The 54,152-nt window shown below is 56.8% G+C and carries 73 protein-coding genes and 3 tRNA genes (1 of these 76 running past the window's edge); 1 reads left to right on the top strand and 75 read right to left on the bottom strand.

The window, feature by feature from the left end; genetic code table 11:
* The 74 genes from RhoBH5_RS32800 to RhoBH5_RS32755 form a co-directional block, all read right to left on the bottom strand.
* A protein-coding gene (locus RhoBH5_RS32800; protein ID WP_442972487.1) for a glycine-rich domain-containing protein crosses the window boundary here: on the bottom strand, positions 1-422 show its 5' portion. Its footprint begins 253 nt before the window's first position; only the first 422 of its 675 coding nucleotides appear in the window; it begins with the start codon at positions 420-422; its stop codon lies off the left edge, out of view.
* Complete coding sequence (locus tag RhoBH5_RS29070; protein ID WP_270009167.1) at positions 422-1,318, bottom strand: glycine-rich domain-containing protein; 897 nt, start codon at positions 1,316-1,318, stop codon at positions 422-424. The genes RhoBH5_RS32800 and RhoBH5_RS29070 overlap by 1 nt, the downstream gene beginning before the upstream one ends.
* Positions 1,319-1,420: 102 nt before the next feature.
* Positions 1,421-1,720, bottom strand: coding sequence for a putative phage holin (locus RhoBH5_RS32795; protein WP_442972486.1), 300 nt, complete (start codon positions 1,718-1,720; stop codon positions 1,421-1,423).
* On the bottom strand, positions 1,721-1,930 hold the full coding sequence (locus RhoBH5_RS32790) for a DUF7620 family protein (protein WP_442972485.1): 210 nt from the start codon (positions 1,928-1,930) through the stop codon (positions 1,721-1,723).
* Positions 1,927-2,184 carry a hypothetical protein gene (locus RhoBH5_RS29065; RefSeq protein ID WP_270009166.1) on the bottom strand — a complete coding sequence of 86 codons (258 nt, stop codon included), beginning with the start codon at positions 2,182-2,184 and terminating at the stop codon, positions 1,927-1,929. Before RhoBH5_RS29065 ends, RhoBH5_RS32790 begins: the two co-directional genes overlap by 4 nt.
* Before the next feature lie 308 nt (positions 2,185-2,492).
* Positions 2,493-3,890, bottom strand: coding sequence for a GH25 family lysozyme (locus RhoBH5_RS29060; RefSeq protein WP_270009165.1), 1,398 nt, complete (start codon positions 3,888-3,890; stop codon positions 2,493-2,495).
* The gene (locus RhoBH5_RS29055; RefSeq protein ID WP_270009164.1) at positions 3,875-4,432 is read right to left on the bottom strand and encodes a phage gene 29 protein family protein; all 558 of its coding nucleotides are present in this window, start codon (positions 4,430-4,432) and stop codon (positions 3,875-3,877) included. The genes RhoBH5_RS29060 and RhoBH5_RS29055 overlap by 16 nt, the downstream gene beginning before the upstream one ends.
* Before the next feature lie 19 nt (positions 4,433-4,451).
* Positions 4,452-6,095, bottom strand: a complete 1,644-nt coding sequence (locus RhoBH5_RS29050; RefSeq protein ID WP_270009163.1) for a Gp37-like protein — start codon at positions 6,093-6,095, stop codon at positions 4,452-4,454.
* Positions 6,092-7,000 carry a phage tail protein gene (locus tag RhoBH5_RS29045; protein ID WP_270009162.1) on the bottom strand — a complete coding sequence of 303 codons (909 nt, stop codon included), beginning with the start codon at positions 6,998-7,000 and terminating at the stop codon, positions 6,092-6,094. The genes RhoBH5_RS29050 and RhoBH5_RS29045 overlap by 4 nt, the downstream gene beginning before the upstream one ends.
* A 2-nt stretch (positions 7,001-7,002) precedes the next feature.
* Positions 7,003-11,958, bottom strand: a complete 4,956-nt coding sequence (locus tag RhoBH5_RS29040; RefSeq protein WP_270009161.1) for a tape measure protein — start codon at positions 11,956-11,958, stop codon at positions 7,003-7,005.
* Between the two features lie 187 nt (positions 11,959-12,145).
* Positions 12,146-12,457 (bottom strand): HNH endonuclease, encoded by a 312-nt coding sequence (locus tag RhoBH5_RS32785; protein WP_442972484.1) that lies wholly within the window; start codon positions 12,455-12,457, stop codon positions 12,146-12,148.
* Positions 12,458-13,200: 743 nt separating this feature from the next.
* Positions 13,201-13,539, bottom strand: a complete 339-nt coding sequence (locus RhoBH5_RS29035) for a hypothetical protein (protein WP_270009160.1) — start codon at positions 13,537-13,539, stop codon at positions 13,201-13,203.
* A 100-nt stretch (positions 13,540-13,639) separates the two neighbouring features.
* Complete coding sequence (locus RhoBH5_RS29030) at positions 13,640-14,215, bottom strand: hypothetical protein (protein WP_270009159.1); 576 nt, start codon at positions 14,213-14,215, stop codon at positions 13,640-13,642.
* 67 nt (positions 14,216-14,282) lie between these two features.
* Positions 14,283-14,672, bottom strand: a complete 390-nt coding sequence (locus tag RhoBH5_RS29025; protein WP_270009158.1) for a hypothetical protein — start codon at positions 14,670-14,672, stop codon at positions 14,283-14,285.
* Positions 14,673-14,682: 10 nt separating this feature from the next.
* A complete protein-coding gene (locus RhoBH5_RS29020) occupies positions 14,683-14,955 on the bottom strand; it encodes a hypothetical protein (protein WP_270009157.1) in 273 nt (90 codons plus the stop codon).
* The gene (locus RhoBH5_RS29015) at positions 14,948-15,124 is read right to left on the bottom strand and encodes a hypothetical protein (protein WP_270009156.1); all 177 of its coding nucleotides are present in this window, start codon (positions 15,122-15,124) and stop codon (positions 14,948-14,950) included. Before RhoBH5_RS29015 ends, RhoBH5_RS29020 begins: the two co-directional genes overlap by 8 nt.
* Entirely contained in the window at positions 15,117-15,455 is a 339-nt protein-coding gene (locus RhoBH5_RS29010; RefSeq protein WP_270009155.1) for a hypothetical protein, read from the bottom strand. Before RhoBH5_RS29010 ends, RhoBH5_RS29015 begins: the two co-directional genes overlap by 8 nt.
* Positions 15,452-15,847 carry a Gp19/Gp15/Gp42 family protein gene (locus tag RhoBH5_RS32780; RefSeq protein WP_442972483.1) on the bottom strand — a complete coding sequence of 132 codons (396 nt, stop codon included), beginning with the start codon at positions 15,845-15,847 and terminating at the stop codon, positions 15,452-15,454. The genes RhoBH5_RS29010 and RhoBH5_RS32780 overlap by 4 nt, the downstream gene beginning before the upstream one ends.
* Positions 15,848-15,849: 2 nt before the next feature.
* Complete coding sequence (locus RhoBH5_RS29005) at positions 15,850-16,770, bottom strand: phage major capsid protein (protein WP_270009154.1); 921 nt, start codon at positions 16,768-16,770, stop codon at positions 15,850-15,852.
* A gap of 25 nt (positions 16,771-16,795) precedes the next feature.
* Positions 16,796-17,326, bottom strand: a complete 531-nt coding sequence (locus RhoBH5_RS29000) for a hypothetical protein (protein WP_270009153.1) — start codon at positions 17,324-17,326, stop codon at positions 16,796-16,798.
* A gap of 107 nt (positions 17,327-17,433) precedes the next feature.
* Positions 17,434-18,144: a VG15 protein gene (locus RhoBH5_RS32775; RefSeq protein WP_442972482.1), complete on the bottom strand. Its 711-nt coding sequence runs from the start codon at positions 18,142-18,144 to the stop codon at positions 17,434-17,436.
* Entirely contained in the window at positions 18,128-19,537 is a 1,410-nt protein-coding gene (locus RhoBH5_RS28995) for a phage portal protein (protein WP_270009152.1), read from the bottom strand. Before RhoBH5_RS28995 ends, RhoBH5_RS32775 begins: the two co-directional genes overlap by 17 nt.
* Complete coding sequence (locus RhoBH5_RS28990) at positions 19,538-20,953, bottom strand: hypothetical protein (RefSeq protein WP_270009151.1); 1,416 nt, start codon at positions 20,951-20,953, stop codon at positions 19,538-19,540.
* Between the two features lie 468 nt (positions 20,954-21,421).
* Positions 21,422-21,709, bottom strand: a complete 288-nt coding sequence (locus tag RhoBH5_RS32770; protein WP_442972481.1) for an HNH endonuclease — start codon at positions 21,707-21,709, stop codon at positions 21,422-21,424.
* 22 nt (positions 21,710-21,731) lie between these two features.
* Positions 21,732-22,178: a hypothetical protein gene (locus RhoBH5_RS28985; RefSeq protein WP_270009150.1), complete on the bottom strand. Its 447-nt coding sequence runs from the start codon at positions 22,176-22,178 to the stop codon at positions 21,732-21,734.
* 709 nt (positions 22,179-22,887) lie between these two features.
* Positions 22,888-23,187 carry a hypothetical protein gene (locus RhoBH5_RS28980; protein ID WP_270009149.1) on the bottom strand — a complete coding sequence of 100 codons (300 nt, stop codon included), beginning with the start codon at positions 23,185-23,187 and terminating at the stop codon, positions 22,888-22,890.
* An 83-nt stretch (positions 23,188-23,270) separates the two neighbouring features.
* On the bottom strand, positions 23,271-23,750 hold the full coding sequence (locus RhoBH5_RS28975; RefSeq protein ID WP_270009148.1) for an HNH endonuclease signature motif containing protein: 480 nt from the start codon (positions 23,748-23,750) through the stop codon (positions 23,271-23,273).
* Between the two features lie 101 nt (positions 23,751-23,851).
* Positions 23,852-24,472, bottom strand: a complete 621-nt coding sequence (locus RhoBH5_RS28970) for a glycosyltransferase (RefSeq protein WP_270009175.1) — start codon at positions 24,470-24,472, stop codon at positions 23,852-23,854.
* Position 24,473: 1 nt separating this feature from the next.
* Positions 24,474-24,632 (bottom strand): hypothetical protein, encoded by a 159-nt coding sequence (locus RhoBH5_RS28965; protein WP_270009147.1) that lies wholly within the window; start codon positions 24,630-24,632, stop codon positions 24,474-24,476.
* Between the two features lie 18 nt (positions 24,633-24,650).
* Positions 24,651-25,274, bottom strand: a complete 624-nt coding sequence (locus RhoBH5_RS28960; protein WP_270009146.1) for a glycosyltransferase — start codon at positions 25,272-25,274, stop codon at positions 24,651-24,653.
* Positions 25,271-25,510 (bottom strand): hypothetical protein, encoded by a 240-nt coding sequence (locus tag RhoBH5_RS28955; protein WP_270009145.1) that lies wholly within the window; start codon positions 25,508-25,510, stop codon positions 25,271-25,273. Before RhoBH5_RS28955 ends, RhoBH5_RS28960 begins: the two co-directional genes overlap by 4 nt.
* Positions 25,511-25,904: 394 nt before the next feature.
* Complete coding sequence (locus tag RhoBH5_RS28950) at positions 25,905-26,174, bottom strand: DUF7213 family protein (RefSeq protein WP_270009144.1); 270 nt, start codon at positions 26,172-26,174, stop codon at positions 25,905-25,907.
* Positions 26,167-26,355 carry a hypothetical protein gene (locus RhoBH5_RS28945; RefSeq protein ID WP_270009143.1) on the bottom strand — a complete coding sequence of 63 codons (189 nt, stop codon included), beginning with the start codon at positions 26,353-26,355 and terminating at the stop codon, positions 26,167-26,169. The genes RhoBH5_RS28950 and RhoBH5_RS28945 overlap by 8 nt, the downstream gene beginning before the upstream one ends.
* 52 nt (positions 26,356-26,407) lie before the next feature.
* Entirely contained in the window at positions 26,408-27,511 is a 1,104-nt protein-coding gene (locus tag RhoBH5_RS28940) for a hypothetical protein (protein WP_270009142.1), read from the bottom strand.
* 1,581 nt (positions 27,512-29,092) lie between these two features.
* Positions 29,093-29,473, bottom strand: coding sequence for a glutaredoxin domain-containing protein (locus RhoBH5_RS28935; RefSeq protein ID WP_270009141.1), 381 nt, complete (start codon positions 29,471-29,473; stop codon positions 29,093-29,095).
* A complete protein-coding gene (locus tag RhoBH5_RS28930) occupies positions 29,448-29,786 on the bottom strand; it encodes a hypothetical protein (RefSeq protein ID WP_270009140.1) in 339 nt (112 codons plus the stop codon). The genes RhoBH5_RS28935 and RhoBH5_RS28930 overlap by 26 nt, the downstream gene beginning before the upstream one ends.
* Before the next feature lie 195 nt (positions 29,787-29,981).
* On the bottom strand, positions 29,982-30,428 hold the full coding sequence (locus RhoBH5_RS28925; protein WP_270009139.1) for a hypothetical protein: 447 nt from the start codon (positions 30,426-30,428) through the stop codon (positions 29,982-29,984).
* A gap of 177 nt (positions 30,429-30,605) precedes the next feature.
* Entirely contained in the window at positions 30,606-31,565 is a 960-nt protein-coding gene (locus tag RhoBH5_RS28920; RefSeq protein WP_270009138.1) for a cutinase family protein, read from the bottom strand.
* Positions 31,566-31,625: 60 nt separating this feature from the next.
* A tRNA-Leu gene (locus RhoBH5_RS28915) sits at positions 31,626-31,715 on the bottom strand.
* Positions 31,716-31,786: 71 nt separating this feature from the next.
* Positions 31,787-31,859, bottom strand: a tRNA-Met gene (locus RhoBH5_RS28910).
* A 278-nt stretch (positions 31,860-32,137) separates the two neighbouring features.
* Positions 32,138-32,212, bottom strand: a tRNA-Ser gene (locus tag RhoBH5_RS28905).
* Positions 32,213-32,631: 419 nt separating this feature from the next.
* Complete coding sequence (locus tag RhoBH5_RS32765) at positions 32,632-32,910, bottom strand: helix-turn-helix domain-containing protein (protein WP_442972480.1); 279 nt, start codon at positions 32,908-32,910, stop codon at positions 32,632-32,634.
* 20 nt (positions 32,911-32,930) lie between these two features.
* Positions 32,931-33,551, bottom strand: coding sequence for a metallophosphoesterase (locus RhoBH5_RS28900; RefSeq protein WP_270009137.1), 621 nt, complete (start codon positions 33,549-33,551; stop codon positions 32,931-32,933).
* A gap of 158 nt (positions 33,552-33,709) precedes the next feature.
* Entirely contained in the window at positions 33,710-34,165 is a 456-nt protein-coding gene (locus RhoBH5_RS28895) for a hypothetical protein (protein WP_270009136.1), read from the bottom strand.
* Positions 34,166-34,334: 169 nt separating this feature from the next.
* The gene (locus RhoBH5_RS28890) at positions 34,335-34,508 is read right to left on the bottom strand and encodes a hypothetical protein (protein WP_270009135.1); all 174 of its coding nucleotides are present in this window, start codon (positions 34,506-34,508) and stop codon (positions 34,335-34,337) included.
* Positions 34,505-34,843 carry a hypothetical protein gene (locus RhoBH5_RS28885; RefSeq protein WP_270009134.1) on the bottom strand — a complete coding sequence of 113 codons (339 nt, stop codon included), beginning with the start codon at positions 34,841-34,843 and terminating at the stop codon, positions 34,505-34,507. Before RhoBH5_RS28885 ends, RhoBH5_RS28890 begins: the two co-directional genes overlap by 4 nt.
* Positions 34,844-34,934: 91 nt before the next feature.
* Entirely contained in the window at positions 34,935-35,231 is a 297-nt protein-coding gene (locus RhoBH5_RS28880) for a hypothetical protein (RefSeq protein ID WP_270009133.1), read from the bottom strand.
* Positions 35,228-35,452, bottom strand: coding sequence for a hypothetical protein (locus RhoBH5_RS28875; protein WP_270009132.1), 225 nt, complete (start codon positions 35,450-35,452; stop codon positions 35,228-35,230). The genes RhoBH5_RS28880 and RhoBH5_RS28875 overlap by 4 nt, the downstream gene beginning before the upstream one ends.
* Entirely contained in the window at positions 35,449-35,649 is a 201-nt protein-coding gene (locus RhoBH5_RS28870; protein WP_270009131.1) for a hypothetical protein, read from the bottom strand. Before RhoBH5_RS28870 ends, RhoBH5_RS28875 begins: the two co-directional genes overlap by 4 nt.
* 71 nt (positions 35,650-35,720) lie before the next feature.
* A complete protein-coding gene (locus RhoBH5_RS28865) occupies positions 35,721-36,389 on the bottom strand; it encodes a DNA methylase (protein WP_270009130.1) in 669 nt (222 codons plus the stop codon).
* Positions 36,390-36,391: 2 nt separating this feature from the next.
* Positions 36,392-37,711: a hypothetical protein gene (locus tag RhoBH5_RS28860; RefSeq protein WP_270009129.1), complete on the bottom strand. Its 1,320-nt coding sequence runs from the start codon at positions 37,709-37,711 to the stop codon at positions 36,392-36,394.
* A gap of 8 nt (positions 37,712-37,719) precedes the next feature.
* Complete coding sequence (locus tag RhoBH5_RS28855; RefSeq protein WP_270009128.1) at positions 37,720-38,169, bottom strand: endonuclease VII domain-containing protein; 450 nt, start codon at positions 38,167-38,169, stop codon at positions 37,720-37,722.
* A gap of 545 nt (positions 38,170-38,714) precedes the next feature.
* Positions 38,715-38,864, bottom strand: a complete 150-nt coding sequence (locus RhoBH5_RS28850) for a hypothetical protein (protein ID WP_270009127.1) — start codon at positions 38,862-38,864, stop codon at positions 38,715-38,717.
* Positions 38,861-39,388: a hypothetical protein gene (locus RhoBH5_RS28845; RefSeq protein ID WP_270009126.1), complete on the bottom strand. Its 528-nt coding sequence runs from the start codon at positions 39,386-39,388 to the stop codon at positions 38,861-38,863. The genes RhoBH5_RS28850 and RhoBH5_RS28845 overlap by 4 nt, the downstream gene beginning before the upstream one ends.
* Entirely contained in the window at positions 39,385-39,687 is a 303-nt protein-coding gene (locus RhoBH5_RS28840) for a hypothetical protein (protein ID WP_270009125.1), read from the bottom strand. The genes RhoBH5_RS28845 and RhoBH5_RS28840 overlap by 4 nt, the downstream gene beginning before the upstream one ends.
* 78 nt (positions 39,688-39,765) lie before the next feature.
* The gene (locus RhoBH5_RS28835) at positions 39,766-40,164 is read right to left on the bottom strand and encodes a single-stranded DNA-binding protein (RefSeq protein WP_270009124.1); all 399 of its coding nucleotides are present in this window, start codon (positions 40,162-40,164) and stop codon (positions 39,766-39,768) included.
* Positions 40,165-40,221: 57 nt separating this feature from the next.
* Positions 40,222-40,605: a nucleoside triphosphate pyrophosphohydrolase family protein gene (locus RhoBH5_RS28830; RefSeq protein WP_270009123.1), complete on the bottom strand. Its 384-nt coding sequence runs from the start codon at positions 40,603-40,605 to the stop codon at positions 40,222-40,224.
* 10 nt (positions 40,606-40,615) lie between these two features.
* Positions 40,616-41,929: an AAA family ATPase gene (locus tag RhoBH5_RS28825; protein ID WP_270009122.1), complete on the bottom strand. Its 1,314-nt coding sequence runs from the start codon at positions 41,927-41,929 to the stop codon at positions 40,616-40,618.
* 6 nt (positions 41,930-41,935) lie between these two features.
* Positions 41,936-42,625 (bottom strand): hypothetical protein, encoded by a 690-nt coding sequence (locus tag RhoBH5_RS28820; protein WP_270009121.1) that lies wholly within the window; start codon positions 42,623-42,625, stop codon positions 41,936-41,938.
* Between the two features lie 809 nt (positions 42,626-43,434).
* Positions 43,435-43,686 (bottom strand): WhiB family transcriptional regulator, encoded by a 252-nt coding sequence (locus RhoBH5_RS32760; RefSeq protein WP_442972479.1) that lies wholly within the window; start codon positions 43,684-43,686, stop codon positions 43,435-43,437.
* Positions 43,683-43,997: a hypothetical protein gene (locus RhoBH5_RS28815; protein WP_270009120.1), complete on the bottom strand. Its 315-nt coding sequence runs from the start codon at positions 43,995-43,997 to the stop codon at positions 43,683-43,685. Before RhoBH5_RS28815 ends, RhoBH5_RS32760 begins: the two co-directional genes overlap by 4 nt.
* Positions 43,994-44,332 carry a hypothetical protein gene (locus RhoBH5_RS28810; RefSeq protein WP_270009119.1) on the bottom strand — a complete coding sequence of 113 codons (339 nt, stop codon included), beginning with the start codon at positions 44,330-44,332 and terminating at the stop codon, positions 43,994-43,996. Before RhoBH5_RS28810 ends, RhoBH5_RS28815 begins: the two co-directional genes overlap by 4 nt.
* Positions 44,329-44,730, bottom strand: coding sequence for a hypothetical protein (locus RhoBH5_RS28805; protein WP_270009118.1), 402 nt, complete (start codon positions 44,728-44,730; stop codon positions 44,329-44,331). Before RhoBH5_RS28805 ends, RhoBH5_RS28810 begins: the two co-directional genes overlap by 4 nt.
* A 192-nt stretch (positions 44,731-44,922) precedes the next feature.
* Positions 44,923-45,468, bottom strand: coding sequence for a hypothetical protein (locus tag RhoBH5_RS28800; RefSeq protein WP_270009117.1), 546 nt, complete (start codon positions 45,466-45,468; stop codon positions 44,923-44,925).
* Complete coding sequence (locus tag RhoBH5_RS28795) at positions 45,468-45,857, bottom strand: hypothetical protein (RefSeq protein WP_270009116.1); 390 nt, start codon at positions 45,855-45,857, stop codon at positions 45,468-45,470. The genes RhoBH5_RS28800 and RhoBH5_RS28795 overlap by 1 nt, the downstream gene beginning before the upstream one ends.
* Entirely contained in the window at positions 45,854-46,060 is a 207-nt protein-coding gene (locus tag RhoBH5_RS28790) for a hypothetical protein (RefSeq protein WP_270009115.1), read from the bottom strand. The genes RhoBH5_RS28795 and RhoBH5_RS28790 overlap by 4 nt, the downstream gene beginning before the upstream one ends.
* On the bottom strand, positions 46,060-46,605 hold the full coding sequence (locus RhoBH5_RS28785) for a hypothetical protein (RefSeq protein ID WP_270009114.1): 546 nt from the start codon (positions 46,603-46,605) through the stop codon (positions 46,060-46,062). Before RhoBH5_RS28785 ends, RhoBH5_RS28790 begins: the two co-directional genes overlap by 1 nt.
* Entirely contained in the window at positions 46,605-47,504 is a 900-nt protein-coding gene (locus RhoBH5_RS28780; protein ID WP_270009113.1) for a hypothetical protein, read from the bottom strand. The genes RhoBH5_RS28785 and RhoBH5_RS28780 overlap by 1 nt, the downstream gene beginning before the upstream one ends.
* A gap of 348 nt (positions 47,505-47,852) precedes the next feature.
* Entirely contained in the window at positions 47,853-48,026 is a 174-nt protein-coding gene (locus RhoBH5_RS28775; protein ID WP_270009112.1) for a hypothetical protein, read from the bottom strand.
* Positions 48,023-48,394 carry a hypothetical protein gene (locus tag RhoBH5_RS28770; RefSeq protein ID WP_270009111.1) on the bottom strand — a complete coding sequence of 124 codons (372 nt, stop codon included), beginning with the start codon at positions 48,392-48,394 and terminating at the stop codon, positions 48,023-48,025. The genes RhoBH5_RS28775 and RhoBH5_RS28770 overlap by 4 nt, the downstream gene beginning before the upstream one ends.
* Positions 48,394-48,870 (bottom strand): hypothetical protein, encoded by a 477-nt coding sequence (locus tag RhoBH5_RS28765; protein WP_270009110.1) that lies wholly within the window; start codon positions 48,868-48,870, stop codon positions 48,394-48,396. Before RhoBH5_RS28765 ends, RhoBH5_RS28770 begins: the two co-directional genes overlap by 1 nt.
* A gap of 108 nt (positions 48,871-48,978) precedes the next feature.
* Positions 48,979-49,758: a hypothetical protein gene (locus RhoBH5_RS28760; RefSeq protein WP_270009109.1), complete on the bottom strand. Its 780-nt coding sequence runs from the start codon at positions 49,756-49,758 to the stop codon at positions 48,979-48,981.
* Positions 49,759-50,050: 292 nt separating this feature from the next.
* Positions 50,051-50,551 carry a hypothetical protein gene (locus tag RhoBH5_RS28755; RefSeq protein ID WP_270009108.1) on the bottom strand — a complete coding sequence of 167 codons (501 nt, stop codon included), beginning with the start codon at positions 50,549-50,551 and terminating at the stop codon, positions 50,051-50,053.
* A gap of 1,295 nt (positions 50,552-51,846) precedes the next feature.
* Positions 51,847-52,074, bottom strand: a complete 228-nt coding sequence (locus tag RhoBH5_RS32755; protein ID WP_442972478.1) for a helix-turn-helix domain-containing protein — start codon at positions 52,072-52,074, stop codon at positions 51,847-51,849.
* A 111-nt stretch (positions 52,075-52,185) separates the two neighbouring features.
* Here RhoBH5_RS32755 and RhoBH5_RS28750 point away from each other — a divergent pair, with 111 nt between their 5' ends.
* Entirely contained in the window at positions 52,186-52,422 is a 237-nt protein-coding gene (locus tag RhoBH5_RS28750) for a helix-turn-helix domain-containing protein (RefSeq protein WP_270009107.1), read from the top strand.
* Between the two features lie 305 nt (positions 52,423-52,727).
* On the opposite strand, the gene RhoBH5_RS32750 is transcribed toward RhoBH5_RS28750, so the two are convergent.
* On the bottom strand, positions 52,728-54,107 hold the full coding sequence (locus tag RhoBH5_RS32750; protein WP_442972477.1) for a recombinase family protein: 1,380 nt from the start codon (positions 54,105-54,107) through the stop codon (positions 52,728-52,730).
* Positions 54,108-54,152 lie beyond the last annotated feature (45 nt).

Here is a 54,152-nt window from a genome sequence, read left to right as displayed (position 1 = left end):
GAATAGCGAACATTTAGGGCATTGCCGCCAGCCGAGCCAGCTTGAGAGCCGTCGCCGCCAGGCAGCATTGACTGCCCGCCCTTGCCGCGGCTAGCTGTAGTCGCCCCTTTACCGCCTTCGGTTTCAAGGATGTCTCCGAAAGCGGACCCACCCCCATCGCCGCCCGCACGATTCGTGCCATTGCCACCCGCGCCACCGAGCCCCACGACTACCGGGACCGTCTCAGGAAGTTCCGCAGCAGGGATCCTCCGCTTGGGCGATCTGACTACCGCTCCCCCGCCACCACCGTGCCCGTTGCCATTGCCTGCTGGCCAACTGCCACCGGCACCGGCACCGCGGATGACAAGTTCAATGGCATACAGCTTTGGATCTTTGGTCCACGTATCCGAAGCGGTATATACGCAAACCCTATTGCGCGGCATCAGGCCTTCCGCTCGATGACATAGAGGCGTCCTGCTCCTCCGTTGCCGCCGTTGCCGGTCTGGTTGAATCCGCCGCCAGCTCCGCCACCGCCTCCACCGCCCGGTGAAGCGCCGTGTCCACCATCCAAATGGCTTCCGTAACCTCCGCCACCACCGCCACCACCTGTAGCAATAAAGGCGGGTGGTGCGATCCCGTTCATTCCAGGCTGTCCGCCGGGTGATGCGCCACCTGTTCCGCCGACTGCGCCGAAGTTTGTGCCCGCGGCACCGCCGCCGCCTCCGCCGCGGAGTTCGCCCGGATAGTTCGACCAGCCGCCAACGGGGTCTGGCGTGAATCCGCCAATGCCGCCGTAGCCACCCGCAATCAAACCTGAGCCGCCGATCGGCCGAGGGTGGTCGTTGCCGTTGCCGCCGAGTCCGCCTTGTCCGCCAGTCGCAATTAGGTATGGTCCGAACATCACATTTCCGCCGCCGGTGCCAGCGCCCTCTCGGCCACCTCCCACGCCTGGGGCGTAGATCGTAATCGGAACTGAAGCGGGCAAAAAGTGCGCAGGAATGGTTGCAGTGATCTCACCGCCACCGCCGCCGCCGGATCCGCCTTGGCGGTTACCGATCTGCGTATCCCACTTGCCGCCGCCGCCAGCTCCACCAGCACCGATCAGAATCAGGTCGACGGACACAATTCCCTCAGATGGGTAGTAGACCTGGTTGGTGCTGTACATCAATGCTTCGCCCTGCAGGAGCATCTGCCGGACAGCTTCTTTGATCTGGTCGATCTCGACTTCGTGCGAATTGGTGATTGCGATCTGCTCAGCCAGCGGTGACTGAATATTGACGCGGAACATATTCTGGGCGCCGGACCACGGTGCGGTCTGCTTACCCTTCACCATCGCCATCACACCAGACTCCGAATTCGGCACCCCCTGACCGAAATCCGAACCAAACACATACGCACCCTCAGGCGCAGAACCCCCCGGAGTAGTCACACCAACACCCCCCTACCTACCCGCACGCTCAGCAAACTGAACACGCAACAACACAACCGTCAACCACACCAACGACAAAGCCCCAAGCCCATACAAAACAATCCGCACCACATCACGACCCGGATAACCAGACTCAGTCCACGTCGACCACGACACCTGAGACAACACCAAACACATCAACAACTTCTCCGGAAACACAACACGGCCAACCTCATTCGACCACCACCGCGACCGGAAACCATAAATCAACGTGAACACCCACCACGTCAAAGTCAACACAACCAACAACCAGTCGCCAACATCACGCAACATTCAGCGACCCTCCATACTGGCGCGCATCAACTCACCAAAACCATTACGACGCAACTGCGAACTCAACTTCCCAGACACCACAGCCGCATCCCGCCGCTCACGCTGAGCCTCAACCAAACGAGCCTCACCCGAAACCTTCAACCTCCGAGCCTCATCCACCTCAGGAGGAACCACATGACACCGCCGCTTCCACGGCCAACGCAAACTCATGTCGCACCTGCCGCACGCGGACTTTCCTGATTCGCCCGGATCGCCTCCAGAATGTGAGTCGTCAAATCGCCCTGAACCTTCTGCTCAGAAATCGTGGCCGCCTGCGTAGACGTAATCTGCTGCTCAGCAGTCAAAGCGCCACGCAAATACAAGATTTGGGCGTCCCGATCAGCGATCGACTCTTTGTGGGAACTGCCGGTAACCAGTACCCCGCGGGCGAGCATCCCCATCACTACAAGGAGGATGCCCACCACGCCGATACCTTCTAGGGGTAACACCGACAAAAACTCACGCAAAAGCTACTCTGCACTATGCCTACCCGGCGAGCCGGCAGAAGCCGCAAGCCAAGGCAGATACGCCTCAATGAAACCATTCACCTGAGGCAACGCCATCACCTTCGCAACAACACCAGTCACCAAAATGACCTGCGCACCAGCAACAGTCGCATCCAAACCGGAAGTCACCAACAGCACTGGAAGCAAAGTGACGAACGCCAACCCCACCTGAAACACAGTGCGAACCGTAGTCCGCCACGAATTCGCGACCTGAGTAACCTCAGCCATCACTTGTCCCCCAACTGATCGAGCACAGCCTGCGCCCGATTCTTCGAATCCTGATCCCCAACACCATGCATCCCAGCCACAGCAACACGCCGCACCTTAGACACATAATCCTCAACACCCCGAAGAGCCTGCCGCTCAACGAAATCCTCATGAATCCGCGCATCAACATTCAGCACATACCCCGCCAAAGTGTCAATCACCTCATCCGAATCCCGATAAATCGACCTCGACGGAAACTTCTTACCCAACTCATCATCAGCAAGCGCCACAACAACCTCCAAAGGGGCCACACCAAACAGTGCAGCCAACTCATCAACCGTGCCCCGGAAGGCATTCACATCCAACGTGTAACCAGCCACCCGGCCCTGCTCCGAAAACTGCAGCACCGCAACACTGTTATTGCCGTAACCATCCCAACGAGACGACGTATCGCCACCCGCAGCCTTGTACAACGTGTCCGCATAGTCGCTACCCGACACATAATTCGAGGCCATCAACGGAGGCAGACCCGACAAATCCGGCGAACCGATGTGCCCAGACCAAAACCAGCGCGGCAAATAAATCAGATTCACCCGATACCCGCGACCCACAAATTCCGCATACACAGCACGCAACACATCAACGCCGCCAGAAGACAGCTCGTGATCCAACATCACCGGAACACTCCGGTCAGGCTCAACCGACTCATACCTGTCAACCTGAGCCCGCGCCGAAACACCATCCTTCACATAGTGGTAGGCGCCGAACAGCAAACCATTCGCCCGAGCACCATCACGCTGCGCCCGATACTCAGGATTCGTGTACCCAGAACCCTCAGTAGCCTTCGCAATCACATACGCGAAACCCTCAGCCTTCACCCGCGACATATCCAAACCAGCCTGATACGACGCGATATCAATCCCGAACCAAGTCACACGACCACCCCCAACCTCAGGCGCAGAAGGCACCTCACCCGGATACAACGCGCCAGCCAACAACGGCAACGGATCCAACCGATCCGAACCAGGCTGCGACCACACATAGCGGTGCCACTCCAAATGCAGATGAGGAGCCACACCGCCATTCGAATTCGAGTCAGGATTGATGCGGGCGATCCGTTCACCTGCAGCAACGACCTGACCCTGACGAACCTCAGGCAGCACATGCCCATAGACGGTGGTGCCGCCACCAGCCTCGGTTGGGTGATCCAAAACCACCCACTGACCGAAACCGGAAGCGGGGCCAACCATCACCACTGACCCGGTTTGTACTGCGTAGACGGGGAGTCCGCCCGATCCGCCGTCTTTACCGAAGTCGACACCCCAGTGGGTTGTTCCCCATCTGGATCCGAATTGGGATGTGACGACGTGTCCTCGTTGGAGGGGCCAATACTTTTCAGCCATCAGACGCCCTTCCATTTCCGCAACACCTGATCACGCTTCTTCCCCACCATCTCCGCAGCAACAACCCGCCGGCGCTCAAACTCAGAAGCCGCCATCAAATAACCATTCACAGTCGAAGGCGAATGCTCAGCAGGATCAAACAACGGACCCGCCAACACCTCCGCCCCCTCAACCGAAGGACGAACCTCAGGCAACCGCCCCAACTTCCGATACTCATTCAGCTGCAACTCCTGCGCCTCACGAGTCAAAGTCGCCGGATCCTGAATCACCTCAGGAGAAGGATCCGGATCATCCACCCCAACCACCGCCACAGCCGCATTCATCGAATTGCGCTGCCCCCGAATAGGAGGCACAATCCGCTTCGTCTGCAACTCCGGATGATGACGCAAACCCAAATCCCAAAAATACTGCGACCACTCACCACGCAACTCAGGCTGAATAATGAACGGCGTAGCACCAGCAAACGGCAACGCAGTCAAAAACCACTGAAAAATCTGCTCAGGATCCGGCTCAACACCATCCCCTGGCTGACAACTCTCATAAGTAGGAAAACTCATATACCCCTCAACATTTCAGTTAAAGAACGCCGAGGTCTTTCAGCATTCCAATGATCTCCTGCAGCCGCTCAAACGCCTTCACCACAGGATCCTCAGGCTCACGAGAACCAACGACGATGTCCCACTGCGGAGACTTCGACCGATCCCACGACAACGTCAGCTCCGAAACCCGATCCACATAGATGAACCCAGGCGGACAACCGATAATCGTGGAACCAATACGGTCCCCGATGAAGAAGTGACCGTGCCCGCGTTGCCCGACATACCAGCCAGACGCGCCATCAGCGACAGTCAGCGTGTAGCGGTAACGCTCCCGCGTCTCCCACATGCCCGTACGCATCGCCAAAAGCCACGCGAGCGTGTATGCGGTGTCTGCACCGTCCGCCCACTTCTCGTGGTAGTGCGACCAGCCGAGAGACTGCGCACGCTGCGGACTTTTCCACTTACCGAATGCCATGAAAACGTCTGTGTACAAAGGCTTCAGGACGGCGTCAGCCACGCCGCCGAGGGGTGGAACGCCAGGAATCATTGCGGTGAGGTCGCCGACCATCTGCACCGCAGCAGAAATCAGCTCGTTCACGCCAGGCATCGAATGCCCGCCCGCAACAACCCCAACATCAGTAGCCGGAATGTGCTCCCACTCAGACGACTGAATGCCCGAATGCTCGCCCTCGCGGAAGATCACCGCCGGTACAGCCGGGTACGAACCCTTGAACCCCGGAGTGAATGCACCCGCAGGCATGTTCGGATCCGGGATCGTCTCAATGTCCTCAGTCAGGCCATCAGACCCGATATGAGTGAACGCTGAAACGAGACCAGAGAACAGGTTCCCCTCGAATGCGGTCCCTGTGTTCCACCCCGACTTGTCGATCAGATCCCAGACCAAGCACCCATGACGCAAGTTCGCGCCAGGGAACGGCGGAGGATCCCCCTCAAGGTACCGGCGAGCCTCCCAAGACAATTGCGCATCAGCAACAACAGTTTTCGTAGCCTCATGCAGATTCTTGAACCGCGAATACACCAACCCGCCGACACTCGTATCAGGTTCCAAGTCCGGCTTCACGACCATCGACCAAGTCGACTGATCGAAGTTGTTCCACTTCGTCGGGTCCAGCGGATTGTCAGGAAGAGCCCAAATCGAGGACTCCACCCGCATAATGTTCGCCAGAAGCGTTGTCTTACAGGCCCAACGGGCACGCCCGAAAACCACCCACAAGCGCGGAAACTGTATTTCAGGCGGGAGCCACGGATTGCTGTAAGCCAGCAGATGCTTCAGTTCCTCATAGTCATGCCAAAACATGACCCGAACGAACTTTGATCCGTTCTCGTCCTTGATGAGTTTCACTGAACTCATGCGCCCCGACCATCTGGAGCCGTCCTTATCGACTGTAATATGGACGCCAACTGTGTTGCGGGCCTTAACATCTATCAGCCACTGAGACATGTAGTAGTCCAGCGGCATGTCGAGAACGCCAGTACCGGTCTCGTTGTCTACAACTTGGAAGCTGCCCGAAATTGAAGCCTTCACTTCACCGCGAAGGTTCCAATCCCCATCCCATAACCGCACGAGAGGAGGGAGAATGCGGCGCTCGCGTTCGGCTTCTAAGCGCTCCCTGATCTCGCCGAATACAGTGTCAAAGTCGATAGTTTCAACACTTGTCATGGCAGCACCAACGAACTAGTCCACGTCTTCGGCGTGCGAATCTTCACCCCAACACCAGCGGGTGCATACCGAACTCCGATCGGCAGCATCGTCTTCCGGGTTCCCGCTGGAATCGGATATAGAAACGACTTGCCCTTCATGCGGATGTAGAACTGTGTATCGAGATGCGAATTGAACTGGCCAAACTTTGGCGACTCGTCTGTATTGATCAGAAGATGCTCGCCCGACAACAATGGCGGCATCAATATCTGCTTCGAAGCATCCTCGTCAGCCCGGTCATGCCGGTCGTCTCCGAACGAGAAGTCCGGAATCACGTACTGCGCACCGGGATACGCTTGCAACTCGTACTTCAACCACACCTCGGTGTCGGTCTCGTTCCTGACCGGGAACTCGCCCCACACAATCGTGCCGTTCATCGAATCAGTTGGTGACACCCACACGAACTCTGCGTCAGCCTCGATGAACCGCGGATTACCTGCAGCGCAAATCATCCCGACACGACCGAACTGGAGCTTGTTCGGATCCAGTTCGGTCGTTACATCGAGACTCTCCGACAATTGCAGTTCGAGATAGCGGCGTGAACCGTCAGTCTCAACCCACAGTTTGTTCGTCTTCTTGAACGACCAAGCGCGCTGCCACGCCGAGTAGTTCTCCAACCAGGTGGCATCCTTCGTGTCCACGATCAGTGCCCCAAAGAGCACGTCCCGCTTGTCGATTCGGATGCCACCGAAATCGGCCCCCAACTGGAAAGAATGCTGATTCCACAGCGCCTTCGTAGGTTCAGGGCTGAGGATGCCAGACGGACTCTGGTCCAAAAAAACTCCCCGATCCCCTTTATCGGGACCGAGGAGTGTGAACCATTCTCCGTTGTAGCTTTCCAATTCAATTATTGTTTCGCCGGCCACTGTCACCCCCCTGTGAATCCGTGGACTCGTTTTTGCTGTTCAAGACGCATACGGCGTGCGAAGTCGTCCACGTTTGCCGTTGTGACATCACCGATGGTGATGCTGTTGTCATGAACAATTGATGTTGGTTTCGCGGGCGCCAGAGCGGAACCCGCAAACGCCTGCAACTGACCCGGCGAATTGAAAATCGGCTCAGGACGCTGAGACAAATTGATACCCATCTCACCAGGCATCAACCAACCACCATCATCAAAAACCTTCGGCGCCTTCACACCCTTAGCCCGCAACAACGCCTGAACAATCGGAGAATCCTCCTCAAGCCCAGTCGCATCACGAACATTCCTCGTGAAATCACCATCAGCCAACAACGACCGCGCACCCAACAACGCCGCAATCGCCGGATTGTCCTCCTCCACAGGAGAACCACTCTGAAAATCTCCGGTCCTCAACAGATCCGCAACCCAATTCCCAGTCCCCGGAGTGACAGGCAACTGCCCCGCGATCTCAGACTGAGACGCATTCACCCCATCAACCTCAGGAATCAACGAAGCAAAATCCGTTGACCACCAACGAGACTGAGTCAACCCGAAGTAGTCCTGACCCTCGATGCCAGTGAACACAGCATCCAAAGCCTTAGTCGCAAACGACTTCAGAATCCCCTTCAGGGAATAGTCGCCAGCAGCGGAATCCTTCTTCTTGCCGACCGCAGCCAACTCTTCCTGCGCCTTCTGCAACGCAATGTCAGCCCGCAAACGATCATTCGCAGACGCCTCAGGATCCGCATACACATCGTTACGACGCTCATCAGCATCATCGACCTGCATCTGCGCTTCGAGGCGCGCCATCTCCTCCTCCGAGTAAGCCTTAGCCAACCCAGGAGCTTGCGGAGACGGACCCTTCTTCGTGGAAGTAGAAGCCTCATCCTTCTTCGCTTGAAGGTCGATGACTTTCTGTTCGGCCTGCTGAACTTTGATGTCTGCCTGCGCACGGTCAGCTTCCGACTTTTTCTCGTCGGCATAAACCTTGTCGCGGGCTTCCTTCGCCTGCTGAACAGCAATGCCCGCGGACTGCAGGTCAAGTTCCTGCTTGTCCGTCCACGTCACCTCACTCGTAGTGCCGCCACCTGTGACGCCTTGAGCTTCATTCCATCCGGCGATCATCGAGTTCGGGAGGTGATACTTGTTCGGGAACTGCGAGTGCTGAGCGTTCGCCCTGCCCCCGCCGATACCTGATGTTCCGTGAGCACCGCCCGACTCCGCGGCCTGACCTGCGATCGTCGCAGCCATATGTTCCTGCGACACACCGACCTGGAATTGTGTTCCTGCCGGTCCGAGTCCTGGTTGTAGTCCTGCTAGTGCGCCGTCGAGGATGCTGTATGTGGTGTACAGCCTCTTGGTGGAGCCAACTACGCCCATCACTATTTGTTGGAGCCATCCGACGAATCCGGAGCAGTCGAATCCTGTTGGTCCGGTTCCGCCCCAAACGTATTTGTTTCCTTCGACGGAGCGTCCTGCGCCTAGTGCGGCGTCGATACCGTTCCGTCCACCCTCGGCGAACTTTGGCAAAGTGTTCAGTCGGGGGTCGTCCCGGTTGATCGCTGCCAGTAGTCCGTTGTATTTCTCGGAGGATCGACCATTGATGATCCATTCGCCCTTATCGACCCATGATGTAGGTACACCGTCGTAGCCGATTCCGAGAATGCCGTCCGTTGTGGACGTTCCTGGACCTGAGGTGGGGAGCCTTGACCCTGCCGAGTTCTTCGGCAGCCGCGAGCCTCGCGAGTTGAACTGCGGTGCAGCGGGTCCGTATTGACCAGTCGCGTTGAACGCAGCTTGCGCAGCAGATGTGCGCTGAACGTCAATCGTGATGACCGATGTTCGGTTCTGCGCCGCACTAGTGATAGCCGCGTTGATGATGCCTGCATCTCGCAACGCCTGCTCGATCTGCAAACGAACCTGAGGATCAGCGATCCGCTGAGACAGATCACTAATCTCGCGAACCGAAATGTCCTTACCGGCCAACAATTTATCAATCAGCAGGTCAGCACCAGGCGTGGCAGTCTGAGCATTCAAAATGTCCAACAACTGCTGCGACTTCTGTTCATTCAGATCGAAATACGTTGTATCCAAATCGATCTTCGGAACAGCGCTGATTCCACCGACCTGCGAAATCTTCGCTACGATCGCATCAAGGCCGATGATCGCATCCTCAGAATCGGCAGTCACCTTGAACGTGGTGACACCATTTTCTTTGATCTGCTCGACCTTGAAGCCCATTTCATTCAAACGGGTTTGAGCGTCCTCAGTGAGCGCCGCAACCTCAATAACCTTGGGCTCGCCAGGCTTAATGACCTGGAGCTTTGACCAGATGGCACCCAAATCCTTGGTGACCTGATCGCCGCCCTCCATGACAGCGGAAAGTTGAATGATTCGTTGGTCATAACCCAACGAACCAATCGCATTCCGGATCTCATCAACCGACACGCCAGCCTGCGTCGCCAACTGCTCAAACATCGCCTGGTTGTCCGCGAACACCTTGCCCATATCGCCGCCAGCCATGGCAGCGTCGGAGGTCGCATCACGGATACCCATCAACGTTTTCAGCAGCCCAGCACCATTCTCAGTGCTCGAATTGACTGAACCATCAGCGTTCAACAACTCCTGACCGAAGCCAGCAGTCTTATCCATCGCCTCAGCAGTAGACTTAGCGACATCACGAACCAACTGGTTGTATGCCGACATCGTCGCCTGCATGTCCGGAGGAACACCCGCAAGGATGTCCAACGTCCGCTTCAACGCCGAAGACTTCTGATCCGCCGAAGACGCACCATCAGCCATGATGTTGAACTGCTCAGCGATCTCCGCCATACCCGGAGTCACCCGGCGCGCAGCTTCCTGAATGTCAAGAAGGTTCTGTCGCGCCTCCTCAAACTTCTGTGCGGCCATCTCGCCGCCAGTGCCCGACTCACGCAACCCCGAAGTGAACAGATCGAAGTCACTCTGCGAACCGGAAATGATTCCCGCTAGACGTTCCGCCGAGAACCCAGTCTCATCGATCGCAGCCTTAGCGTCCTTGTTCGCCTGAGCGATCCGGTCCATGTCCCCGGAAATATCTCCGTCAGGACCATCGAGGCCGAACATGTCGCCGAAAATGTCCGACGCAACATTGTTCCACTTCGCGTCATTCTTACCCAAAGACTCGAACTGGCCTGTGATCTCAGTGACCTGATTCGACAGGTTCGTCAACGCGCTGTCATCGACGTTGCCGCCATTGCTCAGCAAAGCCAACGTCAAATCATTACGAGCCTTCGCCACATTAAGCAACGACTTCTCGTAAGCATCAACATTCGCCTTAGCCTTCTGCACATTCGAGAACCACGAAATCAGCAGCCCAGCACCAACCATCAGCGCCGCATTCATCGGACCGCCAACCACACCCGCAATCGCAGACGCACCAGACTTCAAACCAGACAACGCCGACCCGCCAGCAATCCGAGCAGCCGCAGAAAACCCGCCAGCAGCCGTAGAAGCACCCATAAACGACGTCTGCATAGAACGGATCGTCGAAGAATGCGTACCCAACGTGCGCATCGCAGCACCGACAGTGCCGATCTGCGGAGCCAACCGACGCATATCCGAAGACATCGCCGTAAACCCGGCACGCATACCAGCAGTCGACGTAGCCACCGAAGTAGCAGCAGACGTAATACCTGCCCGCATCGGAGCAACAGCACCAGTGACCCGAGCCATCAGCCCAGGGAACGTGCGGAACACCAAGAACCCGGCAGCCAACGCCGCCAAAGCCATAGTGTTACCAGCCATCAACCCCGACAAACCATTCAACGCCGGAACAAGAACAGCATCCGCAACAGTCGCAGCAGCCTCAAGAGCCGACAAAAACAGCTGCCACGAAGACACACCCAACGCGCCAGATGCCGCAGCCAACGAAGTAGCAATCCCCAAAATTGGGGTAGCAGCATCCTTCGCCACACCAACCAACGTGTGGAACACACCGACAAGGCGATCCCACGAACCATCAACCCCTGAAAGGGAGAACAGTTCCGAAATCTTCGCCTTGCCGGAATCGATCAGCCCCGGAAGATCAGACTCCACCCACGCCGAAAACTTGTTGATCGCCGATGTTGAATTGTTCAACACCGTCGTCGTGACACCAGACAAAAACGCGCCAGCATCAAAGTTTTCAGGCAACATCACATCAAACAACAGATGATCGAAAGCCTTAGCCAACGGGCCAACAGACTTCGCCGTATCATCCAACGCCGTTGTAATAGACGACATCTGGCCAGGCAAACGCTCAAACCCAGGACCCAAAGCAGCCGCACCAAGGCGGCCCATCGCAGCCTTGACATTCTCAAAAGCGCCAACAACAGTGTTACCCGACTCAAGAGCCGCGCCACCAATGTTCTCGGAGATGACCTTCATGAACGTCGCGGAATCAACCTCGCCGCCCTTGACCATCTTCGCCAAAGCCTCAGCAGTCACACCATATTCCGCCTGCAACCACTGCAGAATCGGAATACCGCGGTCCGACAACTGATTCAAAGTATCCGTATACACCGTTCCGGACGCCTGAACCTGATTGAAAATCGAACCCATCTCAGAAAGAGACGAACCCGCAATCGTCGCAGCATCACCAGTCAACGACAGATACTTCGTCAACTCCTTACCCGGAGCAATACCCGCAGCAACCGCCGAAGCAGCCACAGTCGCAGCATCACCCAAACCGAAAGCCGTACCCTTCACGGACGCCAAAGCGGAATCCATGATCTTCGCGGTCGACTGAGTCGAATGACCCAAGCCGCGGAGCTTGCCCTCAGCGGTATCGATCGCGGTGAGACGACCCATACCCTTCACCAGTGTCGCTGCGAGCAGTCCGCCCACAGCGACACCAGTGGTTAGTACGCCGGCTTTCAATGCTGTCGAGAGTCCCGACGACATTTTTGAGCCTATGTTTTTGCCTGTGCTGTCCGCGCCTCGTTCGGCTGCACCGAGTGCGGTACGGACTTGCCCAGGAATCTGTTTAGTGTCAACAACTAAGCTGACTTAATATGCAGTTGCTAACTCGATAGCCACTGCAACTGCCCTCCCCTCCGCCCGAAGTTAGGGCGACCCTTCAACGAAATGCTTATCGTTCGATTACGAAACCCTCACGGGCGTTTTTGATGCAGTTGCAATAGAGATGCGCCAACTGCAGATTCCCGAGATCATGGGTTCCGCCTTTGGAGTACGGGAGTATGTGATCCACCGATGCCCGCTGCATATCGGGGGAAACTAGTTTCATATCAATAGGTTCCGAGCAGATGCCGCACGAATTCCCGTCTCTCTGTAGGAGCGTTCCGATTGAAACCTTGTGACGTGTCCCTCTGGCTCGCCTGCAGTGATCGCAGACCTTCACATCTGATCTGCGCTTCCGCCCGCACTTTCCGAGCGCTGTCATGTCGATGACGGTTTGGCACCGGACACAGTTGCGGTACTTCGCAGGGGCCTCGCCACCGTTCCTATGTGCCAGTTGCTGACATTTCTGCGAACACGCGGTCCGTCGATTCATCTCTGGTGGTGGCACCTGGCCGCACACAACGCATTTGCGTTCCGCAGTCCACCTTCGTATTTCAGACACCGTCCCAGTGCGAGCGAGTTGCATCGCATGTGTTGCGCAGTACACCCGCTGCCTGGGATTTGTGCATCCATCGAACGAACACCTCGGCTTACAGTCCTCATTACAGAACCGTCTGCGCCCTACCGGAAGCTCTCCAGAGCAACCTCGACACACTGCCATGCAGAACCTCCCCCAAAAGCGCTACGCCGAAATCTGTTTCCGACGCCGCGCCAACTCATCCGCAATCTCATTCACAGGCACAGCATCCGGATCCTCAACAACCACAACCGATTCCCGATCCTCCAAAGGCCGAGACAACAACTGCGGACGCGAATCCTCATCGCCGCCAGACCTCTGCCAGTTCGCCCCCTGCAACGACAACAGCAGCAACGACCACATATCGAAATCAGGTGTCCACCACCACGACTTCGGATTCTGCGCCCGATACAACGCCTGATCCGGCGACGGAGGCGCGTAACGAATCAGCACACGCAACTCATGCCACGACAACACAGCAGTCCCGATGTCCTCCAAATGGAAACCCCGACACAACAGGTCGTACTCGATGGCCCCAGAGTGCTCGTCTAGGAGTCGTCTGAGGCCGAGGATTCCCCCGGCGTGATCTTCGACTGTTCCTGCCAGTAATCACCGATCTCTCGGATCTCGCCAGCAGTCAGCTTGTCAAGAACCTTGAACGTCGCAGCAGAAGTGGACAATTCGAGCAGTTTCTTCGTGCTCAACACATCCGACTTCGCTTCACTGTCCAGGTTCTCTTCAACCCACTTCGCGAACAGTTCAGACTTCGCAGTCGGAAGATACTGCAGTTTAGGGACAACGAACTCAAGAACCTTGCCGTCAGACAGCGGAACCTCAAACTCCAACTGCACCTTCGGATCATGCGCGCCAGTAATACGGAAAACCATGCGGGGACCAGACCTTTACAAAGATTGTGGGGACCAGGCCCTAGTCCCACCCGGTGAGGGCAGGCCTGGTCAGAAACAAACACTCACCGGGTAGGTTCAACTAGGAGCCCGAAACGCCGAACTCAGTGATCTCGCGGACATTGAACTTCTTGCCGTCAGCCACGAACGGGAACGCCTCAAACGTGACCTCGTACTTGACGATGTCGTTGTGGACATACACAACATCGCCAACACTCGTGGGCTGCGCGATAGCAGCGATCTGCCGGCGCAAACCATCCGCACCAAGCAGATGGTCAGTGACAAACACGCTCTTAGGCAGCGGATCCGAGTTCTCGTCAACAATGAAACCGTTAGCAGTCTCAGTGACGTTGCCCGAACCGAACACCGCCTTCAGAACCTCAAGGTTGGTGGACTCCACGAAAGTCACCTTGAAGGTGTTCGAGTAGTCGGACTGCGGCGTTGCGATAACGTCTCCGCCGTAGTCCTTCACCTTCGTGACATCGCGGCCCTGAGTCTTGGTGACACCAGCATCGGAGATGCCGCCCAGGCTCTTGAACGCTGCGGCTAGAGCCTCAGACGCAGTGGTCGGCAGCGTAGTTCCGAGCGGCGCCCAATGAATGACACCCTTAACCTTCGGAGGATTCGGGACATGGACCTTAGTAACATCAGTAGCCATACGGCTTACTCCTCAAATAGAAGAAGCCCCACACCAACCAGGCGCAGGGCAACTCAACAACGATTCTTTATTGATTTGTGGCGATACCCAGCTCGGCGACAACCTGCCAACGAGACTGAGAGATAGCCGGATCCGGATCATCAAACGGCCGCGGATCAGACACAATCTCCGCCGAATTGATCCACGCACGCCGATCAACACCAGCAGCGTCCTTATAGACCACCGATTCAGCCTCGCAAGACTCCAAAACATCAGCGATCGAGTTCGCCAACTCTTCAGCCGCAACACTGTTCGACGCCCAGCACTCAAAAATCAGCATCGGTTTCACCGTCACCAAATTTGAGCGATTCGCGTCCGCCAAATCGACCCGCACAAACACCGGAGGACGAGTAGCCGGCACAGTGCCAACCACCCGCACCGGCTGCTTCGACTTCAGCAGCGCGATCGCCACCGACATTGCCGGTTTCCTACCCGCGCCCATACGACAACGCCTTCAGCAGTGTGTTGTACTTCGCGTTCTTGCGGATCGCCCGATGATCAGCAGTAACAACCGAGGTGCGCCAGCGGCCCTGAGGCTTAGCTAAACCCATCCGCGTGCTGAGCATGTAAGTGCCGCCATGCGTTTGAGCTGCAGCAGCTTGAACTCTGCGGGCGCGGGCCTCAAGATCCCCCACCACGCCAGGCTCAGAACGCAACGCACGGAAAGCGCCAGGGACGAACTGAACACGCATCTTAGGCATCAGACCTCCACGAAACCCACTGTCCCTCTTGGAAGCATGCAATCCATTCGCCGCCCGCGGCTGGATATATTTCGAGGTTGTTAGTCCCGCCGTCCGGATCAACCTTCGCGATCGCGCCAGGAAAGGCATGGATCTCGCCGAACGAATCCTTCACAATCAGATCAGCCATCAGCCCTCCGCAAATTCACAACCAACCCAGGACGAAACCCGAACGGGCCATTGTTGAAATCCTCAGGAAACCCGATCACCATCAACTCCCCCTGCCCCGGCAAAGAAACCTTGTCTCTTGGGCCGATCTCAAACCCCTCAGGGGTCAACAGTTCAACCTGAACGACTACCCGGTTTTCGCCGACAGTCTTCGGTTCAGTCGAATTCGGTGTCGACCAGCCGTAAGCGAGCTGCTCGACCGGCGAATCCCAGGACTCAATTTCGTTGCCGTGTGCGTCTTCCCCGAGACCAGCCCACTTGTGGGTTAGCACCTTCAAGCGAGCAACAGTCACGGAAGTTCCTCCACAACAGGAGGCAACAAATCCACCATGAACGCACGCTGAGTGGAACAACCCAACAGTTTCCGATCAGGCTTCCCCAACCACATATCCCCCGCAGGATTAGCGAACGACAAGTTTTGGGAGAAAGGCCCCGCAGACTGATTGAACCCCGACACTCCCTCGAACCCGTCAGGCGCAGACATCGCCCGCTTCACCATCCGGCACGACACAATCACCGGAACCGAAGGATCCAACAGGCCCGCATCAATCCTCACATCAACGTCAGGACATGCCGCACGGATCATCACAGCCGCATCCTCAAGAAGCGCTGAGGCCGTCACAGCCTCAGCGCTTTCGAGTGGTCGCCACCGTGACTCCAAATCAGAGACGGTCGCGTACCCCATGGTTAGCTCCCGGCAGGAGCAGCGTCATAAGCGACGAAGGAGTTCTTGTCCATGATGACCCAACCGAAGATGACCTCAGTCAGGTAAGCGACAGCGTTACGGCGCTGCAGATCGCCATTGCCGAACGGATCGCCGTATTCGATCTTCTTCACCGGGATCGACAGGTTGTAACCGAAACGCAACGAATCCCAGTCGCCACCGAAGCCGCGGACACCGGTATCAGCCGAAGCATCCACCTGACCGGAAACACCCTTGGTCACTGCGACCTGCTGGCCAGCGTACGACGTGACAGCCGTACCAATCTGGATGTCAGGGTTACGTCGGTTGCCCTTGTCGTCACGGTCATTCGCGATCTGGTAAACCAGGCGCGGATCGAGAGCAAGGCCAGTGAAGTTGCCGCCGGCAGTGTTCACAACCTGGCCGTAGCCATCCCAAATCGACTTGTCGACATTGGTAGGCGACAGAGTGACACGATTGGTGGTCTGGTTGATGAACTCGTTGCCGCCAGTCAGCGCAGCACCCGAAGACGCTTCGCGGCCATGCAGAACAGCGAGGTCGATCTGGCGTGCCAGTGCCGAGGAAAGTTCCTCAGTCATCAGGCCGAGAACACCCGCGGGGTTGGTGAGAACCGCTTCCATGGTGAACTCGAGACCGACAACAGCCTTGATCGGGCGAATTGCCTTCGCTCCAACCTCAAGGACACTGTCAGGCTTGTTGGCGCCTTCGCCAACGATCGACGCCGAAGGTCGCTTGGTCAGAGTCGGGAACGTGTTTTCGCCGAGAATCATCGGGGTGGAAGTGGACAGCGAAGGGATGATCGTCCCGGCCTGTGCGCGCTTCCAAATGCCCTCTGCCACATTCCTGGGAAGAAGATTAGCTCCGCCGGCTCCGGAAGTGAGAGCGGCATTAGTGTAAGTAGCCATATTTTGTTACGTCCTAAAAGTAGATTTAGCCCAGCAGGATTTGGCGGGCAATATGATCAGCAGTCGAACCCGTATCCGGCGCCGTACCTTCATTCGGCACAACAGGACCCGAAGGCTTCTTAGCGATCAAAGTGAGAATCGAATCAGCCTTAGCCTCAAGCTCTTCACGAGAAGAACCCGACAGCAACGGCAAAGCATCAGCAGGGATGCCCTTCTCAGCCGCGACCTCATAGCGGAGCAGAGCCGAAGTCGCTTCGTCCCGTTCCTGAGTGATCGCCGCGATCGTGCTGTCTTTACGTTCGAGTTCGGACTTGTCCTTGTCCTCGAGCTCCTGAAGTCGGGCAGCTGTAGCCTTCAGTGTCCGCTCAGCTTCTTTACGTGCCTCACGTTCAGCGACTAGAGCAGCTTTCCCAGCTTCGCCGAGCAGGTCGTCAGAGGCCTGCTCAACAGTCTTTGCGGCCTCAACCGCAGGCGCGGCAACAGTTGTCGCAGTACCAAGTACGGTCGCCGCATCAGCATCAGTAGCAACAACATTCGATTCAGTCGTGTCAGCCATCTCGGCATCCACCTTTCAAAAGATTTGGGAGCAGCATCGCGCCGCAACAAGAAAGGCCCCCACAATCGCCGTGGAGGCCCATACAAAACACATTTCAAACAGAGGAACTAGTGACTACCCGAAACCTGGCGTATCCCAGCGAGAATCGCACTCGTAGAACCGCCCTCAGCCGAACGAACACCACGGACATAGATGTCGTTCAACGCTTTCAAGTCATACCCGTCAGGAAGGTCTTTCCCGGACCACGAAGGTGTTGGCACGCAATCACAGTCACCGTGATACTTGTTGCCTTCACCGCCCGCCGCGATCTTCCCCCCGTACACTGGGCCGCGAGACGCCAGCATCAGACAGAACGCGCAAGTCTCAGTACCAGTGGGAACCCGACAGTAAGTGGCCCCCCTGTCGCCACTCGCCGAGCGGGCCACCGTGTCTCGTCCCGCCTGCTTCACGAACTTGTCCGTGATGTTCACTAAGTGACTGAACAATGGCGATACATCGTCCGCCCACAGTGCGCCAGCGGCGTAACGGACGCTCGCCTGCACTTGTTCAGCGGGGACAGCACCCGTAGCGGTCGCCCGATATTGGCCGCGAGCTGAGGAAGAATCCCGTAGCTCGTCGTACCAATCAGCCGCGACCGCTGAAGAGATCGTCCCGTACTGATCGTTCAGTGCCGGCATGAACTCCAACAGGGCATCCCGCGAAAACTCCGCATCCCCAATATCAAGTCCACGCCAAAACTCTGTCAGATCATCCTTAGCAAGATCGACGACGCTCGAATTGAGCCGACGAAACTCGGCAACATCATGGCTGGACGGCATCGACACCATCCACCGTCACCGAACTACGCGCAGCTGCACGAGCATTCAATGCCTCAACCATCTGACGGCCCTGAACACGACGCTTATCAGACAACAACCGAGTAATCGTCGTCTGGTCATAACCCAACGCCTCCAACGCCACATCAGACTCAGCAAGCCACGGAATCGCCGCCACCTGCTTCACCAACGCATCAGAAGCCGAAACCACAGACGGAGTAGCAGGATTACGCCACTTCGACTGCAACTTCTTCAACTCATCCGGAACAGAATCCAAACCATCCCGCAACATCACAGCAGACACCGCAGCATTACGAACACCCGAACCAAACACCCGATTCGCCGCATTCGCCTCAATCACAATGTCTTCCTTCTCCGCATAAATAGCTTCAGCGGAAGCCGGATTATCATGCACAATGCCCAACGAAGACAACGGGACACCCGTCTCCCCAGAGAACATCCCAGCGAACATGCGCAGTTGGTCGCCATGCGGTGTCATCGACATCTGCGGGAACTGCCCCACAGTCGGAACATCCGCATCCTCATCCTTGCCGATCGCCAAGAACCGGCCAACCAACGCATCCCACCGATTATTGCCTTTAGCGAACGCATCCTCATCCGCACCCAACAAATACCGCTGCGGAGTGGAGAAAAACTCGGCGCCAACTTCCGATCGCACAACAGTACGAATCGCAGCATCCGTCAAACCCATCACCGAACGAGAAATACGGGAATGCCCAAACGGCCGATCAAGTTCCGGCCTGAACACCAACGGCGACACCAACACACGCTTCGTCGGATTCGCCTGCCGAGAAACAGCCCAACCCTTCGCAGACTTCGTGCACGTCACCACAGACTCCGGCAAATAGATCACCAACTCAGTGGGATCACCCGAATCATCAACAGCCACAATCGCCAACGCCGCAGACAACTGCCGCCGCCGCCGATCCCACAACCCCGCACCATGCTGAGCTGACCTCGCCAACACCAACACCTCAGGCTCACCAGCCTCAGTGTCACCCTTCGTCACCGTCAAAAAGCTGACAGCATGCACCAACGCTGACGTAATCGCCTGCGGCAACTCAATATCCATATCGTTGTCCGCCAACACCCCAGACAGATCAAACGGATCCTGGTCCTCGCCAGGAACCACAAACCCATCGAACGAACACCGAGAACCCAACGAATACACAGCCTTCGCCGGCCAACCCAACATCGCCTCCGCCTTCGCCAACTGAGGCGGCAACGAAATCTTCAAATCCTTCAACAAATTCTGCGTATCAAAATAGGTCGTCCGAAGCAGATTGCGTTCCTGCTTCTCCAACCACACAGCCATCAACTTATCCAACGTGTTCTGCTCATCATGCCGCAAACCCGGCACATTCAAACCGCTCATCTAAAAACTCACCTTCGACTTTCGGCCAGGCTTTCGCTTACTCGTCTTCACGCCGAAGGAAGCTAAAGTGACAACCACTAGCGGAGTAATATCCATATCCAAAGACTTCCGATCCCACCCAAACGCCCCAGCAGCCCCGATAGGCCGCTTCTTCGCGCCAGCCAACGCAGCATTCAACTGTGGCTGATCAAAATGAGACATAGTTCCGGAATGAACTGCATCAACAAACATCCCGCACGCTCTAGCCATATCGCCAGAGCCAGTAACCGTTGTTCGAACTCGTCGGGCCGATAGCTCGGGAAGAATTGATGCAATTGGAGACTGGCCATCGATCACAACAGCAGACGCCAGACTCCACCTTTCTGCAAGCCAATCCACTACCCAATCCAGACCACGCGCAGTAGATGCATTCTCGACACACTCAACGTGAAAACTTCCATCGTCGCGCAATCTAGCCGCGCCGATCGAGACCATCGATCTATCTGGATTCATGTCAACCGAGTAAGAGACAAGTCCTTCAGTAGGAACCTCAGACACCGTAACTGCACATTCCCGCCATGCAGCCTGCCTGACCACTTGCGAATGAATATTGTCATCCCAGATCCCTAACCGTTCACGCGCAAACTGCTCCGGATCCATCGAGTTGTACTCATCTTCTACAACCTCGACAGGGACGCGCCCACCCAACGCCGGGATCGCCAGTGCCCACGTATCGACCGAAGCAGGATCCATTTCCTTCATCGCTGACCACTCGAAGTACGCCAACCTTGTGTCAGTGCCGGCGATGCCGGAATCACGCAACCGCCCAAACACCTCCGCATTATTCTTCGGCGACGGAGGCGTACCCGCGAGCCATATTTGCGGGTTTCTACGCGCAGACACCGAAGGCAGCATGTCCCCCCACGCCTCAGTCGAAAGATCCTGCGCCTCATCCAGAAGCAACGTGTCGCAAGAGAACCCTCGACCCTGACCGCCCGCACGCGCCGAGAACTTCAGTCGACGACCATCCATCATCTCGATGCTTTGATTACCACTCCAGTCCCGAATGTGGCGTACACGCTTTCGGAGATCGTCGTAGTTTTCGAAGTAGCCCTTGAGGCGCAAAAACGCTTCAGTTGCCGTGGGATACAAATGGGCCGAGTGAATCATCAACTCGTCATCTTTAAACAAAACCAGCCCAGCAAGCTCCCGAGCTTCAAACAACGCAGTCTTACCAGACTGGCGCGGAACCGACAACGCAATACGAGAAGCAGCCCACTTATCGCCATTCTTACCAAGCGAATGACGAAGAACAAATCTTTGCCATTCATCCAGAATCAAACCGTAAGATGCACAGAACTCGGATACAGCATCGCCGTACCTATCATCTCCAGCAACAGGCAAAGACGATATCCTCGGAACCTGCGAACCGATCATCCAGCACCACCACCAAAGGAAAGCAAACGCGCCTGGAACCGGTCAGCTGGAGATTCTTCTGCAGGAGGCAACTTCGACTCCAATTCGGAAACATGCACACACACCTGCGCATAACGACTCGCGAGCGCAGCCAGGTCACGCTTGGACTCACATTCATCTATTGCACGCGCAAGAATTTTCCGCAACTCACGCATTGAATCCAGCATTGTCCCCAACTCTGAGGCACTCTCTAACGACACAAGAAACCACCTCAGAACAGCGCAAATAGAAACAGAGACAGAATGGCTTCCACAACACGTGTGGAAATAGAGTTCATATATATATACGGCCCTTTGCCTGAGGGTCGCCGTGGGGCCGGGGCGGGGGTTAGGTGGGCCTTACTCACATCCGGGCAGGCTCCTGACCTGGGGTTATGTGACAGTTTCGACGTTTCCGCTGGTCAGGGGCTTGCAACTCGGTTGGTGGGGGTCACCATCGCTGAGATGTAGGCAAGGGTTGCCTTGGTCTTTGGTTGGTGCCGTCCGACTTGCGGAGGTTGCACGACCTATGAGTGAGAGCAAGGTTGCTCAGGGCTGTCTTCGCTCCCCCTCGGGCTAGGGGAATGATGTGGTCGATTTCTGGGGCCATGGGGTGCCCTGCTGGGAGTTGTTTGTTGACGGTGTGTCCGCATAGGTGGCAGTAGGTTTGGGTTTTGAGGATGGTGTTTTTTGCTTTTCTCCATTGGTGGCCGTTGCTGTTGGCTTTGATGTGGCCCACGGGGTTCACCTCCTCGGGTTAGTTAGTGTTGGTTGAGGATTGCTTTGTTCATGCGTTTGATGGTGTCGGGTTTGATGTCGCCGAGTCCGCGGAAGCTGATGTTGTTGTCGATGGTGTGTGCTTGGTTGGTGTTGCGGTCGGTGAGGATTGCGTCTGCGAGTGCGGTTGCTTCGTCACCTAGACGTGTGAGTGTGTAGGTAGTGAGGCCTTCAGTTGGGGCGTGTGGTGTGCCGTTGTGTCCGTCTGCATTGCTGGGTGTGTAGGTCCATGCGGTGATGTGCCACCAGCTTCGGGTGTCTTGATCTCCGAAGGATGCATACGTTCCTGGCGCGTGTTTGCCTGTGGCGATGAGTTCAGCTGCGCTGTAGCGCTTGCCGTCCCAGTCGCTGTTGCTGTGGGTGTAGTGCTGCGCTTCGGGGATGGTGGCTACTGCTGTGAGGGTGGGGCTGTACACGGTGAGGGTGGGCATCAGTCTCCTGGGGATTAGGTGGCGGGGTGTGGTTGTTCACCCGCCGGTGGACATACCTGCCTCACCAGCACAATCACATCGCCGTCACAGATCCCGACCATTTGCGCCGGCTACCTAGCCGCCATGCTTTGCGTGGTTCGGTTCTGGGTTTCCCGTCCTGGTGTTGGATGAGGGTTGGTCCGTCGTCGTGTTCTACGAGTGATGGGTTGCTGTATGAGATGAGGTGGCCTTGGTTGCGTGCCCATGTACCGATTCGGTAGTCGGCTGGGATGTTTGCGCATTCGAGGTTGGTGAGCATGTCGTGGACGAGGTCTGTGCGTATGGCTACTGCTACTGCGTGTATGAGTTGTTCGCAGGTGAGCCAGTGTGTTTCGGCTGTGAGCGCGTTGGCTATGCGTTGTTGGTATTGGGGTGGGCGGCTTGTGCCGGTGTAGAGGCTGATGATGGGTGTTGGTGCGACTGCGAGTGCTGCTTGTGTTTGTTGGTGGAAGTTGGTGACGGGTATGGCGTCGTCTTCGAGTACGCAGCAGTAGTCGGCGGGGGTTGTTGTGGCGAGGACCCATGCTCGGTCGTGGTTTGTTCCTTGGCCTATGGTGCCGTCGTCTAGTGCGATGGGGCAGCCGCCGAGTTGGGCGGATAGGGTTTGTGCTTGTTTGGTGCGTTGGTGGTGTCCGACTATGGCGTAGCTGATTGTCACCATTGCGTTCACCTACCTGGGTCTAGACTTCCACGAGGAGTCGCCTACTGGTTCAACGCCTGGGATCATGGCGCTGATATCGCCTACCGCTTTGATTACCTCATCCAAGATTCCCTTGGGTAGAACGCCTTCCGGTTCACCCGTCGCGTTCTCGCCGCACTCCAGCTCGGAGGCTTTGACAGTCAGCCCTTCATTGGCGACCAGTTCTCGGGCCGCGTCCATCACGAGATGTGCGACCATGTCGTCTGGGAAGTTCGCGCCTTCGAGTTCGTCTCGGTATGCGGCGAGGGTTGATGCTGTTGTGGGATTCAACGGTTGCTCCTGGTTTTGGGTATAAGAAAAGCCCACCGCGACCGAAGTCCGTGGGCACTCCCGAAGGAGAACAGCTGACTAGATCAAGCCGACACTAGAGGCTCTTGCGTGTGGGTAAACATACGAAGTCTTGCTTGCGCAGCAGCAACAGCCGCTTCTTCCTTGGCTCTGAACTTCTCTCTGAACACAACTTCCCCGCCCTCAGAGACCTGGGCGAACCACCAACCCTTCTGAAAGTAAACGCCACGTATGCCGGAACGACTATCAGAGTCGGCGCCAGAACGGTTCTCATTGTTCTGTTTGGTGGTTGCGAGTCGCAAGTGGTCAGGGTTCACGCACACTCGGTTGAAACACATATGGTCGATCACGAGTCCGTCAGGTATCTCACCCTTCAGCCGGCTGAATGAAAGCCTGTGCGCAGGCTGCAGTCTGCCTTCAAACATGAACTTGCCGTAGCCAGTACGGTCGGTTGACGCTGTCCAGTTCCAGCACTTATCGGACTTGTCGACCTTCGCCCAGAACCGATCCTTCACCGGAATGCGTTTGTTGATCGGAGCGTGCAAGGCCCTGCCGCTATGTTGCCAGGCCGTAATGTGTTGAGCAATAGCCTAATGCGAGAACTGTGTGCCCGCAGCCTTCAATTGAACAGATCTGGTTCTTCAAGTCACCCCATTATTGGAATCAACTGCCTCATAACATCTGGGTTCTTATGCGCAAACTTGTACAGCTGCAATCGCGAATGACCCGGATTGCTCTGCGACACATCACGTTCAGCCGCATGCCCGAAAGCTCTCACAACCCCAGGGATGCGTTGCACCGACGCAAGGGTGTCTGCCGCGAGGAACCAGGCATTGTCATCGAATCCCCACCGCCTGAACCGTTCATCCTGCCCACCCAACAACCAGTAGGTGTCCCAGTCAGTGACGAACATGCCGCCAACCGAGTTCGTGAACTCCCGCTCAACAACTGCCGATTCGAGCGGACCATGGACTGATTCGGGGGTGAGGTACTGGTATCGGTTGAACGGATACACCACCGAACGATCCACTGTTTGCACAGCAAGTTTGAGGGCTGTTTCGTCGGGGATTGTGTCTGCGTCTGCGACGATGAGGATGCCTTGGCGGGCTGCTCGGACTGCTTCGTTGCGTGCTGCTGCGACGTTGAAGTGTTGGTGTGTGGTGTCTGCGGTGATGGTGGTGTAGCCGCGGTTGGTGTACCAGTCGTGTACTTGTTCGTATGCGGGTTGTCTGTCTGGTGTTTCGCGGTAGGGGATGCACACTGTCACATCAGTCAATGAGTCCTCCTACACGGTCTGCTCGTTCTTTGAGTGCTGTACCGAACTGCTCGGCCTGGGCGATGAGTTCCTCCGCCCGCGCCGGTGTCAGTCCGTATGCGATGAGGTCTCTCGTCACGAATTCACGTATCTCGGCACTGTGTTCACTCATGGTCGCCACTTCCAATGTCTAGTATCCGAATCCTGAACGCACACCCCAATGATGAACCACCACATCCGGCGTAAACGCAAACCTAAAACCCCGACCCAACAAACGATCCCGCTTAGCATCCTCAGACCAATCCCCCACCGGCCAACCATCCACAAACACATCACGCCGCCACACAGAAGGATTACCCGAAAACGTTGCCGACTGCTCCAACAACCCATCCACCAACGTGAACTCGTGACCGTTCACTTCCAACGCCTCAATCAGACCACCCGCAGCGACCTCATTCTGAAACCACGGCTGACGCAGAAACACAACCTGCGCCAAATACGGATGATCATCGAGATGCTGCGCATACTCGTCGAGGTCAACATGTTTCGTGAACGTGAAGTCCTCTTCAAGCCACAACGCATAATCTTCGGTAGCACCTTCCGCGCACGCTGCTTGCATTGCGGCGCCGTAGCCTTGCCGGCCGGTGTCGATGACTTTGCTGTTGTAGGTTTGTTTGAGCCATTGGTGGTGTTGGGTGTCGCCGGAGTCGTCTATGAATACGAGTTCGGTTGTGCCTGTGACGTGTTGTTTGAGGCTGGTGATGCAGTTGTGGATGTATTGCTGTTTGCGGTATGTCCCGACAATGACCTTCACTCGATGTTCTCCAGTGCTTTCCGGACCAGCGTCCACGCACCGTCTCCATAGCGATGCTCCACCGTGAACGAATGCGTTTCCCCGTAGGGTGCGTACACCGTCCCGCCAAGTGGATGCTTGCGAACCTCAACCTCGTATGTGTTCATGTCGTCAGGATCCATCCCGCCGGATTTCCGTACGGCCGTGAAGTGCCCGATTGTGTGCCCGTTGATCATCAGCGGGAAGTGCAGCGCCATTCACACCTCCAGTGGGGTTGGGTCGCAGCAGCAGGAGTTCACCGAACAACCCTCACCCTCATGCCACATCGGCCGCGGACGATTAATCACCGCCAACACCGACGCAAACCTCTGCGCCCTAGAATCATTGATCACATACGGCGGAAACCCAGGCTCCAACGGGATGATCGTTCCATCCTCGCCAACCGAGTTAACTCCTTCGAGTCTCCCGCCGTTCTGTCGTTCTACTTCCTGTTTTGAGAAGTGGCCCATCATCCGCCCAACCGCAACAAGTCCCGCGCCATGCTCTGCAAATCAGCAACCACACGCTTACGTGGCGCTTCCGGCAGCTCGCGGCGCACAACCTCAGTCACACCATCAGAACCAGTCCGATACTCATCCCACGAGAAACCACTCATGTTTCGGCCTCCACATCAACCAAACAAGAATCAACCGCACCCAACAAACCATGCGTCACCCAAGACGGCTGAGACCCAAACGGAAACAACACCGAAGGACACGAATCAACCCGCTGACCACCCCGAAACAACTGCTGCCCAACCACAGTCACATAATCAGTCACCAACCAACCATCCTCAGTGCCAGAAGCCTCATCGGATGCGGCAACAAGTTCACGCAGGGCGACATCGAATTGGGCGTATGCCTGCTCTAGCCGTTCAGTCATCGGGAACCTCATACTTGGAATCGGCGCACACCAGATTGGGCTCGTCCTCATATCTCGTCTGGCAGGCTGCGATCTGAACCAGTCGAGCGCTGGGAGCAACACCTTTGGCAGCCTTCAGTTTCAGCAGGCCGCGGGCAGCGTAAATGCGTTCATCCCTAGTGCGGTGCTCATGTTCAGTCATCAGAACCTCCGTCAACCCAAAACAGTTGACATAGACAAGTCAACCCACACGACTAGACCAACGACATACGAGAAACCTCGCCAGCACGCAACAAATACGCCAACCCGCCACGCCGACCATCCCCACCAGCACGCTCACGAAACCAATCAGACCCCGCGTCGTAAGTAGGCGAACACACCCGCATCACATCACGAGTCGAACCCACCGACCACTCATGCTCATGACCATGCTGCAAAACCTGCGCACCACGAGCATCCTGACGCCCAAAATCCTGCTTACCCAACCAATCAATACCCTTACCCCGCGACCACTGATGCCCATGCGCCACAGTCACCAACGTCGAACCAACCGGAACAGTCATAGACCCCGCCCACTTATCAGGCACACGAACCTCAACATGACCAAACGCCAACCGATTCAACAACAAAGCATCCTTCACAGCCAACGCAGACTCAGTAGCCCAACCATCACCCGGATACGTATTCAACTGACGCTGAGCCTGATCATGATTACCGTTAACCGTATCCATGAACACCCGATCAGTCAGTGGCGCAAACGCTTCCACCGTATGCAACATCAGACGCCGCAAAATCCTGAACTGCTCAGTGATCGTGTCCTCAGTCAGCCACTGATTTTTACCGCCCTGAGAGACGATGCCTTCGATGCAGTCGCCGGGGAAGCAAATCTGAACACCCTCAATGCCGTGCCGTTTCAGATCCTTGAACTCTTGGACTGCTGCGTCAACGGATTCGAGGTAGCGTTCCACGATTTGTTCGGTTGAGCCGTCGCGTGATCGTTTGCCGATCTGGAGGTCGCCGGCTTGAAACACAAACCAGTGCGCGCCAGTGCTTTGATCTGGCTGATGTGCCGGCGCTTTCGCAGCTCGCGCAATCAACTGTTCGAGGTCCCGCTGATCGGGTTTCGGGGCGAGTTTGTAGCGGTAGGTGGTGAACGCCAAACTGCCGTCATCCTTGAACTTACGGTAGACGGACGGGGGCGCAGCGAACTTCACTGTCACCGGTTCACGGCAGGAGCTAAGTATCCCCTCATAGCTGCTGTCATCGTGGGGTCCGGTGATTGTTGTGGTGCGCGCCTGCCCGTCCGTGTTTGTGGTGGGGGCACTGGCTGGGTTGAGTTTGTTGGCGAGTGCGCCCATCGGTTCAGCTCCTAGATTGTGTGGTTCTGGTTGAAGGCTTCTTCCGCTGCGGGTAGTTGCTCTTCGGCTAGTTCAAGGGATTCGTTTGCGTATTCCGCGAAGTGGTCAACGATGACCGTCTCCTCCGTACAAGATGATGAGTGTGACTAGCGACGGCAGCAGCAGGATTGCGATGAATAGGAACAACTCTCCGACAGTCAAAGCAACCTCCTACGCGTAGCAGCCGACATACCATTTGTCTTCGAGGGGACCGTTGCCCTGACATTCAGGATCCCCGCACACTGGGCAACAGAGACCGGAGTGTTCTTCGTACTCGTCGAGCCATCGCTGAGTCACACGCCGCTCATGATTACGGAACCGCCTACGATCCCAACGCCGCTGCCAATAATTCGTGCACATCCGGCAACCACACTCATTGACACCGCTGTACTTCCACTCCCACCGGCAATCGCCATACACATACGACGACACCGCAGGCGAGGATGGAAGATTGCAGGGAGTGATGCTGTGATCGTGACAGGCAACGGGATGAATGCCTGTGCGTTCAGGGTGTTGGAGTTTCACCCAGAACGGGTCAGTCTTGAAAGTTCTACTCACGTCAACCACTCCCCTACGCGCCGACGCCAATCCTGCGGCGCAACATCCGAACTCCCAGATCCTCGAAACTCCTGAACAAATCTTCGGAGTTGGGATCTCAGTTTGGTGTGATCGTCCACGTAGTAGTGGGTGCGGGCGATGATGGTGTCAGTTTTCGGTTGGTGCCACGTTCTGCTCATCGCCAACCCCTAACTCATTGCGGGACTGCCCGAAGGGTGATAGCGCGAATACTGCGCAACACTGCCATCCCATGCACTCTTTCCTTCGAACAGGTGCAGCGCCATGGCGATTCGGCATGTAGCTTGTTCGCGGATCTCCTCACATGTCACTATCATGGTCACCACCACCACAACTTCTCAACCGAATACTTCGGCGCCGGCTCCCTACCCCGCTGAAAGTCTCGGCGCGCCTGATTCCGTGCGGACTGCCGACACAGTTTGTTGAATAGCGATGGGGTGTACGTGGATTGCCAGTGTTCACGTTTCTGTTCCCGGGTGTCTTTCCACGTTCGGCTCATCGTCATCTCCCACAACAACATCCCAATTGACATTGACGGATCCACCAGGCCAAGGAGTCGACTGCTTCACAGCCCGCTCGCCACAAGGACTGCTGTCACAGCAGGAGAAGTCCTTGCCGAAGATGTAGGGCGCACCATCAGCGATCACAGCGGCAGCGCCCCCGCTCATGATCCTTAAACGCCGTCAACTTCAAACCCAAACCAACACTCCGACACTCAGCCCACAACCCCGCCATAGAACCACCCTCATCGAGGTAGCGGTCGAACTCGCGGACATCGTCTGCGTCTAGGGTTTGTTTCCATTCACCTATCCTGCAAAGCACTTAAGCCCTCCGCTTCAAGCCAATACGGACCAGTCGAGGTCAACGTTTCTGCGGTGTCCCACGGCTTCCGATATGCCACTCTCGCTGTCATCGTCCGCCCGTTCATATGCAGAGTCACTTGCTGGCCCTCAACTAGTCCCACGATCAGCCTTTGTCTTCGACGGAACTACGATCCTCAACACCAACAAACCGATGAACCTCACGCACAACAGGCCCAACCCGCAAACCATCCAACCGATCCGGCGAATACCCAGACCAACGACCCGCGGCACCAGCATCCACCACCGGGGCAGACGTAAACCCCCAAGACTGAATCAAAGCCAACGCATCCGCATCCTCATCGACCATCACAACCACATAGGGGGTGCCGTTGTTGTCGAGTTTCTTCATGGTGAATTTGCATGCGGGGCAGTTCTTTTTGCTGTAGATGGTTATGTTTGGGATTGGTTTGCTCCTAAGCCTTTGAAGATGATGTGGAGGATCATGAAAATGACCCCAATCACGTTGTGAGATCCATAGCCTCACGAATACGGAACGCCCAGTAGTCAGCTTCAACGTCAGCCGAATCCATCTCGTCCAGCACTCTTTCCAGCGTAAGCCTGATGGCTCGCTCCTTGTTCAACTCTTTGCCAAATCTCATGACGCGCTGATGCAATCTTGCCCAACGTTCTGTTGATTCGGCGATCACCGCCCGCGATTCGATTAGCTCCTCGAACATGCCATCCGGAAGTTCATAGTGGCGGTCCTCGTAATACTCCGGGAAACCCTGTGCAACAGTTCCACTAGTCCACTCAGCAAGTTCCTCATCTGTCGGACGAATCGCATAACCATCACTCATTCGGCGCTGCTCCAATCATCCAACAAACGATCAACCAACGGCTCCAACACCGCAACCACAGACAACCAACCCGCACACCGAGCAGCCCGCAACTCAGCCACAACCTCAACCAAAGTCACAACCCCATCCGACCTTTCATGTACGCATAAAACTTGTCGTAGCCGCGATCAACAACCGCAGCAAGCCAGGCCCGCATTAGAAAGCTCCGAGCCAATTAAACTGGGAACGGTATTCCTCCAACGACTTACGCCAATCTTCAATCGACCGAAGATTCATCGACAGCGCTTCGCTGTACATGCCTCGGCTGCGGTCCCACCCGAACGCCACACCATCAACCATCCGCGGCTTCCTCAAACCAGGACTAGCGCGATGCACTGTGCGCTTACGAACTGGCGTCAGCGCACAACGTGGAAACTCCTCAACCGTCAACACATACGACAGCAACTTGCCATGGTCGTACTTCACATCACCAACACCAGTGATCGTGCCTGAGCTTCGGCGTCCGTCCTCGAAGTCCATAACCACAGGGCAGCCAACCAGTTTCGACTCGATCTTCACTTTGCCGAACTGCGCCATAGTCCCGTCATAGACCGACTGCAGCCAAGGATCGATAGGAAACACATACCCTTGAAACTCAGACACCCGCACTCCTCAACTCATTCGAGAACCAAGTGCGAGCCATGCCATGAATCCTCTGCCAATCGCGGCAAACCTCGTCCCGAGAAGATCGAAGCTTCCGCTCAAACTCAATCCGCAACTCTATCTGGGCGACAGTCAACCTATTCGGATTCTTCCTCCGTGCACGGGACACAACCACTCCTAAAACAGCTGGGGAATAACAGGCAACGGCGGCAGCACAGGCAACGGCGGAGGAGTCCAATCCAACACCCCACGCGGCACAAACCCCTGAACCTCAACCGGCACATACACCGACAACGGCCGAGCAACATACGGCTCAACCAAATTCGGCAACGGCGGCAAAACAGGCAGTTCAGGCAACACCACAACCGGCGTCGGCGCAGCAGGAACATCAACCTCATTGACCACACCGACCGGGTACGCGCCATGCAAATTGGTGTAGCCGGGAACAATGTCGAACACCTTCAACGGCTCACGAACCACATCCGGGAAATCACAAATCGGGTCGCCCGCGACACACACCTGCTCCACCTCGGCAGCACCAAACGAACCACGCTCACCCATAAACCTGTTCCCAGGAAGACCAAGCGGCACCATCACCTCAATGCCCTTACCCCTATGCCGCGGATCCGAATACAACTCGGCATCAATGAAACTCACATCACCCTCAGCAGCCAACTGCTCAATCGCATCACCAGCAACACGAGAACCCTGCGAATGACCAATCACCCGCACAGTTGATTGCGGGCAACGCGAATGCTGCTCCATCACAACCCGCTTCGTCTCCGCCACACCCGCAGCAACCGACTGATCATAGGTGTACGGACCGAGAGGCCAAATGCTCCCCGGATACTGCACATGAACAGCGTTCGGCGCATGAATCGAGGGGATCGAGTTGGGGTGGTTAACTGCGCCAGTTCCGTCTACCGCCACATCAATTGTGCTCGCGCATGGTTCGGCGTTGGCGATTGCCGCGGCGAAGAGTGGGGTTGCGAGTGTGAGTGTGGCTGCTGTTGTGAAGAGGCATACGGTTTTACGCATGGCGCACCAAGATTCGAAGTTGAAGGCGATTGATTGATTGACGAGTGCAGCCCCACGTTGCATGCCGAGGGCAGAGGCAATCGTGGGCCTGCTGCGCATCACCTACTAGAGGGAGAGGCACACGAAAGAAGACTGACAGCCCCACTGTTGGGAGCTTTGGGGGTGCGGCAGGAATCGAACCTGCGATAGACGGGTCCGAGCCGTCCCCTGCCGACCTAGCCGGCTGCTCTGCCACTGAGCTACGCACCCATGGCACTGATTTGCGTACGCGGGCTCAATGCCGAAGCCTCGATAGATTCAGCCAATGAAGACTGAACTCGTGGCGGTGGTGGGACTTGAACCCACGACTTCTGGGTTATGAGCCCAGCGAGCTACCAACTGCTCCACACCGCTATGCCCGCGTTGGAGCCGCCCCTGGATGGGCGGCCGATCGAATAGACGCGGCCCTTTCGATCTGCACATTCACTCGCTAATGCTTCCGAATAGTTCCCCAGGCTTCCGTTTGCAGCGTTGCCTACGAGTGGGTAAGTCGGCCTTCATACGGGCTGTAGTCCGACGCGGATCATTTGCCCCTGCAAGAGCTTCCCGTTCCCAAGTGTTTGACACCCAGCACCCGCCTAAGCGGAATGACTTATCGGGTGCCCACGACGGGCGGATGGGAACCGCCCCAGTTCCCCCGGCTGGACTCGAACCAGCGCCCCACCGATTAGCAGTCGGCTGCTCTACCTGACATGAGCTACAGAGGGAATCTATTCAATTGTGTGCCGAGGCAAGCGGTCGACGGTCTCGGCATTGAGGTTTCACACCCCAGGGGTCTACATGCGGCGAACTCATGCACGCAAACCGGGCTGGGGCCTACCTCCAAGCTGTGGCCCCAATTGATAACGGAGAGGGGCAACTCCGGGCACGCCGACACTCAGGCAACACCGCAAACATGCGGGCTCCCCAATACGATCGACAACCAATAGGCAGTTTTTCAGGCTCATACCCAGGAGGTGACGGCTGAAGCATCCCAGGAGGATCCCCAGCTATTAAAGGCGGAAACAAAACCATCAAAACAGGACTGCCCAAAAGGTACTTACATCCCGGAGACATCCCCGCCACACCAGTTGATCAGCCGCCGGGACCCGATACAATCTGAGGCTCCCAAACCCACACCAACCAACTACACCCACAACACTAACTGACCAACCGGACACACCGCTTTACGAACCCCCCGACCCGGACCAGCCATCTCACAAAACCGCACATTCCGCATATCCAACTGCGACTCCCGCTGCCGCACAACAGCATCCTTCCGCGCCTGCCGCAACGAATCCTTATCGTAGAACCATTTGCCGCCACGGTTCACGGCCCGCACTTGTTTGTTGGTTCGCCACCTGCGGAGGGTGCGCGGTGACCGTTTGATGAATCTTTGGGCATCCCACTCATCGAGCCAAACCACCACACGCCCCTAAACCGATCTCAACCAGTAATGATCGCCTCAACATCATCGAGACTCACGAGCCGACCCCACGCATCCCAACCAACATGAATCTGCTTGTGATTGGGATAATACGAACGCCCTCCGTCGTCCCACACAATCGAGTTGTCCCTCGCTGGTCCACGCTCATAGCTGTGAGTGTGCCCGTGCAGCAACCACTCCCATTCATCCCGCAAACGGAACTGCACACCACGATCCTTGTCAGTGTGATCACCCCAATACGGGAAGTGCGACAACAACACCGTCTCACCAGCCACCCGCCGACGAGCAAACAACTGCACCGAATCAAACACCTCATAGAACGCCTTGATCCGATTGTGGCTGTTGCGGTTCGTCATCGGATGACATGAATCATGGTTACCTGGGATGAGATGCAGGCTTCGGCCCATCAACGCAGCACCAAGCATCGCCAGAGCGCGTTCCTCAGCTGCCCTGCCGCCCACGGTTAGGTCTCCGAGGATCCAAACCTGATCGCCGACACGAGTCTGATCTACCAAAGCGTTCAAGATGTGCTCATCGTGCTCATCGGTTGTGTTGAAGTTTCGGTCTTCCGCCACTTTCTGGTGCCCGATGTGCAGGTCTGACGTGAAGTAAACGCTCACCCAACCTCCTCAGAAATCCATCGCCTCAACCGGCGCGCACTGTGTAACGTGTACTGCGCTCGCTCCGTGTTCTCCAACTTGGCGATCACATCTTCAATCAAAGTCAACGCCATCGCCTTGCTCGTCACATCCTCAATATCCACTGACTACCACGCCTCTCAAAACAGCACCGGATCAACCACACCCACATCAGGCTCAACACCAAACAACGAATCCAACTCAGGCCACAACCGCAAACTCGCAAACCTCACAGCCTGCAAACCCTCCAACATCCCCACCGGCTCAACCCAACCCGAACCCCACAAACGATTAAACCCATCAACCATCCCCCGCACAGGACGCGAATCGTCATACAACACACCAACAACCCGCCCCTGACGCCGCCACACAAACCCCGACCACAACACCCCACACCTACCAGCCCACAAAGCCAACTCCGCCAACTCCACATCAGCAGCATCAACCGCATCCACATTCAACGGCGGCTTCGACGAAGGCTTCCCCCCATCAGACCCAACAGAATCCGCCGCCGGCTGACGCTTAAACGGAACCTGCGAACGCAGAAACGCGATCACATCTGGAGTCTGATTGACAAGCCGCTGAACCTCATTCACAGTTTTCTCCTTCGGGTTTGTGTGGGCAGTTACTTCACCCGCCTGGTTGGCTTGTATGCGGTTCTGCGTGTGCGGGCTGGGTTGTTCGCCCACATCGGCGGCACATGCTTAGGTTTCGGTCGCAGCGGCTTTGGCGGCGGAGTCCAACCCGGCGGCTTCCCGCCGATTGTCACTTGAGTAGCTTCGGCCGGGACCAGCACGTCATCGAACCACCCATCTGAATCCCGATGTTGAGGAAGTGATTCAGACCGTATTTGCGGATCCCTGCGAGCATGTCCAGGGTCTGCATGTCGGGCAGTCCGCACAGTCGCCGCATCTCGTCATACGGAATCTGCGGTCTCATCCTGCATCCCCTGGAGTGAAGAGGTCACTGACTTCGCGCCCTGCTAGCGGCTCCCAGTAGTTGCCGTCATCCCACAGCCATGCACCGTTTCGGGCTTTGAGTGCGGTTACGTCTTCCGATCTGATAACCGACCCGACTGGCAGCGCGTCGAGTTCGGTCGCGCTGTTCACCGTGCGAGGCTTCGACCAACCAGCGTCTTCCAGGCCCATCGCGATTCCGTGGGCGATGACGTTTCTGCGCTGCTCACCCATACTCTCGGCTGTGACAAGTAGGTCGAATACCTTCTCGGCCAGTTCGTCTCTCGCGGGTGTGGCCTGTGATCGGATCTCACTCACGATTCCCCCTGGTGGTCGGCTGTGCATTCGTCGCGGCAGTCTTCGTCGCATCCGTTGTAGAACTCGTCATCGGGATCGGTGATGTTCTCACTCACAACGACTCCTCAGAAGGCTTGGCGGCATTCGCTGCGGCCCTGTTCATTCCAGCCCGAACGACGTGAACGAGCTTGTGTTCGATGTAGTCAGGGAACCAAATACCGATCCGCCACAGACGGTCGAAGACGGGAGTTCGCCATTCAATCGGACCGGTGTCGAGCAGTCGTGCCACCTCGTCAAGTGAGTGCGTGAGACGTGGGTACCTGGAGCCCGGGTTGGCTAGCAGCGGCCAGTACGGTCGCATGATGTCTTGGAGTGCAAATCTTTCGAGGTCGGTGATTCTCTCGCTCATTGCTGTTCCCCTCCTGGCTCGTCGAGTCCGCGCTCGTACAGGAATTGCTTGCATGCCTTGAGGTGCTTGATGAGCGGGTCGAGCTGATCGAATCGGATGTTGAGGTCGTCGCCATATCGGTTGTCGATGGTGATGCCGGGCTGATGAACTTCGCCGGGGCACTCAACGATTGGGTCATGCCCGTTGTCGAAGTCGCCCCAGTTCCAAATCTTTGTGCTCATGATGGTGTCTCCAATTCTCGGATTGTGGGGCAAGGGTGAGGGACGATGGCGTATCCGTGTTCGTTGTCTCCGCAGCCTTCGCACATCCCGAACTCGTCGGGTGTGTGCAGTGCTTGGACTCGCTCGACAGCCGCAACCAGGGCCTCTGCTTTGGCGAGTAGCTTCCACGGCAGGGACGGAGCGATCTGAATCCTCATGAACCGCAGATGCTCCATCTGCCGACGCCAATCTGACAGTTGCGCTTTCGTGTGCTCAACATCCACCCCAGTCACGCCGCCACCCCCACAAGCTGAGCCATCAACTGACGGCCCACAAACTCCGCGTACGCCGGCGGAATTGCCTCCGCGATCTCCTTGCGCACATCAGTCCAGTCGATGCCCATCGCCTGCTGCCATTGCGCGACAGTGCCTTTGCCGCCACCATCGCCGTACACAGCGAAGTAGGGGCCGTCGAACCATTCGCCGTGCCGGTATCCGGCGACCCTTCCGCGATGCTTCCGATGCTCCGGTTGCGTGACCTCGAAGCCTGTGACTTCGAAGTAGCGGTGCCGGATCACGCCGAGCCCGAACATTTCCCCGCAGAGGGTGAGGTCGCGTCGGAGGTCTGAGCCTTGGACGTTCTCGATGATCGTCGGCACCGTGAGTTCCGCGAACGCCGCACGTGTAGCGGGGATCAGGTTGATGTGGTTGCCGGCAGTTGCACGCTGGTTCCCTTTGATGAGGGTGCATGATGCCTGGCATGGCGGGGAACCGTGTACGGCGTCGTACTCGTGTCCGTGTGCGGCGAGGTATTCGAGCGCGTCACCTTGGATGAATGTGTCTCCGGCGTAGTTGGGTTGGGGGTTGATGTCGACGCCTGTGACGTGGAAGCCGGCGTTTTGGTATCCGCGGGCAGCGCCACCAGCGCATGAGAAAAGGTCGAGAAGTTTGAGGCTCATGCTCACCCCTCCTCGGCCGCAACGAACGGGGCGACCGGCAAGAAAGGTCCGACAGGATTCACGATCTCAGTGGCCACTTCTTCCCCGCAGATGTCAGCTAGATGCCGAATGCCGTTGCGATTCACCCACCACCACTGCCCGAACATTTGACGGCGGGGTGTTTCGCGGTACTTCACGCCTTCGGGCACTTCCTGCCACGTTGGCCACGGTCCGGTTTCGGTGGGCGCGACAGGCTCGTTCTCGCCCAACCTGGCCCGTAGATCGGCAGCTAGTTCCGGATAGTCGGTGTCGCACGATGCGGCATAAGCGGCGAGGGCGGCTCGGGCGTGGGGGTCACTGTCGTACGAGAGGACGAAGTATCTGCGCCCAAAGTTGCGGCCACCCTCGGCATCTGAGCCGTCAACTCTGCGAACGATGTACTTGTCAGTCAGACCGGCAGGGTTGGTGCCGGTTTCGGTGGGGGCAGGGACAACCGGCGAGGGGGCGAGGTCTGCGTCGACGAGCCGCCAAGCGCCGTAGTAAACGTCGCGGGTGACAAGTCGGCCACCGACGATGCAGTCGAGAGCCTCCTCGGTACCGCCACGGTCCCAGTCGATCTCGAATACCCGGTCACCGACTTCGCTCATGACCGCGAACTCTGTTCGCGACCATGGTTCGGTGATCTCGTCGTCGATGTCGACGCCCGATTGCTGGCGCATCGCCTCGTCGAACCCTGCGTTAGATCCGGCTGCGTACGACTCCATGTCCCAGCAATGAGATGCAGGCCCCTCCGCTTTCGTCTCCTCCTCGGCGGGTTCGGCAGGGGCGGTGCCCCGCAAGCTCACCTTGGCAACCGATTCCGGGTTCGCCGCGTAAGCCTTGAGGTCGGCGAGGGCTTCCGGGTTCCGCGCAAGCCGTTCCTCGGCGGGTTCGCTTGCCGGGAACAGGGCGCGGAGACGGTCGACAGTTTCACCTGTAAGGAGGTACGTGTCGCTGCCGCTCTTCGAGAACACCACCGTCCGCACGTCTTCCACCTGTTCGGCGGTGAGTGCCGTACCGCCGGCAGGGATCAGACGGCCAGCGGATTGGAGATGCGCGAGGACCCGCTCAACCCCGGTTCGCACGGCCTGCTGCGAATCTCCGGTCATCGAGTCGAAAGTACGACTGGCGCTGCGGTCATGGCCGACGCTTCGCCACCACGCTGCTTCACCCTCAATCTGCCGGTTTGCAAGTTTGGTGGTGAGGTCAGGCGTGAGGTCTACGGCTTCAGCGCGCATCTCATCAACTGCTGCCGCCATCTCCTGCCCGATTCGTGTGAGCTTCTCAATCCGACTTTCGGTCATGTGTTCTCCTAGTTCAATGAATTAATAACCGCCTGAGCGGGCCTATCCCGAATCACCACAACCGCCCGACGCAACGCCTCCACGTCATCCCGCAAATGCCCCAACAGCTGATTGCACGGCGAACACAGAAGGCTCCGAACACATTTGCCGCACGATTCCCCGCCAGGGCAGCAACCGTGGTCGTGATCTACGGCGAGCATCCGCGCTTTACCTGACGCTCGCTGGCAGATGAAGCAACGTCCACCTTGTGCCGCCAGGATTGCGGGGTACATTCCTGGCGGCAGTTTGTAGGTGTTTTGGACGTAGCGTGCGTGGTTTCTGGCTCTGGTTGCTGTGCGTTTGGCGCGGTGGTGGCTCGTGCAGCGCGGCCCCGGCACTGGTTTGCCGGTTCGTTTGTCTATAGCGATTGGCCGGTTGGTGGTTATTTTCTCAGCGGTGCAGTCGACACAGCGCTTCATGATTGCGCCGTCAGCCGATCAATCTCCCGCCTCACAAACCACAGTGTCTTCGTGAGGTCTTCGATGGGATCACCTTTGACTTTGCCGTCTGTGCGTGTGGCTCGCACAAGGTATTGGACTGCTTGTGCGCCGCATCCGCTTAGCCATTCGGTGATGTCGATGGTTTCTGCGCCGTTGGGGAATTTGTAGTAGTCGGGGTTTGTGGGGTCTGCTTCGGGTTTGTTCCAGTCTGCGGCTGGGTCTGCTCCTGGATCTGCCCAACCATCCCGGCGCAGTGGCGTTTCGCGTCTCCAATTGCAGTTACCGCTCGGAACACAGTGCAGGTTCCAGACCTCGCCAGGATCCCTCGCATACGTCGAAGCACACGCAGGATCAGGGAACCCGAAATAGGCAGTAGCGAACTTCGGCCACATCTCATCGAACTCACGAATATCAGGCATCCGATTCCTCCCCCGCGCCGTCAAACGGATCATCAGGCAAACCCCTGCAATGCCAGCACCATTCCGGCGGCAGTTCAGAACGAACACACAAACCATCAACTAACGTCATCTGTTAAGTCCCGCCCGTAGTTTCATGATCTCGCCGACGAGGTGGTCAACCGCGATTGCGAGGTAGATGACCTTCTGTTCCAATGGCACATCGGCCATCAGTGCGAGGTCAGCTTTTCTTTGAGCCGCAGCAAGCCTTTCGCTCATGCGACCTGCTTGCGAACCAACACATCCAACGACAACCCGTACGTCAACGCAGCACGCACCGCATCCACCACAATCCGCGCCAAACCCGCACCAACACCATCAAAATCGCCGTTAGCAACAGCAACCCGATACGCCGCAACCGACTCATCAACCGCCGCCACATTCAACGTTTCCTGCTCCCACGACGGGAAGCCCTGTTCGGAGGGTGCTGAACCACCAGCGGCTAAGTGATAGGCGCGAACCAGGCCAACAATCGTGTCGCTGCCCGCTGAAACCAGTTCATACCCGATGCCTCGCAATGCTGTTCGATGGTCTTGGTTGAAGGTGCCGTGGATGGCGTATCCGTCTTCGCCGCTGATGAGGGTTTCCGTTTTGGCGGCGTCGGGGTCTTTGGGGTCTGGTACTTGGATGGTCCAGACGATGACCCGGTGGTGTTCGTGGTGGGGTTGGGAGAGTAGGTAGAGTTGGGCGTTTCCGGGCCAGTTGCCGGCGGGTTCACCAATGTGTAGGGCTGTATTACTCATTCGTCCTCCAGGTTGCCGATGGATGCTCGCGCAATAACTTCGGCGTGTGTGGTGGTATCGGTTCGCAGCTCGATCTCGCCGTCGTCTCCGATCCTCAATTTCAGGTAGCTTCGGATGCCGGTTTTGGATTCGAAACTGTGGTTGAGGAGGTCGATCGCTGGTTTCGTGGCGTCGAGCATGATCGCTTCGGCGCGCATCCATTCCGCGACGAATCCTCGGAGTTCTTCGAAGGTCACTCCTGGGTGGTCGCTCAGGAGTTGTTTGGCGCCGCGGCGGAGTAGTTCAGTCTTGTCTGACATGTTGTGCCTGCTTTCGGGTACGAGAAGGGGCGCACCCAACCAACAGATGCGCCCCTAGAAACAGAACAGATCAGACGATCAGTAACCGCCCTCATTCGCCACAGCCCGCGTCCGAGGAGCACTCGACTGACCGCCCCCACCATCACGCTTAAACGGCGCCGCAACCTGAGTCACAATCGCATCCAACGACACCCGCTCCTCCCCCTCCTTCGTCGTGTACTTCCGCTGAAACGCCTCAAACGTCAAATCGATCTCAGTCTTCGCGGCGTAGTTGTTTTGGATGAACTCGGCGAGCGCCCCAAACGCTGCTGCCCGGTACACGATTTCGTGGGTGCGGTCCCATTCGCCGGTCTGCTCGTTCTTCTTTGAGCGGTTGAAGGCGACGGGGAAGTTGACTACTGCTTGGCCTGAGGGGAGGAATTTGAAGTCGAGGTCGCTGATGATGAAGCCGCGGCCGGTGGTTGTTGCGAGTGCCATGTGTTTCTTCTTTCATTAAGGGTTGTGTAACAGAAAGTTTGGGGACTATCGACGTGCCTATGAAGCTGCCTTCAACACGCCGGCAACATCAGGAGCGCGCCACCCAGCAGGCTTCAACACCTTGTTGGATTCAGGATCACGAACCACCACCCCATCAACCACCTTCGCCATATTCGACCGCTGCACCTCATCCCACACAGCCTGCAACGGGATCCCCATCCGCAAACCCAAACCAATCAGCACATAAATGGAATCCACGATCGCATCAGCAGTCTCCGACAGCGGCAGATCCAGCGAGATCGAATCGTCCAGCTCGTTGATTTCCTCGCCAATCAGATCCAACGCCAAGTCAAGCTCGTCGTCGGGGATGTCTCCTGGGGTTGACCGCAGCGGAACACCACACGCCTCGTTGAACTCCCGCACATCATCAAACACGCTCACAAAACCACTCCTACACATAGTTATTCATCGAGTCGTAATACTCAGCATCAGGAACCCACGGCAACGTCTGCCCATGAGACAACTTCGTCGGCCACGCCCGCTCCTCACGCGAACCACGCCACGACACAACATCCACAACCTCAGCCCGCGCCTTATTCGGATCGTCCTTCGCCCGCCGAATCCCAAACCCAAACTCAGGCCACCGACGCCACAACGACGAACCGATCGGCCGCATCACCCGCTGCCCCTGCAAGTCATTGCTGTTACCCGCATGCGCCTCAGTCAGCAGAGCGAACCCATACCGCTCCCTCAACCCATCAATCGCCCAAGCAACCTCACGCGCCGACGACTCCTCAGACGGATCCCGATGATGCAACTTGTACAACGGCCCCAAAACCAGCAGATCCGGCGCAAGCTCACTAACCGCATGCTCCAACCAAGAAATGTGTTTACCCGAAAGCAAATCAATTCCCGCCGGTTTAGTGTCAATGCACATTTGCTCATTCCAATCAACCGGCTTAAACCCATCACGCTCCCGCAATGTTTTAACCCGATCAATAACCCACGAATATCTGCGCCGCGATTGATCGTCCGAGTTTTCGCAATCAATAACGAGAACCCGCACCGCATGACTACCGTCACCCATCACATTCCCGCCGAACGGGTGAACACCGCCGGCGAGGCAAGCAGCGATCTGAGAACACAACACGCTCTTACCGCCACCCTCAGCGCCAGTAATTACCGTCCGGTCCATCCGTTCCAACAAACCCGGAACAAGCCACTGGCGGGCCTCTGAGGGGGCGGAAAGGAAGTCCCCCATCCCACGCGGCAACGGAGTAGCGCGATCAGTCGCCGTTTCCTCCGCAGAATCACACGCCTGCCGCAACCTCGAAGTCGCCGCACGAACATCCGCAGCACCATCAAAATCCGATAACGACCGCATCCGCTCCAACGTCTGAACACACGCATCAGAAAGCTTCCGGCGCCCAGACAATTCCCTCAACCGATCAGCCATATCCGACGCCGACTCAGCCCTAAAAGGCAACTCAGTCAAAGAGAACACTTTCATCGGATCCCAATTGATAGTCAAGCCCTGCGCCTGCACCTGACCAGCAACCGTAATAGCATCAACCGACTGCCCCGTACGCAACATCTTAGTAATGACCGCAGCCAACTCTTTATGCGCCGGAAGATACCAATCATCAGGAGACATCGTAAGCAAAGCCTGACCCGAAGAATCCGGATGCAAAATACACACACCCAACAAAGACTGCTCAAGTAGCCGATCCCAAGCCACTTCACGGTCATACTCAACTTCATTCACTCAAAATCATTCCTCCCACAATCGCTCCCCAGCAGGAACAGGCTTAGAGGATGGTGTTACTTCATCAGCCCAGCCCTCGCCATTAAGCCAAGTCGAAGCGTTCCTGGTGTAATTAGGATTCCGCTTCGGACTATCCCGATATCGTTCGGCGCCTTCAATGATTGTTTCAACATCAACCAGCTTTAACGCTTTCGCGAATGCGGTCCTTGCCTGCCCTTTCTGTTCACGCTTCGGGTAGACCTCCCAGAAGCGGTTGAACTCGGCGCTGTCCACGGCCCGCTTGGACGTATCTTTTACTTCTTTGGTATGGGTATTGGTATTGGACCAATCACTTCCGGGTGGGAGTCCCACTGGTTGTCCCACTGGGACACCCGCTCCACGCTGCGCCGCCTTCCGCACCCTCTCCGCTTCACGCTTAGCCTTTATTTCCGCAGCTGAGCGCTGGTATTGGGGCCATTCATGGAAGGTGTAACCGCCCTCCACTTTGTGCCACAACCCTGCATTCAAAAGAGCCTTGATCTCGGACGGTTTTCCGAAAGATTTTGCTAAATTTTCTGGCAAAAATCCGTCAGAAAGTTGCCGAGACGACCAAGATCCGCATCTGACCCACAGTCCGAGGGCAGCGTTCCCAGCTGTGAGAGCTTTGGGGTGATCGGCTAGTTGATCGTCTACGTTGAACCAGACCAATTCATCCAACCTCCTTCATCATCGAGGATCCGCAATGTCCCCCGATAAAGAAAAGGGGTTTCCGCAGACACACAAAACTTGGAAACAATATGCCCGTCAGCAATTGCTTTAGATCGGTAGCTTTCTATCCGCCCATGGCACAGGTGGCATAAAAAACACAGGTTTGAACACGCGTTTGTTGATAAGTCGCGGGTTCCGCCCATTCCTCTTGGTTGGCGGTGGTGGATTTGTTGCGCTTCCGCGAAGCCACATATTTCGCAGAGTCCGCCGGCGCGATCGTGGAGGAGTTGGACTGTTCTTTTATCCGGCCCCGTTTTCCTGCTCGCCACGCCGCCTCCTCTGTACATTCCGGTCGCGACACGTAGTGCACACGCCAGTCGACTTCGTACCCAACGACACGGTGCCGCCGTAGATGCCGCGAGAACCGAACTCGCGCAAGCACACCGTGCAATTGAGAAACACACTCCGCCCGATAACCTCAGCGGCCATGTTTTTCCGGTAGCAGGTTGAGCATCGATCTTTCGCGTGCCGCCTGCGCTCTCCAGATGCGACAGGCTCACCCTTGTATCTGAGGACCTTGCGGCATCCAATGCAGACACCAGAATGGTTGTGCCTGCGTGACATTGGGCCGGTTTTTCGGAGTTTCGCTTGGTGGCAGGCCCGGCATGCGAATGGGCCTGCGCGTTCTACCGATCCGGGCGGGCGTTGGTCGGGCGGTGTTCTCTGCCGGTAAAGGTCTCTTCCGCAGTTTCCGCATGTGCCGTCCAGGTTGGGTTCTGGTTCGATTCCTGCGATCGCAGCGAGCTGTTGGAGGGCGTTCATGTGGGGACTCCTGCCCGCACCACCCCCGACACATAAATCAGATCAGGGGCTTCAAAGGTGCCTAAAAGTGAGGTCATGTTGATTGGCTTGATGGCGTCTGCCGCGCACTGCTGCAAAACAGGGCAGCCCGCACATAGTTTGCGGGCTGCTTCGTTTCGGTTTTCAGTTGGCAGGTTGTGAACTTCCCAAGCTTCGGGTGATTGTTCTGGTTGTGCGCATTTGGCTTTGTGTTGCCAGTTGGATGTCATTGAGGCCCTGGTGTTTCTGATGCCCAGTAGTGGACGCCTGTAATGAATTTGGCGTGTTCTTCTGGGAGTGGTTGGCCTTCGTGGAGGGGGTGTTTGCGTGCGAGGACGCGAATGTTGTTGAGGGGTATGGATTGTTGTTCGTAGAGGTTGCAGGTGACTCGGTAAGCTTTGGAGAGGTTTGCGTTGCGCTCGTCCAATGTGTCGATGCGGTCCTGCTGAGTTTGGATGTGGCTGAGCAGAGTTCGGATCCCGGGGTGGTCGGGGAAGGTGGCCCGGATTCGTTCGAGTTGTTCTTGGTCCAATGCGCTCATGCTGATTCCTCCATGCAGAAGTCTTCGTAGCCACGCTCAGCTCGAAGCAACGTTGAGCGAGCATCGATCAACTCATCGCCAATGAAAAATGTCGCCATACCGGAAGCCGCAGTGAGGAAGACAAGGCCTGTCCCCAGAATCATCACCACACCACCTGCGTCCCAATTGCCGATCGAATTGAACCCCATCCTGATCAAAAAGAACCAAGCTACCCCTGCTCCTGCCAACAGCAAGGCTGAGCCAATCAGCAAGGAGCGAAGGAAGCGAACGGAACTTCTGGAGTCATCGATCTTCCGCAGGTGATCTCGTTGCTTCTGTAGGTATCGACTGTTCATGGTCTCCCCTTCCCCGACATATTGATCTCCGCACGCAAATTCGCCGACCGAGTCTGCAACGCATTCAACTCCTTCGACCCCTCATGCACCGCATCCCTCAACGCCGCAAACAACACCTCAGCCAACTCACACTCAGCCCTCGCAGCCTCAACACCCGCATCCGAATCAACCTGAGCAGCACGCAAATCCGCAGACCTACCATCAACCCGCAAAGTCGCCTCCGCCACAGCCCTACGCAACGCAGCCTTACCCTCCGACACACGCCGCCGAGCTGACTCCAACCGCTCAGGGTTTGCTTGAAACTGTTGCTCCAGGAACATGATGCGGGCATTGATGTATTCGGGGGTTGATTGGTCGAGCTGTTCGTATAGGGGTGTCACCGGAATCTCATCACTCATCGATACCTCCCGGAGTCCAAAACTCATCGCGATCCATTGGATGAACCTGCATCAGCGGCTCCCCCCAGGTTGCCCGGAACCCGGAGCCCTGATGGGAGCGATGCTGACCTTTGTGCCCAGATCGGCGGAAGCAAACAGGCTTACCCTCATCCCCAATTCGGGGGCCATGCGACCAGCAGTAGTCCAACTCGCTCACAGTTCATTCACCCACTCCAACATCCGCCCCAAAACCTCCAACGACCCACACTCAGACACAGAACCCGAAGCCCCCAAAGACTTCATCTGAACCTCAACCAACTCACGCGCCGGCCGCTTCGCATTCAAAGCCTCCAACACCTCTGCACGCTTCACCGCAACAGGATCCGCAGGAACATCACGCTCCGCCTGACGATTACGAACCTCCTCCGCAGACGCAATGCCACGCTTCGTATCTGCAGCCAAAGCCGCAACAATCGCCCGACCCCAAGCAGAAGTCTCAGCATTCATCAACTCAGACCCCTTCGTGTACGGAGTCTTGCCAGGAAACACTTCCTGCGCCATGCCAACACCAGGTAGCGGATCATCCGCGGACCTGTATGCGGCAGCCACGACCACAATGTGTGGGACGCCGCCGATGTCGACGATGTCGTATGGCTTGTCCCGATTCCATGGCTGCAGTGAGCCTTCGGGGTATTTGGTTCGGAACTCTGCGATTCGTTCTGGTACTTCGATGTAGTCGTCGTTCTTTGCGTATGCCATTAGGGGATCAGTTCTCCTTCGTCTGCCATGCGAACGGCCTTGCCCCACGGGACTCCGTCATCCTGCAACTGCTGCACTCGCGCCAGCCAATCCAGCTCGACTTCGGTGAATCCGAATGGCTTGAAGGCATACTCGGCGCCGGAGTCCATATACTCCGCATCAGGGTCCTCGGTCATCCGATCTTCAATTGCATCGAACTCCAGCAACGTGTCAATGTCCATGCCAGCCATGAACGCGCCCTGCGCAATCAAGCAATCAGGCTTACCGTCCCGCACATACAGGCACGACGGCCCACTCCCAGCCTTCTTAGACTGCTGGTAAATCCGGTCAGGGAACTGCGCGGCAATCGCCCGCACATTCGCCTCCAACATCGACTTATCGAAACTCATGACGGCCACCTCCCAAACTCAGGATCCAACACAATCGCATCATGCCCATGAACCGCATCACTCCTGGACGAGTGGCGTTCACCCCAAACGCTTTTACCGTCGACGAACAGCATTGTTTCGAACGCGCCGTTGAGTTGGATGGTCGAAACTTCCACTGTCACACCATCAACTTCAACCCGATCCAAGCTCACACGGTTATCCATCAGATCACCTTTTGGAAATCCGGCCGTGGCCCGTCATAAGGCGTACCGAAAACGCCCGAAGCAAACACCGCGTACCTAAACTTCGAACCCGGCCCCAACTCCGAGAACGACGACACGCCATCCAGATTCGGCGAAAACCTGCGCATCGCATTCCACCCCCACTCCGCCTCTTCCATATATCCAGAAACAGGCGCAAGCAACGCATGATTCAACTTCGCAACCCGCTCCTTCCGCTCTTCCCGCTCGGCCGCAACCTGCTCACGCTCCTTGCGCTTCGCCTCCGCAGCAGCCTCACGCACCCTCTCCGCATCCATCAACGCAACCGAAAGATCAGAAACATCGACAGGCACTCCAAGATCGCCAGCCAACCTCTGAACCGCTTCCACGATTTCTCGGCCGTTCATCGGAAACCCGCTGCGCCCAAGCATGTAATTCATCTCCACGTCGTTTGCGTATCCGCGTTCATCGGCAACCCGCCTGACACACGCGTCCATGGTTGGGCCTGCGAGCAGTCCCATGATCTTTCTGGCATCAAACTGGTTCATCAGATCACCTCACTGATATCGACAACGTCATGCGAATGAGTGACCCACGAGCCATCACCCTGCAAATGGAAAATGTCCAAACCCTCAACCGTCCAGCCGTGGCGAATGAGAATCGCCGCATAGAACGAAAGCTGAAGCCAATACGCGCCGAGCTTCGTAGAAGCGACCACACCCCGGAACGGCAGGCCGATCGTTTCCTTATCGTCCAGCGTCGCATTGCTTTTGAAATCCTGGACCCTGACCGACCTGGGGCCAGTAATCAACAGGCGGTCAATCTGCCCGCAATGCCTCAACACCGGATCAGCAACAAACACCTCATACACAGCCCGCTCATCCTCACGCCCAACGAAGAACGACTCCACAATCGGACGCAAAATCGGATTCTTCGTCAACGCAGACTCATTCGACCCCTTCACTGACTGCGACGTAACCAAATACGTCCCATACAACTGCAACGCCGCATGCACAGCAGTACCGAAAGTCGACGACACCTCAGCATTCAAAGCCCACATCGCCAAAATGTCTGCCGGCTCAACATCACCAGCCTTAGCCGCCATCTTCCCCGCAATCAAATCAGCAGGAAAATCCGACGTGAACCGGCCAGCGAACGCACTACCCGACAACCACTCCCCCGGCGAATACCTATGCGCCACAGGATCAAACAACACCCTCGAACCAGACGCCCAACACGTCAACTCAACAGCAGTAGACGCAACAACCTCACGCACCTCACGCAACGTCAACTGCTTATCAGACACCAAATTCCAAAACCGCTGCATCGTCAACACCGCAGCATCAAGCGCAGCATCAACAGTCGCACCCTCCATCTCGAAAGACGGCTGCAAATTCCCGTACTGCGTGGTGGGGATCGTCGCCCCCAAAGTAACTTTCGCCGTCACTTCGGCCCCTGAAACTCGGCACCCGCAGCAGTCACATGCGGACCCTCATGCCCACCCCACAAAGCGCAATCAATCTCCCACCGAGAACCACGCACAAACCTCTTCAAAAACACGTCACACGGCACCTTAGGTTCAGGCTTAATCAACTCAACCACCAACTCTCAGAAAACGATCTGCGACCAAAACACCAAATACGTGACACACACCGCCACCACCACCCGCAACTCACCCATCGACACTGGAGTGCTCACATCCACCCCTTAACTCGCAGATAAGCGAAAGCGCCGGCGATTAGTACCGCAGCTAAACCAACATCCACCCCATCCGGGCGATCAGGCTTAACGCCGGTCACACCAAACACCGCCGGCCAACACGCGTACGCAACCAGTCGGGGCCGTGCAGCAGCGCATCTATATCTGCTGGGGTGCCTGCGCAGACGCCGCGGATCTTTTCGGGATCGGTTTCGGGGTCGGTCCATCCGTGGTCGGCGAGGAATTTGTCAGCCTTCTGTTCAGGAGTCATGCCGCCACCCCCTGCCAAGCAATAGCACCCGAATGCGAACGCCGAGAAGAACGCCGACCCGACTTCACCACACGACCCTCAGCATGCGCAGAACTAATCAACGAAAACCCCAACGGCGGATCCGCCAACGTAGGCAACATCTCGACCGTGAAAGGCACACCCGAATCAATCAGGCGATCCACCACCACACGAGCACGAGCCTGATACGCCGAATCAGTGGAAACACCAAGCCGATTCAAACGCTTCACCATCACATCCAGCTTCGTGTAGTGCAGTTTCGCGGCGATCTCGTGGTTGGTGTAGCCGAAAGATCGGAAGTGGTTGTACTCGTGGATGAGTTCGTCGTCTTTGAGGGACTTGTTTTTCATTAGGATGCCTTTGCGGTGGTGGTGGTTTCGGTGATGACTTCAGTCAGCGGGTACTCATCCGGTTGGAATCGACTCCACCCTCGGCGGACTGTGCCGAGAACCTCGTGCGCTTCATCAAGCGTCTCGGCGTAGCGCCATCCGCTGTCAGAAACACGGACAGCGAACTGATCGAAGTCAGTCGCATTGTCGGGCCTAACAATCAGCACATCAGCCGGAATCCGCTCACCGAACTGAATCACCCGAGGCTGACGCACCCCATGCTCCGACAAACCCTCAAACGTCCGATCAACATCACGCTCATCAACACCACAACTCAACACAGCATTGAACGAATCCCAACGCTCCACATCCAACTGCTCACGCAAACGCTCAACCTCGCAACGCAACTCAGCATTCTCATTGACCAACATCACCAACGCCCGCGAAGAAGCCTGGTAGTGGTCGAAGTGGTCTTGCGATAAGGTAATATCTGTCATTGGAATCAACTCCTTGTGTGGGGATGTTTCTTCGGCCCGGAGATGTTCGAGCATCTACCGGGCCAGCTTTTTGTCACAGTGATGAATCAGGCCGATAGGCTCAGACGTTCACGCGGCCACCAAAATCTCGGCATCAGCCAAATCATGCAGGCGCTTCGACTCAACCCACAGATCCTTCAAAATCTCTTTCATCAGCCGACGCTGCACCCGCGCCTCGATGTGCCCCTTAGACAATGGCTGACCAACCTCAATCGGCTTGTTCTTGAACATCCGACCCTCATAGGCCTCGCTGTACACCGCACCTTGCATCGACTCTTTGAGTTCGTCGTACATCTTCCGGTACGGCGAGTCAGCGCATTTGATGATGGGCTGCACAACATTCCAGCAGCGCATCTTGGCCTCGCCCTTCCAGTTGGCGAGTTCGCCCTTGGTTCGTTTGCGGGCGGAACCGTTACGCGGGTCTAGTCCGCAGTACGCCCACAGTTCCGAAACCGTTCGAGGACGATCTTCGATAACAACAAGATTGTCGCCTTGCTTCTCGTGGCGGACCATCCAGTACGGGTCGCCAATCGAAGCAAGCAGACGCGCAACTGTTTTCTCGCCTAATCCTTTCTGCGACTTGACCCACGGGCCAAGAGGATGAGCTTTCATTGCGCGAGTCAGATTCAGCACTGACTTGTCATGAGCGATGGTGATGTTCTCAAGGACGATTCGTTGGGTCTTGACGCTGGGATGGTTGTCGTCCAGGCCGAATCCGCGTTCTTCGCCGTCTTTGTCGAGGCCTACTCGGGTGAGCTGTCGCAGCCTGTTCTCGGAGGCAGTTTTGAGCGCTTCGAGGTCGTCTACTGTGGTCGCGAGCATTCCGAGCATGGGATCGTTGAGGTTCATTTTGTGTTCTCCTTCGTTGGTGTTGATGTCCCTGCAGCGCCACAAAATTGGTTTACGACGCGTTCTTGGCTGCAAGGATGGTTTAAGTCCCCACACGCGGACGCCAACTGGGTGTCGAGCCCGTCATGGCATGTGGGGAAGATAGAACCCCAGAAGCGACTGAAAGATGTGTTCAGATCCAGTTCTGGCTTCTGGGTGGGTGGTGGACACAACAAGCGAATTCAGCATGGGTGGCGCCGGTGGTGTGGCTCGCGTGTCCAGAAAACCCCACCCAACGGATGAGGCAATCCGATCACGCAAACACAGCCTGAACCTTCGCGGCGTCCAAACCGCGCACCGACTCAACGCCGGTATCCTCCATAAGTTTCGACAGCTCATCGAACCTATGCGCCTCTTGCAACACCCGATCAGCATGCGAGGCCCGTTCATCATGCAAGGTACGCAGATCAGCAAAGGTGCAATCTCCCAGCTCTTTCCACACCTGATCGCCAACATGCACTTTGGTGGCCGTGAACTCGGCCCACCAATCACGCGCCACAGTCGCACGAGTCCGTGCCCCGCTCAAAGCCTTCATGCCCGACTTGCCAACCGTCGGTTCGTCCTTCGCCTGCGAGAACACATTCCGGCGCTCAGCGGAAAGAAACCCTCGAACCTCCTGCACAAGCATTTTTGCGTAGAACCCGCGCACTTCATCTTCTGGTGTGCGGTCCGCGACGATGGCTGCGATTTCGCGTGGGTCTGCGAGTTTGGTGTCGGCTATAGCTTCTCGGATGAGGTGCGCGGTGGTTGTCATGATTCGTTTTCTTTCTGTTGGTTGGGTTTTGATGCTGAGTCCCCACACGCGACCTACTGTTGGGGGCCGACCGTTCCATGGCATGTGGGGAAGTTGAATCCAGCAGCAGCGAGGCGGTGACGGGTGCTGTATGTCGAGTGGCTACTGCTGGAAGATGAGGGCAACAACGAGGTGGACTCGGGGATCGTACGGGATCTGGTTGTTGCCTTGTGCCGCCCCTGGACTCGAACCAAGGTGTATGCCATCACGGCCATGACCAGCGCCAGTCCTTTGGGTTTCGAACTCCTCTTGGCTGGTCAAGATTGAATCCCCCACATGCGCTGCGCATCTGGGTGCCGATCCCTCGGTGGCACATGGGGGAAGAATGGAGGGTGAGCGATTTTCAAATGGTAATCGTTCCACAGTTGGCTCACCCCAAGTGTCCTCCCCGGACTCGAACCGGGCATGTATGCCATCAGGACAACCAAACTCAATCCGGCTTCAACATCGATTCCCAAACCTCCACGGGAACCCAATTCGAAACAGACAACTCCCGACTACGCCGAGCGACCCGCAAAGCGCCAACCTCAACACCAATCTTCGAAGCCACCTCCTCTACATTCCGGAAAGCATTCCTAGCGGCATCCTCCGAGGCATACGGAAAATCCTCCTCGAATACTTTTCCGTTCGGCAGAAGAACCCCAAATTCCTCACCAGACTGAATGACCTTCACACAACCTCCAAAATTGTTGACAGACAAACACTTACGCGCCCAACGCTGGAATCGAACCAGCCAAGCCCCCACGAAAAGGATCGGGCCACCTCTCAAAAGAATTTCGTTCAACGCCGTTACCTCAACCCGAAAGCTGGTGTAGGACAAACACAGTCCCGTATTTCACGTCAAACAATGCGCACACCACCAGCAAACCCAGACCTGCAATCACCACCCTCAAACCCGGCACAAGGCACAGGCCCCGGACACGTCAACAGGGGAGGTTCAGACAACCGCGACAGAGGGGCCAAAGCCGGCGTCACGCATCACTGTGGAGTTGTAAAGGAACATGCAGCGACAGCAGGTGAAGAACCATCGCTTAAGAAACCGCCAGAGACGGTCAGAAGAAACTCAGATTTTGCAATCCCGCAACTGCGGTCTGCGCGTCCCGTGCGAGAATCGAACTCGCTCAAACCATTCGGGACTTCCAACACTCAACGAACAGGATTAACAACACACGAGAACGCCCTACGAAGGACAATTATCTGCTCCTCCGTAAGAGGGGGGGCCTCGGAAACAACCAAATCGAGCCACTCGTCAGTAGTCATGCTGCCTCCGAACTGGGAATCGACACCAAATCTCGAACGGGAACACCTAACGCGGATGAAACCAGAACCAGCTCATGCACCCTAAACGGTGTCTTACCTGAGCATCTTCGCTGTAATGTCGTAAAAGGAATACCAGTCTCATCCGCAAGTGATGCGATGGAATACCCACTACGCTTGTACGAGCTTCGAACTGTGGATGCCGTGAACTCGGCGACTTGGACCATGCGAACGACTTTACGGCCCATATGGGCCGATTGTCAACCCCTCCGGGCCGATTACGTCACATTTCCGGAACAGGTTTCCATTCGGGCCGAAATGTGGCCTACAATGACCACATGGACATCCAGAAACTCAATGAAGCGCTTGGCGCTGAGGTGCGCGGTGCCCGTGCCCGTGCGGGATACAGCCGTGACAAGCTCTCCGAACTCAGCGGAGTTGGTGTGCGCACCTTGCAGCGCATCGAAAACGGAGAACGCCCCGCAGACATTAGCCAGATGGCCGCAATCTGCGGAGCGCTCAAGGAAGATCTTGCGGAACTAGTGGACCGCGCTCTCGCCGCGATTGGCGAGTAGCGTCTTCCAATCCATCCCTAGATGATCAGCTAAGACGATTATCTCCGACAATGTGAATGGCAACGCTCCATCCAGTTTCAGCTCTACCTCAGCCGCAGGCCTGCACAACATCCGAGCGATGACGTGCAGGCCTGATTTGCTGTCTGTGGCGAGTGCGGCCCTGAGAGGATCCCGTGTTGGCATGGGTACCACCTACCGTTCGATCAAGTGTTCGAACTGATGTTCGAATATTTCTGTCCTAATTGGTACACCATCGGGCCGACAACCGCACGTAATTGAAGATTAAAGGGACCTAGATCCCGTCGTCAGGCACTCCTCCACACCCACCATAGGCACTGATCGCGAGCAGCGACCGCCTTCGCAGGCAAGATGATTACACCATCAAGAAGCTCCCTGATGATCGTGCGCTTCTCACTGACCGGAAGACCTGGACTGTTCCAGTACTCCTCCTTGTCAGGGCTTCGGATCATTCTTGCCAGCGACCCATCCGACTCATTCGGTTGGGCGAGCTTCTTCAGTTCCGAAATCCGTGGCGACACACGATCCCGCACCCGAAGGTACCCAGCTCGATCCATGTCTCCATCGGCAAGCATGTCCGCGGCAGTCGCCAGGCGTAGCTGCAAGTCCCTCAACTCGCTCTCGAACTTTTCGGCATCAGGTGGCGCCGGATCGAAAGCTCGCTGCGCGTCGGGCAAATTGCAACGCCTAACCACAGCACGCCCGACCAGATCATCAACCAGCCGCACCGACCTAGACACCCGCGTACAACCCGCACACGCATACGCCGGATACCCACCCGACTTCAACCGCTGAACCCCCGACCCACACAAACCACACAACGCAATCCCCGACATCAAATGCCGAACACCCGTCCCCCGATTCGTACGACGCAAAGGATCCGAATACAACGCCACCAACCGCACATGCTCACCCTCAGAAATAATCGGCTCCCACTCCCCCCGAGACACCGAACCACGATGAGCCCGCAAACCAGCCAACGTCGGCCGCATCAACATCTCACGCAAAGACCGCGGATTCCACACACCACCCGACCGAGTCAACACCCCCCGACCCGCCCAATCCTGAGTCACCGCACGCGTAGCCTCACCCCCCAAAATGCGAGCCACAGCCTCCCTCACCAACCCCGCCTCAGCCGGATCAGGCACACGAGAAACAATCGCCCCAGAATCATCCCGGACAGCCGCATACCCAAACGGAATCTTCCCGTGCGCACGGCCCTTCTCCGCCGCCTGAGCATGAGCCGCCACCATCCTCTTACGCGCATGATCAATCTCATGCCGCGCAACCGCACCAACAATCCGAGCCGTCATCTGCCCCGCCGGCGTAGACAAATCCAGCTCCCCAGCCTGCACAGTACGAACAACAACACTCGCCCGATCACACAAAGAAATGAAAGTCTCCAACTCTGCGGGAGAACGATGCAACCTGTCTGTATGCCATGCAATGATCGCGCCAGCTTGACCCGCCTCAACTGACTCCAACATCTCGTTGTAAGCCGGTCGAGGCTTACCCGAATACGCAGACAAGTCGTTATCGGTGAATGTTCCGGCGATAGTCCAACCGAGTGTTTCCGCTAACTGTTCGCAGTCTTTTCGTTGCCGCTCAACACCGAGACCAGCACCTTCACGGTCGGCGGAAATTCGGCAGTAGATGAAAGCTCGCATGGCGCCAACAGTACGTCATGTACAGTGACTGTTGTACTGGTTCAT

This window comes from Rhodococcus sp. BH5, from assembly GCF_027583855.1.
GTDB lineage: Bacteria > Actinomycetota > Actinomycetes > Mycobacteriales > Mycobacteriaceae > Rhodococcus_F > Rhodococcus_F qingshengii.
The sequence above is the reverse complement of the archived record's forward strand: the minus strand, read 5'-3'. Positions and strand labels throughout refer to the sequence as shown.

Coding starts and splice junctions, on each gene's coding strand:
- RhoBH5_RS28810 (WP_270009119.1), bottom strand. CDS start 44,332: ATGAACAGTCGATACCTACAGAAGCAACGAGATCACCTGCGGAAGATC.
- RhoBH5_RS29040 (WP_270009161.1), bottom strand. CDS start 11,958: ATGTCGTCGGGACTCTCGACAGCATTGAAAGCCGGCGTACTAACCACT.
- RhoBH5_RS32775 (WP_442972482.1), bottom strand. CDS start 18,144: ATGCCGTCCAGCCATGATGTTGCCGAGTTTCGTCGGCTCAATTCGAGC.
- RhoBH5_RS29055 (WP_270009164.1), bottom strand. CDS start 4,432: ATGAGTTTTCCTACTTATGAGAGTTGTCAGCCAGGGGATGGTGTTGAG.
- RhoBH5_RS28855 (WP_270009128.1), bottom strand. CDS start 38,169: ATGAAGCGCTGTGTCGACTGCACCGCTGAGAAAATAACCACCAACCGG.
- RhoBH5_RS28785 (WP_270009114.1), bottom strand. CDS start 46,605: ATGAACCAGTTTGATGCCAGAAAGATCATGGGACTGCTCGCAGGCCCA.
- RhoBH5_RS28965 (WP_270009147.1), bottom strand. CDS start 24,632: ATGAGTGAACACAGTGCCGAGATACGTGAATTCGTGACGAGAGACCTC.
- RhoBH5_RS28880 (WP_270009133.1), bottom strand. CDS start 35,231: ATGAGCGAGAGAATCACCGACCTCGAAAGATTTGCACTCCAAGACATC.
- RhoBH5_RS32755 (WP_442972478.1), bottom strand. CDS start 52,074: ATGGTCCAAGTCGCCGAGTTCACGGCATCCACAGTTCGAAGCTCGTAC.
- RhoBH5_RS28835 (WP_270009124.1), bottom strand. CDS start 40,164: ATGGCACTCGCAACAACCACCGGCCGCGGCTTCATCATCAGCGACCTC.
- RhoBH5_RS32750 (WP_442972477.1), bottom strand. CDS start 54,107: ATGCGAGCTTTCATCTACTGCCGAATTTCCGCCGACCGTGAAGGTGCT.
- RhoBH5_RS32785 (WP_442972484.1), bottom strand. CDS start 12,457: ATGACAGCGCTCGGAAAGTGCGGGCGGAAGCGCAGATCAGATGTGAAG.
- RhoBH5_RS29035 (WP_270009160.1), bottom strand. CDS start 13,539: ATGGTTTTCCGTATTACTGGCGCGCATGATCCGAAGGTGCAGTTGGAG.
- RhoBH5_RS28920 (WP_270009138.1), bottom strand. CDS start 31,565: ATGCGCAGCAGGCCCACGATTGCCTCTGCCCTCGGCATGCAACGTGGG.
- RhoBH5_RS28995 (WP_270009152.1), bottom strand. CDS start 19,537: ATGAGCGGTTTGAATGTGCCGGGTTTGCGGCATGATGAGCAGAACACG.
- RhoBH5_RS28950 (WP_270009144.1), bottom strand. CDS start 26,174: ATGACTGAACGGCTAGAGCAGGCATACGCCCAATTCGATGTCGCCCTG.
- RhoBH5_RS28765 (WP_270009110.1), bottom strand. CDS start 48,870: ATGACAGATATTACCTTATCGCAAGACCACTTCGACCACTACCAGGCT.
- RhoBH5_RS32790 (WP_442972485.1), bottom strand. CDS start 1,930: ATGAGTTTGCGTTGGCCGTGGAAGCGGCGGTGTCATGTGGTTCCTCCT.
- RhoBH5_RS28770 (WP_270009111.1), bottom strand. CDS start 48,394: ATGAAAAACAAGTCCCTCAAAGACGACGAACTCATCCACGAGTACAAC.
- RhoBH5_RS28930 (WP_270009140.1), bottom strand. CDS start 29,786: ATGAGTGATGGTTATGCGATTCGTCCGACAGATGAGGAACTTGCTGAG.
- RhoBH5_RS32780 (WP_442972483.1), bottom strand. CDS start 15,847: ATGGGGTACGCGACCGTCTCTGATTTGGAGTCACGGTGGCGACCACTC.
- RhoBH5_RS28955 (WP_270009145.1), bottom strand. CDS start 25,510: ATGGCGCTGCACTTCCCGCTGATGATCAACGGGCACACAATCGGGCAC.
- RhoBH5_RS28760 (WP_270009109.1), bottom strand. CDS start 49,758: ATGAACCTCAACGATCCCATGCTCGGAATGCTCGCGACCACAGTAGAC.
- RhoBH5_RS28850 (WP_270009127.1), bottom strand. CDS start 38,864: ATGAGCGAAAGGCTTGCTGCGGCTCAAAGAAAAGCTGACCTCGCACTG.
- RhoBH5_RS28755 (WP_270009108.1), bottom strand. CDS start 50,551: ATGACAACCACCGCGCACCTCATCCGAGAAGCTATAGCCGACACCAAA.
- RhoBH5_RS28990 (WP_270009151.1), bottom strand. CDS start 20,953: ATGATCGGTTCGCAGGTTCCGAGGATATCGTCTTTGCCTGTTGCTGGA.
- RhoBH5_RS28860 (WP_270009129.1), bottom strand. CDS start 37,711: ATGACCGAAAGTCGGATTGAGAAGCTCACACGAATCGGGCAGGAGATG.
- RhoBH5_RS28805 (WP_270009118.1), bottom strand. CDS start 44,730: ATGAGTGATGAGATTCCGGTGACACCCCTATACGAACAGCTCGACCAA.
- RhoBH5_RS28870 (WP_270009131.1), bottom strand. CDS start 35,649: ATGAGGATTCAGATCGCTCCGTCCCTGCCGTGGAAGCTACTCGCCAAA.
- RhoBH5_RS32760 (WP_442972479.1), bottom strand. CDS start 43,686: ATGACATCCAACTGGCAACACAAAGCCAAATGCGCACAACCAGAACAA.
- RhoBH5_RS32795 (WP_442972486.1), bottom strand. CDS start 1,720: ATGTTGCGTGATGTTGGCGACTGGTTGTTGGTTGTGTTGACTTTGACG.
- RhoBH5_RS29025 (WP_270009158.1), bottom strand. CDS start 14,672: ATGTCGGTGGCGATCGCGCTGCTGAAGTCGAAGCAGCCGGTGCGGGTG.
- RhoBH5_RS28985 (WP_270009150.1), bottom strand. CDS start 22,178: ATGCCCACCCTCACCGTGTACAGCCCCACCCTCACAGCAGTAGCCACC.
- RhoBH5_RS28940 (WP_270009142.1), bottom strand. CDS start 27,511: ATGGGCGCACTCGCCAACAAACTCAACCCAGCCAGTGCCCCCACCACA.
- RhoBH5_RS28795 (WP_270009116.1), bottom strand. CDS start 45,857: ATGAGTTTCGATAAGTCGATGTTGGAGGCGAATGTGCGGGCGATTGCC.
- RhoBH5_RS29000 (WP_270009153.1), bottom strand. CDS start 17,326: ATGGCTGACACGACTGAATCGAATGTTGTTGCTACTGATGCTGATGCG.
- RhoBH5_RS28790 (WP_270009115.1), bottom strand. CDS start 46,060: ATGGATAACCGTGTGAGCTTGGATCGGGTTGAAGTTGATGGTGTGACA.
- RhoBH5_RS28945 (WP_270009143.1), bottom strand. CDS start 26,355: ATGACTGAACATGAGCACCGCACTAGGGATGAACGCATTTACGCTGCC.
- RhoBH5_RS28775 (WP_270009112.1), bottom strand. CDS start 48,026: ATGACTCCTGAACAGAAGGCTGACAAATTCCTCGCCGACCACGGATGG.
- RhoBH5_RS28865 (WP_270009130.1), bottom strand. CDS start 36,389: ATGAGCCTCAAACTTCTCGACCTTTTCTCATGCGCTGGTGGCGCTGCC.
- RhoBH5_RS29005 (WP_270009154.1), bottom strand. CDS start 16,770: ATGGCTACTTACACTAATGCCGCTCTCACTTCCGGAGCCGGCGGAGCT.
- RhoBH5_RS29020 (WP_270009157.1), bottom strand. CDS start 14,955: ATGCCTAAGATGCGTGTTCAGTTCGTCCCTGGCGCTTTCCGTGCGTTG.
- RhoBH5_RS28840 (WP_270009125.1), bottom strand. CDS start 39,687: ATGTCAGACAAGACTGAACTACTCCGCCGCGGCGCCAAACAACTCCTG.
- RhoBH5_RS28875 (WP_270009132.1), bottom strand. CDS start 35,452: ATGAGCACAAAGATTTGGAACTGGGGCGACTTCGACAACGGGCATGAC.
- RhoBH5_RS28815 (WP_270009120.1), bottom strand. CDS start 43,997: ATGAGCGCATTGGACCAAGAACAACTCGAACGAATCCGGGCCACCTTC.
- RhoBH5_RS29015 (WP_270009156.1), bottom strand. CDS start 15,124: ATGGCTGATCTGATTGTGAAGGATTCGTTCGGCGAGATCCATGCCTTT.
- RhoBH5_RS29060 (WP_270009165.1), bottom strand. CDS start 3,890: ATGGAAGGGCGTCTGATGGCTGAAAAGTATTGGCCCCTCCAACGAGGA.
- RhoBH5_RS29070 (WP_270009167.1), bottom strand. CDS start 1,318: ATGGCGATGGTGAAGGGTAAGCAGACCGCACCGTGGTCCGGCGCCCAG.
- RhoBH5_RS29050 (WP_270009163.1), bottom strand. CDS start 6,095: ATGACAAGTGTTGAAACTATCGACTTTGACACTGTATTCGGCGAGATC.
- RhoBH5_RS28845 (WP_270009126.1), bottom strand. CDS start 39,388: ATGAGTAATACAGCCCTACACATTGGTGAACCCGCCGGCAACTGGCCC.
- RhoBH5_RS29030 (WP_270009159.1), bottom strand. CDS start 14,215: ATGGCTACTGATGTTACTAAGGTCCATGTCCCGAATCCTCCGAAGGTT.
- RhoBH5_RS28800 (WP_270009117.1), bottom strand. CDS start 45,468: ATGGCATACGCAAAGAACGACGACTACATCGAAGTACCAGAACGAATC.
- RhoBH5_RS28750 (WP_270009107.1), top strand. CDS start 52,186: ATGGACATCCAGAAACTCAATGAAGCGCTTGGCGCTGAGGTGCGCGGT.
- RhoBH5_RS28890 (WP_270009135.1), bottom strand. CDS start 34,508: ATGAGACCGCAGATTCCGTATGACGAGATGCGGCGACTGTGCGGACTG.